The 49,078-nt window shown below is 59.9% G+C and carries 35 protein-coding genes; 14 read left to right on the top strand and 21 right to left on the bottom strand.

The features are described from left to right. The 6 genes from BI292_RS16570 to mtnA form a co-directional block, all read right to left on the bottom strand. Window positions 1–527 (bottom strand): prephenate dehydrogenase/arogenate dehydrogenase family protein (locus BI292_RS16570; protein ID WP_157831270.1); only part of this gene is annotated, 527 nt, incomplete at its 3' end. 28 nt (window positions 528–555) lie between these two features. After that, window positions 556–1,668: a histidinol-phosphate transaminase gene (gene hisC, locus BI292_RS16565; RefSeq protein WP_101208494.1), complete on the bottom strand. Its 1,113-nt coding sequence runs from the start codon at window positions 1,666–1,668 to the stop codon at window positions 556–558. A gap of 11 nt (window positions 1,669–1,679) precedes the next feature. Beyond that, complete coding sequence (gene pheA, locus BI292_RS16560) at window positions 1,680–2,774, bottom strand: prephenate dehydratase (RefSeq protein ID WP_028620536.1); 1,095 nt, start codon at window positions 2,772–2,774, stop codon at window positions 1,680–1,682. Beyond that, window positions 2,774–3,859 carry a 3-phosphoserine/phosphohydroxythreonine transaminase gene (gene serC, locus BI292_RS16555; protein WP_101208493.1) on the bottom strand — a complete coding sequence of 362 codons (1,086 nt, stop codon included), beginning with the start codon at window positions 3,857–3,859 and terminating at the stop codon, window positions 2,774–2,776. The genes pheA and serC overlap by 1 nt, the downstream gene beginning before the upstream one ends. A gap of 303 nt (window positions 3,860–4,162) precedes the next feature. Then, window positions 4,163–6,841, bottom strand: a complete 2,679-nt coding sequence (gyrA, locus tag BI292_RS16550; RefSeq protein WP_101208492.1) for a DNA gyrase subunit A — start codon at window positions 6,839–6,841, stop codon at window positions 4,163–4,165. 447 nt (window positions 6,842–7,288) lie between these two features. Continuing rightward, complete coding sequence (gene mtnA, locus BI292_RS16545; protein WP_101208491.1) at window positions 7,289–8,365, bottom strand: S-methyl-5-thioribose-1-phosphate isomerase; 1,077 nt, start codon at window positions 8,363–8,365, stop codon at window positions 7,289–7,291. 108 nt (window positions 8,366–8,473) lie between these two features. Between mtnA and BI292_RS16540 the strand changes: the two genes are divergently transcribed. From BI292_RS16540 to BI292_RS16520, 5 genes are all read left to right on the top strand, one after another. Continuing rightward, on the top strand, window positions 8,474–9,808 hold the full coding sequence (locus BI292_RS16540; RefSeq protein ID WP_101208490.1) for a TRZ/ATZ family hydrolase: 1,335 nt from the start codon (window positions 8,474–8,476) through the stop codon (window positions 9,806–9,808). A 59-nt stretch (window positions 9,809–9,867) separates the two neighbouring features. After that, complete coding sequence (gene ubiG / locus BI292_RS16535; protein WP_092279395.1) at window positions 9,868–10,566, top strand: bifunctional 2-polyprenyl-6-hydroxyphenol methylase/3-demethylubiquinol 3-O-methyltransferase UbiG; 699 nt, start codon at window positions 9,868–9,870, stop codon at window positions 10,564–10,566. Between the two features lie 4 nt (window positions 10,567–10,570). Further along, window positions 10,571–11,242, top strand: a complete 672-nt coding sequence (gene mupP / locus BI292_RS16530; protein WP_101208489.1) for an N-acetylmuramic acid 6-phosphate phosphatase MupP — start codon at window positions 10,571–10,573, stop codon at window positions 11,240–11,242. A 29-nt stretch (window positions 11,243–11,271) separates the two neighbouring features. Next, window positions 11,272–12,012, top strand: a complete 741-nt coding sequence (locus tag BI292_RS16525) for a YciK family oxidoreductase (protein ID WP_092279391.1) — start codon at window positions 11,272–11,274, stop codon at window positions 12,010–12,012. 403 nt (window positions 12,013–12,415) lie between these two features. After that, on the top strand, window positions 12,416–13,342 hold the full coding sequence (locus BI292_RS16520; protein WP_092279389.1) for a GGDEF domain-containing protein: 927 nt from the start codon (window positions 12,416–12,418) through the stop codon (window positions 13,340–13,342). Window positions 13,343–13,476: 134 nt separating this feature from the next. On the opposite strand, the gene BI292_RS16515 is transcribed toward BI292_RS16520, so the two are convergent. Together BI292_RS16515 and BI292_RS16510 are read right to left on the bottom strand one after the other, a co-directional pair. Beyond that, on the bottom strand, window positions 13,477–14,238 hold the full coding sequence (locus tag BI292_RS16515; RefSeq protein ID WP_371918735.1) for a TenA family transcriptional regulator: 762 nt from the start codon (window positions 14,236–14,238) through the stop codon (window positions 13,477–13,479). Between the two features lie 78 nt (window positions 14,239–14,316). After that, window positions 14,317–16,776: an EAL domain-containing protein gene (locus BI292_RS16510; RefSeq protein ID WP_101208487.1), complete on the bottom strand. Its 2,460-nt coding sequence runs from the start codon at window positions 16,774–16,776 to the stop codon at window positions 14,317–14,319. Between the two features lie 297 nt (window positions 16,777–17,073). Between BI292_RS16510 and BI292_RS16505 the strand changes: the two genes are divergently transcribed. Continuing rightward, a complete protein-coding gene (locus tag BI292_RS16505; protein ID WP_101208486.1) occupies window positions 17,074–21,714 on the top strand; it encodes a hypothetical protein in 4,641 nt (1,546 codons plus the stop codon). Window positions 21,715–21,743: 29 nt separating this feature from the next. On the opposite strand, the gene BI292_RS16500 is transcribed toward BI292_RS16505, so the two are convergent. The 5 genes from BI292_RS16500 to BI292_RS16475 form a co-directional block, all read right to left on the bottom strand. Next, window positions 21,744–23,537 (bottom strand): ABC transporter ATP-binding protein, encoded by a 1,794-nt coding sequence (locus BI292_RS16500; protein ID WP_178076590.1) that lies wholly within the window; start codon window positions 23,535–23,537, stop codon window positions 21,744–21,746. Window positions 23,538–23,565: 28 nt separating this feature from the next. Beyond that, window positions 23,566–24,168 (bottom strand): DsbA family protein, encoded by a 603-nt coding sequence (locus tag BI292_RS16495; RefSeq protein ID WP_178076591.1) that lies wholly within the window; start codon window positions 24,166–24,168, stop codon window positions 23,566–23,568. Window positions 24,169–24,208: 40 nt separating this feature from the next. Next, the gene (locus BI292_RS16490; protein WP_101208485.1) at window positions 24,209–25,150 is read right to left on the bottom strand and encodes a rhodanese-related sulfurtransferase; all 942 of its coding nucleotides are present in this window, start codon (window positions 25,148–25,150) and stop codon (window positions 24,209–24,211) included. A 282-nt stretch (window positions 25,151–25,432) separates the two neighbouring features. After that, complete coding sequence (locus BI292_RS16480) at window positions 25,433–25,732, bottom strand: BolA family transcriptional regulator (protein WP_101208484.1); 300 nt, start codon at window positions 25,730–25,732, stop codon at window positions 25,433–25,435. A gap of 12 nt (window positions 25,733–25,744) precedes the next feature. After that, complete coding sequence (locus BI292_RS16475; protein ID WP_092279375.1) at window positions 25,745–26,269, bottom strand: DUF2059 domain-containing protein; 525 nt, start codon at window positions 26,267–26,269, stop codon at window positions 25,745–25,747. 192 nt (window positions 26,270–26,461) lie between these two features. Between BI292_RS16475 and BI292_RS16470 the strand changes: the two genes are divergently transcribed. Then, a complete protein-coding gene (locus BI292_RS16470) occupies window positions 26,462–27,856 on the top strand; it encodes a class II fumarate hydratase (protein ID WP_101208483.1) in 1,395 nt (464 codons plus the stop codon). A gap of 122 nt (window positions 27,857–27,978) precedes the next feature. Here the strand turns inward: BI292_RS16470 and BI292_RS16465 are convergent, their stop codons facing one another. After that, a complete protein-coding gene (locus BI292_RS16465; RefSeq protein WP_101208495.1) occupies window positions 27,979–28,938 on the bottom strand; it encodes a DMT family transporter in 960 nt (319 codons plus the stop codon). A 200-nt stretch (window positions 28,939–29,138) separates the two neighbouring features. On the opposite strand from BI292_RS16465, the gene BI292_RS16460 reads away from it, so the two are divergent. After that, window positions 29,139–29,333: a DUF6316 family protein gene (locus BI292_RS16460; protein WP_101208482.1), complete on the top strand. Its 195-nt coding sequence runs from the start codon at window positions 29,139–29,141 to the stop codon at window positions 29,331–29,333. A 120-nt stretch (window positions 29,334–29,453) separates the two neighbouring features. On the opposite strand, the gene BI292_RS16455 is transcribed toward BI292_RS16460, so the two are convergent. Next, entirely contained in the window at window positions 29,454–30,638 is a 1,185-nt protein-coding gene (locus tag BI292_RS16455; protein WP_101208481.1) for a thiolase family protein, read from the bottom strand. A 112-nt stretch (window positions 30,639–30,750) separates the two neighbouring features. After that, window positions 30,751–32,265 (bottom strand): polyphosphate:AMP phosphotransferase, encoded by a 1,515-nt coding sequence (pap, locus tag BI292_RS16450; RefSeq protein WP_101208480.1) that lies wholly within the window; start codon window positions 32,263–32,265, stop codon window positions 30,751–30,753. A gap of 686 nt (window positions 32,266–32,951) precedes the next feature. Here pap and mnmC point away from each other — a divergent pair. Then, a complete protein-coding gene (gene mnmC / locus BI292_RS16440) occupies window positions 32,952–34,931 on the top strand; it encodes a bifunctional tRNA (5-methylaminomethyl-2-thiouridine)(34)-methyltransferase MnmD/FAD-dependent 5-carboxymethylaminomethyl-2-thiouridine(34) oxidoreductase MnmC (protein ID WP_101208478.1) in 1,980 nt (659 codons plus the stop codon). A gap of 29 nt (window positions 34,932–34,960) precedes the next feature. On the opposite strand, the gene BI292_RS16435 is transcribed toward mnmC, so the two are convergent. Beyond that, window positions 34,961–39,790, bottom strand: a complete 4,830-nt coding sequence (locus BI292_RS16435) for an NEL-type E3 ubiquitin ligase domain-containing protein (RefSeq protein ID WP_157831269.1) — start codon at window positions 39,788–39,790, stop codon at window positions 34,961–34,963. A gap of 296 nt (window positions 39,791–40,086) precedes the next feature. Here BI292_RS16435 and BI292_RS16430 point away from each other — a divergent pair, with 296 nt between their 5' ends. From BI292_RS16430 to BI292_RS16415, 4 genes are all read left to right on the top strand, one after another. Beyond that, the gene (locus BI292_RS16430) at window positions 40,087–41,859 is read left to right on the top strand and encodes an N-acetylglutaminylglutamine amidotransferase (protein ID WP_101208476.1); all 1,773 of its coding nucleotides are present in this window, start codon (window positions 40,087–40,089) and stop codon (window positions 41,857–41,859) included. A 3-nt stretch (window positions 41,860–41,862) separates the two neighbouring features. Further along, window positions 41,863–43,611, top strand: a complete 1,749-nt coding sequence (gene ngg, locus BI292_RS16425) for an N-acetylglutaminylglutamine synthetase (RefSeq protein ID WP_092279358.1) — start codon at window positions 41,863–41,865, stop codon at window positions 43,609–43,611. 160 nt (window positions 43,612–43,771) lie between these two features. Continuing rightward, window positions 43,772–44,962: an osmoprotectant NAGGN system M42 family peptidase gene (locus tag BI292_RS16420; protein WP_092279356.1), complete on the top strand. Its 1,191-nt coding sequence runs from the start codon at window positions 43,772–43,774 to the stop codon at window positions 44,960–44,962. Window positions 44,963–45,140: 178 nt separating this feature from the next. Continuing rightward, on the top strand, window positions 45,141–45,368 hold the full coding sequence (locus BI292_RS16415) for a YheU family protein (protein ID WP_010461751.1): 228 nt from the start codon (window positions 45,141–45,143) through the stop codon (window positions 45,366–45,368). A gap of 5 nt (window positions 45,369–45,373) precedes the next feature. Here BI292_RS16415 and csrA read toward each other — a convergent pair whose 3' ends face one another. The 3 genes from csrA to BI292_RS16400 all read right to left on the bottom strand — a co-directional run bounded on the left by csrA (window position 45,374) and on the right by BI292_RS16400 (window position 46,925). Next, on the bottom strand, window positions 45,374–45,559 hold the full coding sequence (csrA, locus tag BI292_RS16410; protein WP_101208475.1) for a carbon storage regulator CsrA: 186 nt from the start codon (window positions 45,557–45,559) through the stop codon (window positions 45,374–45,376). 153 nt (window positions 45,560–45,712) lie between these two features. Next, the gene (locus BI292_RS16405) at window positions 45,713–46,045 is read right to left on the bottom strand and encodes a YnfA family protein (protein WP_092279352.1); all 333 of its coding nucleotides are present in this window, start codon (window positions 46,043–46,045) and stop codon (window positions 45,713–45,715) included. A 64-nt stretch (window positions 46,046–46,109) separates the two neighbouring features. Continuing rightward, complete coding sequence (locus BI292_RS16400) at window positions 46,110–46,925, bottom strand: SDR family oxidoreductase (protein WP_092279350.1); 816 nt, start codon at window positions 46,923–46,925, stop codon at window positions 46,110–46,112. A gap of 324 nt (window positions 46,926–47,249) precedes the next feature. Between BI292_RS16400 and BI292_RS16395 the strand changes: the two genes are divergently transcribed. Continuing rightward, window positions 47,250–47,408, top strand: coding sequence for a DUF3309 family protein (locus tag BI292_RS16395; protein ID WP_178076589.1), 159 nt, complete (start codon window positions 47,250–47,252; stop codon window positions 47,406–47,408). A gap of 65 nt (window positions 47,409–47,473) precedes the next feature. On the opposite strand, the gene BI292_RS16390 is transcribed toward BI292_RS16395, so the two are convergent. Beyond that, the coding region (locus BI292_RS16390) for an LTA synthase family protein (RefSeq protein WP_101208474.1) at window positions 47,474–49,078 on the bottom strand (1,605 nt) is incomplete at its 5' end.

Below are 49,078 nucleotides of genomic sequence, written 5' to 3'. Positions count from 1 at the left end.
ACCTGCATGTGCTCGACATCGGCGCCCAAAACGCGCCACAAGCGGTCGACCACCGCCAGCGCTGCCGAATCGGTCTGATCCAGCGGCGTCAAAATCACTTTATGCCGACGGAACAGCTCGGCGTTGGAAGCTTCCACCCCGCTCTGCTCGGAGCCGGCAATCGGATGACCGGGCACGAAACGCGTCGGCATGCCGCCAAACGCTTCGGTCGCCGCGCGCACCACATTGCCTTTGGCGCTGCCGACATCGGTGAGGATCGCTTGCCCCAGGTCCATGCTGGCCAAACGCACCAGCATTTTCTCCATGGCAAGAATCGGCACGGCGAGCTGGATCACGTCAGCGCCCTGGCACGCGGTGGCCAGGTCTTCTTCGCAGCGATCCACCACACCCAATTCAACCGCAAGTTTGCGCGACTGCGGATCCAGATCGACCCCGACCACTTCGCGGCACACGCCACTTTCACGCAAGCCTTTGGCAAACGAACCGCCGATCAAACCCAGACCGACCACCACCAGGCGACCGATCACCGGTTCAGCGGATTGCTGTGCAACGAAATCAACCACGAGCCAGAACCTTGGTCAGCGCCTCAAGGAAGCGAGTGTTTTCGCTCGGCGTGCCGATGGTGATGCGCAAGTGGTTCGGCATGCCGTAATTGGCCACCGGACGCACGATTACGCCTTCGCGCAGCAAACCTTCGAATACCGGCATCGCAACACGACCGAGATCAACGCAGATAAAGTTGCCCTTCGACGGAATCCAGCCCAGATCCAGCTCACGGAAACCCGCTTGCAGTTGCTGCATGCCGGCCTCGTTCAAACGGCGGCTTTCGGCCAGATAGTCAGCGTCCTGCAACGCCGCACATGCAGCGGCCAAGGCCAGGCTGTTGACGTTGAACGGTTGGCGCACGCGGTTCAGCACGTCGGCAACCACTGGCGTCGACAGACCATAGCCGACCCGCAGCGCCGCCAGGCCATAGGCCTTGGAGAACGTGCGCGAAACCAGCAGATTCGGATATGCCGCGAGGAAATCGAGGCCATCAGGCAGGTCGCTGCCCTCGGCGTATTCGATGTAAGCCTCGTCCAGCACCACCAGCACGTGGGCCGGAACGTCCTGGAGAAATTCATCCAGCGCCTCGGCGCCGAACCAGGTGCCGGTCGGGTTGTTCGGGTTGGCAATGAACACCACGCGCGTGTCGGCGTCGATTGCGGCCAACATCGCCGGCAGATCGTGACCCCAATCCTTCGCCGGAATAACCCGCGCGTCTGCGCCAACCGCCTGAGTGACGATCGGGTAGACCGCGAACGCATGCTCGCTGAATACGGCGTTCAGGCCCGGCGCCAGGTAGGCGCGCGCGACCAGTTCCAGAATGTCGTTGGAGCCATTGCCCAGCGTCACTTGATCAAGCTCGACGCGGCACTGCTCGGCCAGCAAGGTTTTGAGGGCAAAACCGTTGCCGTCCGGGTAACGCGTCAGCTCGGCCAATTCGTCGCGAATCGCGGCGAGCGCTTTTGGACTGGCGCCCAACGGGTTTTCGTTGCTCGCCAGTTTGATGATGTTCGCCGGATCGATGTCCAGTTCGCGCGCCAGTTCGTCCACGGGTTTGCCCGGAACGTAAGGCGAAAGTTGTTGCACGCCCGGCTGTGCCAGAGCGAGGAAATCACCACTCATCTTGCTACCCCTTAGAGAACCGCTTTCGGGTAGGAACCCAGAACTTTGAGTGCCACTGCTTCCTGGCTGATCTTTTCCAGCACACCTTTGATCAACGGATCGCGGTGGTGGCCGACGAAGTCGATGAAGAACACGTAGGTCCATTTACCACTGCGCGACGGACGGGTCTCGATCCGTGTCAGGTCGATGCCGTTGTCGTGGAACGGCACCAGCAACTCGTGCAGTGCGCCGGGTTTGTTGCTCATCGAGACGATGATCGACGTTTTGTCGTCGCCGGTCGGCGGCACTTCCTGGCTGCCGATCATCAGGAATCGCGTGGAGTTGTCCGGGCGATCCTCGATTTTCTCGGCCAGACGGGTCAGCCCGTACAGGCCAGCGGCCATGTCGCCGGCAATCGCCGCCGAGTTCCACTCACCCTTGACCCGCTTGGCCGCTTCGGCGTTGCTGGAAACCGCGACGCGCTCGACATTCGGGTAATGCGCGTCCAGCCACTTGCGGCACTGGGCCAGCGACTGCGCGTGGGAATAGATGCGGCTGATGCTGTCAGTCTTGGTGTTTTCACCGACCAACAGGTGATGGTGAATCCGCAACTCGACTTCGCCACAGATGACCATGTCGTGTTCGAGGAAGCTGTCGAGGGTGTGGTTGACCGCGCCTTCGGTGGAGTTTTCCACCGGGACCACGCCAAAATTCACTGCACCGGCCGCCACTTCACGGAACACTTCGTCGATCGCCGCCATTGGCTTGCTGATCACCGCGTGGCCGAAATGCTTCATGGCCGCCGCTTGGGTAAACGTGCCTTCCGGGCCGAGGTAAGCCACTTTCAGCGGCTGTTCGAGCGCCAAGCACGAAGACATGATTTCGCGGAACAGCCGCGCCATCTCTTCGTTGCCCAGCGGCCCCTGGTTACGCTCCATTACGCGCTTGAGCACCTGAGCTTCACGCTCGGGACGATAGAACACCGGCACTTCGCCTTCGGCCAGCGAGGCCATCTTTACTCGCGCAACTTCCTGGGCGCAGCGTGCACGTTCGCTGATCAGCTCGAGGACTTTGGTGTCCAGGGCGTCAATGCGCACGCGCAGTGCCTTGAGTTCTTGCTCAGACATTAACCATGTTCCTTCTCGAACTCTGCCATGTACGAAATCAGCGCGTTGACCGCAACGATATCGACGGCGTTATAGATGGAGGCGCGCATGCCGCCCACGGAGCGGTGACCCTTGAGGTTCAGCAGCCCGCGTTCGTCGGCACCGGCAAGGAATGGCTTGTCCAGACGGTCGTCGGCCAGACGGAACGGCACGTTCATCCACGAGCGGTCCGACTTGTTGATCGGGTTGCTGTACAAGCCGCTGGCGTCGATGAAATCGTACAAAGTGCGCTGTTTGACTTCGTTGAGCTTGCCGATGGCTTCAACGCCACCCTGCTCTTTCAGCCATTCGAACACCAGACCGGACAAGTACCACGCCAGCGTTGGCGGGGTGTTGTACATCGAGCCGTTATCGGCCGCGACTTTGTAGTTGAGCATGGTCGGGCACAGCGAGCGCGCGCGACCCAGCAGGTCTTCGCGAACGATGTTGACGACGATGCCGCTCGGGCCGATGTTTTTCTGCGCGCCGGCGTAGATCATGCCGAAGCGCGAGATGTCCACCGGACGCGAAAGAATGTCAGAAGACATGTCGGCGACCAGCGGAACATCGCCGGTTTCCGGAATCCACTGGAACTCCAGGCCACCGATGGTTTCGTTCGGCGCGTAATGAACGTAAGCCGCGTCTTTCGACAGGTTCCACTCGTTCTGGCCGGGAATCGCGAAATAGTCGTAAGGCTTGGCAGTCGCGGCGACATTGACGTGGCCGTAACGGGAGGCTTCTTCGATGGCTTTCTGCGACCAGATACCGGTATCGATATAGTCGGCGGTGCCGCTTTCCGGGAGCAGGTTCAGCGGAATCTGGGCAAATTGCTGACTGGCGCCGCCCTGCAGGAACAGCACTTTGTAGTTCGAAGGGATATTCAGCAGATCACGCAGATTCTGCTCGGCTTTGGTGGCAATGGACACGAACTCATCGCTGCGATGGCTCATTTCCATGACCGACAGGCCTTTGCCGTGCCAATCGAGGAGTTCGCCCTGAGCGCGTTTCAGGACAGCTTCAGGCAGCGCCGCAGGACCGGCACAGAAGTTATAGGCTCTCTTGCTCACATCCAATCTCGCTCTGATTTGGTGGGTCATGCAAACTTGTCAGTCGACACATTCAATGCGGGAGCGGGCTCGACTGTGGCGAGGGGGATTGCCCCCCGTTCGATTGCGAAGCAATCGCCAACCGGTCACCACGTTCTTATACAAGATAACGGCGACTGGTTTCAGGGGCGCTTCGCACCTCAACGGGGGCAAGCCCCCTCGCCACAAAAGCCCGGCACCCACACGGATCTCCATGGGTGTCGATATTTTCATACGGGACAAACAACAAGGGGGCGAATTCTCATCCGCCCCCTGTTTGTCCGCTTATTCCTGCGGTTCTTCGTCGGCAGCGGCGTCGAGCTGCTGGTCCTCGGCAGCGTCGTCGTTCACGACCTCGCCGTCGAACACTGCACCTGCTTCGCCGTCTTCACCGTCGAGGCCTTCACCTTCAAGCTCTTCGCCCTCGACTTCCGATGGCTCCTGAACCCGCTCAAGACCGACCAGCTTTTCGTCGCTGGCAAGTTTGATCAGGGTCACGCCTTGGGTGTTTCGACCCAGGCTGGAGACTTCGTCGACGCGAGTACGAACCAGTGTGCCCTGGTCGGAAATCAGCATGATTTCCTCGCCATCAAGCACCTGGACCGCACCGACCAGACGGCCGTTACGGTCGTTGCTGACCATGGCGATAACGCCCTGACCGCCACGTTTGTACTCAGGGAATTCGGTGATCGCCGTGCGCTTGCCGTAACCACGCGCCGAAGCGGTGAGGATCTGGCTGCCTTCTTCCGGGATCAGCATCGAAATCAGCTTCTGCCCTTCCGGCAGACGCATGCCGCGCACACCGCGAGCGGTACGGCCCATGGCACGAACGTCGGTTTCCTTGAAGCGCGTAACCTTGCCGCCGTCGGAGAACAGCATGACTTCGCGAGCACCATCGGTGATGGAAGCGGAAATCAGCACGTCGCCTTCATCCAGCTCCAGCGCGATCAAGCCAACGCTGCGCTGACGGCTGAAGGATTCCAGCGGGGTCTTCTTCACGGTGCCGTTGGCGGTAGCCATGAAGATGAAGTGACCTTCGGTGTATTCGTCGACCGGCAGCATGGTGGTGATGTATTCACCATCGCCCAGCGGCAACAGGTTAACCAACGGACGACCACGGGCAGCGCGGGACGCTTCCGGGATTTCGTAGGTTTTCAGCCAGTACACTTTGCCTTTGCTGGAGAACAGCAGCAGCGTGGTGTGGCTGTTCGCAACCAGCAGGTGAGCAATGTAGTCCTCATCCTTGACGCCGGTCGCCGATTTGCCTTTACCGCCACGACGCTGAGCCTGGTACGCAGCCAATGGCTGGGTCTTGGCGTAGCCACCGTGGGAGATGGTCACGACGCGCTCTTCTTCCGGGATCATGTCACCCAGGGTCAGGTCGAGACGGGCATCGAGAATTTCGGTGCGGCGCACGTCGCCGTATTCGGCGCGGATCACTTCCAGCTCTTCGCGGATCACTTCCATCAGGCGCACGGCGCTGCTGAGGATGCGGATCAGTTCGCCGATCTGGTTGAGGATCTCTTGATACTCGGCCAGCAGCTTTTCATGTTCCAGACCGGTCAAGCGGTGCAGACGCAGTTCGAGAATGGCTTGAGCCTGTTCCGGCGACAGGAAGTACTTGCCTTCGCGCAGACCGTATTGCGGGTCCAGGGTCTCCGGACGGCAGGAATCGGCACCGGCGCGCTCAACCATTGCGACTACAGCGGACGATTCCCACGCAGTCTTGATCAGCGCTTCCTTGGCTTCCGACGGCGTCGGCGATGCTTTGATCAGGGCGATAACCGGGTCGATGTTCGACAGGGCAACCGCTTGACCTTCAAGGATGTGCCCACGTTCGCGGGCTTTGCGCAGTTCGAACACGGTACGGCGGGTAACGACTTCGCGACGGTGGCGAACGAACGCTTCCAGCAGATCCTTGAGGTTGAGGATCCGCGGACGGCCGTCGATCAGCGCAACGATGTTGATACCGAACACCGCTTGCAGCTGGGTCTGGGCGTAGAGGTTGTTGAGGATCACCTCAGGCACTTCGCCACGACGCAGCTCGATCACAACGCGCATACCGTCCTTGTCGGACTCGTCGCGCAGTTCGGTGATGCCTTCAAGCTTCTTCTCTTTAACCAGCTCGGCGATCTTCTCGATCAGACGCGCCTTGTTGAGCTGGTAAGGGAGTTCGGTGATGACGATCTGCTGGCGACCACCGACTTTGTCGATGTCTTCGATCATCGAGCGGGCGCGCATGTAAATGCGCCCGCGACCGGTGCGGTAGGCTTCGATGATGCCGGCGCGACCGTTGATGATCGCGGCGGTCGGGAAGTCCGGACCAGGGATGTATTGCATCAGCTCATCGATGGTCAACTCAGGGTTGTCGATGAGCGCCAGGCAACCATCGATGACTTCACCGAGGTTGTGCGGCGGGATGTTGGTCGCCATGCCCACGGCGATACCGCTGGAGCCGTTGACCAACAGGTTGGGAATACGCGTCGGCATGACCGCGGGGATCATTTCGGTGCCGTCGTAGTTCGGCACCCAGTCCACGGTTTCTTTATGCAGGTCAGCCAGCAGCTCGTGCGCCAGCTTGGTCATGCGCACTTCGGTGTATCGCATGGCAGCGGCGTTGTCGCCGTCCACCGAACCGAAGTTGCCCTGACCGTCTACCAGCAGGTAGCGCAGCGAGAATGGCTGCGCCATCCGAACGATGGTGTCGTACACCGCGGTATCACCGTGCGGGTGATACTTACCGATCACGTCACCGACAACACGGGCAGATTTCTTGTACGGCTTGTTGAAGTCGTTGCCCAGCTCGCTCATCGCGAACAGCACACGCCGGTGCACGGGCTTCAAGCCATCGCGCGCATCCGGCAGTGCCCGCCCGACAATTACGCTCATCGCGTAGTCGAGGTAGGACTGCTTCAGCTCGTCTTCGATATTGACCGGGAGGATTTCTTTGGCCAGTTCGCCCATGAGAAGCCTGATTCCTTTTTCTGGTGAAACTTCGTCACATCCATATGGGACGAACGAAGCTCGCCGACGCAGGCTGAGTGCCCGGCGCCGACTTACGACAAATCAACGAGTTATGCCATGGATCTGCGCAGTAAAGACAACCCCGTGGGACTGCCTCGGAAAACGCCGGATGTTATCACAAAGGCCGCCACGCACCTATCCCCCTGATGCGCATGGAGCATAGTAAGTTGACCGGTGACAGGCTCAACGGGGACGAGAGAAGCTTAGAGCCGCGGTGAATGCAGATTCGGGGATAAGATCCAACGTGTTTACTGGCCACAGGACCCCTTCGCGAGCAAGCTCGCTCCCACATTTAATCCCGGTTGAGCCGAACATTGCGGCCACACCTCGATCAACTGTGGGAGCGAGCTTGCTCGCGAAGGCGGTTTTAGCTGACAACAAATACCGTCAATGCAGACGCTTGCGGCACATCAATTGGGCCATTTTCGCGGTATCCGGGCGCTCGACGATGCCCTTCTCGGTGACGATTGCATCGATCAGGTCCGCCGGCGTCACATCGAACACCGGGTTGAACGCCTCGACTTCCGCGCCGACCCGCTGGCCGCCAACGCTGAGCAATTCGCTGCCATCGCGCTCTTCAATCGGGATGTCGTCGCCACTGGCGAGGTTCATGTCGATGGTCGAACTCGGCGCCACCACCATGAAGCGCACGCCGTGGTGCATGGCGCTGACCGCCAGTTGGTAGGTGCCGATCTTGTTCGCCACATCGCCATTCGCGGTAATGCGGTCGGCGCCGACGATCACCCAAGTGATGCCTTTGGTCTTCATGATATGCGCGGCGGCGGAGTCGGCATTCAGCGTCACCGGGATGCCTTCGTTGGCCAATTCCCACGCAGTCAGCCGCGAACCTTGCAGCCATGGACGGGTTTCATCGGCGTAGACGCGCTCGACCATGCCTTCGATGAACGCCCCGCGAATCACCCCCAGCGCTGTGCCGAAGCCGCCAGTAGCAAGGGCGCCGGTATTGCAGTGGGTGAGGATGGCCTGGGCGTTGCCCTGATGTTTGCGGATCAAATCGACGCCGAGTTGCGCCATGGTCAGGTTGGCTTCGCGATCACTTTCATGAATCGCGATGGCTTCCGCTTCCAGCGCGGCCAGTGGATCGGCATCTTCCTTCAAGCGATCCAGGCGATCACGCATGCGACCGAGCGCCCAGAACAGATTGACCGCGGTCGGACGCGAATCGGCGAGCAACGCGTAATCCTCTTCCCACTCGGCCTGCCAGTCGCCGCCCTCGGCAATCCGCGCGCGCGCCGACAGCACCATGGCGTACGCGGCACTGATGCCGATCGCCGGGGCGCCGCGCACCACCATCGAGCGGATAGCCTCGGCCACGCCGGCGGCGCTGGTGTAAGCAATCCAGGTTTCCTCGAACGGCAGAATCCGCTGATCCAGCAAGTACAGGGCGCCATCACGCCAATCGATGGCCTTCACCTTCTCCGCAGCCAACAGTCGATCGCGCATCCCACACCCCGCACTCATGAACAAAAGCCGCCGATTATAGCGATCCCCCGGCGAAGACGCTCGGGTATACTTCGCCATCCTTTACAAAAGCACTGGAACCGACCCTCGATGCCGAAACCTGCCGTTGCGCTCGACTTATTATTGCTGCCGACCTGGCTGGTACCCGTCGAACCCGCTGGCGTGGTCCTCAAAGAACATGGCTTGGGCATCCGCGACGGTCGCATCGTGTTTATCGGCCCGCGTGCCGAAGCGCTGAAGTGTAACGCCACGCAAGTGCGCGAGTTGCCGGACGTGCTGCTCGCCCCGGGCCTGATCAACGCTCACGGCCACGCCGCGATGACGCTGTTCCGTGGCCTGGCCGACGATCTGCCGTTGATGACCTGGCTGGAAAACCACATCTGGCCAGCGGAAGCCAAGTGGGTCGATGAAGCGTTCGTCCGCGATGGCACCGACCTGGCAATCGCCGAGCAGATCAAGGGCGGCATCACCTGCTTCTCAGACATGTATTTCTTCCCGAAGGTTGCCAGCGAGCGCGTGCACAACAGCGGCATTCGCGCGCAAATCGCCATTCCGATCCTCGATTTTCCGATCCCCGGCGCGGCTTCGGCGGATGAAGCCATTCGTCAGGGCGTCGAGTTGTTCGGCGACCTCAAGCACCACGAGCGCATCAAAATCACTTTCGGCCCTCACGCGCCGTACACCGTGGGCGATGAAAACCTCGAGAAAATCCGTGTGATCGCCGAAGAGCTGGACGCGGCGATTCACATGCACGTCCACGAAACCGCTTTCGAAGTGCAGCAAGCGGTGGAACAGCGCGGTGAGCGTCCGCTGGCCCGGCTGGGTCGCCTGGGCCTGCTCGGGCCGCGCTTTCAGGCGGTTCACATGACCCAGATCAGCGATGAAGACCTGGCCCTGCTGGTAGAAAGCAACACCAATGTGATTCATTGCCCGGAGTCGAACCTGAAACTCGCCAGCGGCTTCTGCCCGGTTGAGCGTCTGTGGCAGGCCGGCGTCAACGTTGCCATCGGCACCGACGGCGCGGCCAGCAACAATGACCTCGACCTGCTGGGCGAAACCCGCACCGCCGCGTTGCTGGCCAAAGCGGTCGCCGGTTCAGCCACCGCGCTCGACGCCCATCGCGCGTTGCGCATGGCGACGCTCAACGGCGCCCGCGCCCTCGGGATCGAGGCTGACGTTGGTTCGCTGGAAATCGGCAAGGCTGCGGACATTGTTGCGTTCGACCTGTCGGGCCTGGCGCAGCAACCGATCTACGACCCGGTTTCGCAGCTTATATACGCCACCGGCCGCGACTGCGTGAAACACCTGTGGGTTGCCGGCAAGCAATTGCTCGACGACAAACGCCTGACGCGCCTGGATGAAGCACAACTCTGCGCCACGGCCAAGGCCTGGGGCCAACGCATCAGCGGCCACACCGAATCGTAAGCACCTCGGTCAAACACCGGGGGCAAACAGGATTTTTCAAGTTTTAGAGGATTTAAACCATGAGCAACGTCGACCACGCCGAAATCGCCAAATTCGAAGCCCTGGCCCATCGCTGGTGGGACCGCGAAAGCGAGTTCAAACCGCTGCACGACATCAACCCGCTGCGGGTCAACTGGATTGACGAACGGGTCAATCTGGCCGGCAAGAAAGTCCTCGACGTCGGTTGCGGCGGCGGCATCCTCAGCGAAGCCATGGCTCAGCGCGGCGCCACGGTCATGGGCATCGACATGGGCGAAGCGCCGCTGGCCGTTGCGCAATTGCATCAACTGGAATCCGGCGTGACCGTCGAATACCGCCAGATCACCGCCGAAGCACTGGCCGAAGAAATGCCCGAGCAGTTCGACGTGGTCACTTGTCTGGAAATGCTCGAGCACGTGCCGGACCCGTCCTCGGTAATCCGCGCCTGCTTCAAGATGGTCAAACCGGGCGGCCAGGTGTTCTTCTCCACGATCAACCGCAACCCGAAGGCCTACCTGTTCGCGATTATCGGCGCCGAATACATCATGAAGTTGTTGCCGCGCGGCACCCACGACTTCAAGAAATTCATCCGCCCTTCCGAGCTTGGTGCCTGGAGCCGCATGGCCGGCCTGACCGTCAAGGACATCATCGGCCTGACGTACAACCCGCTGACCAAACACTACAAACTGGCGCCGGACGTCGACGTCAATTACATGATCCAGACCCTGCGCGAGGAGTAAGCCGATGCGAATCAGAGCAGTCCTTTTCGACATGGACGGCACCCTGCTCGACACCGCGCCGGACTTCATTGCCATCTGCCAGGCAATGCGCGCTGATCGTGGTTTGCCGCCGATGAACGACAAACACATTCGCGACGAGATCTCCGGCGGCGCGAAAGCCATGGTCGCGGTGACGTTTTCGATGGACCCGGAATCGCCGGGTTTCGAGGAATTGCGCCTGGAGTTCCTCGAGCGCTACCTCGTCGGTTGCGCGGTGCATAGCAAGCTGTTCGATGGCATGGGCGAATTGTTGGCCGACATCGAGAAAGCCAATCTGATCTGGGGCGTAGTCACCAACAAGCCGTTGCGTTTTGCCGAACCGATCATGCAGCAACTGGGCTTGGCCGAGCGCTCGGCAGTGCTGATCTGCCCGGACCATGTGAAGAACAGCAAGCCGGATCCGGAGCCGTTGATTCTCGCGTGCAAGATGCTCGACCTCGATCCGGCGAGTGTGTTGTTTGTCGGCGATGACTTGCGTGATATCGAGTCGGGCCGCGATGCCGGGACCAAGACCGCGGCGGTGACATTTGGCTACATCCACCCGGACGATAACCCGCGGCACTGGGGCGCGGACGTGGTGGTCGATCATCCGCTGGAGCTGCGCAAGGTGTTGGACAGCGCGTTGTGCAGCTGTTAAGTCGCTTTCTGATTTGTTGAGGTTTTTTCATGTTTGATTATTCCGCTCGCCCCGAATTGCTCAAGGGCCGGGTCATTCTGGTGACTGGCGCTGGCCGTGGCATCGGCGCCGCTGCGGCGAAGGCCTATGCCGCCCACGGCGCGACCGTGTTGTTGCTGGGCAAGACCGAAGCCAACCTGACTCAGGTCTACGACGAAATCGAAGCGGCTGGCCATGCGCAACCGGCGGTTATCCCGTTCAACCTCGAAACTGCCCTGCCGCATCAATACGATGAGCTGGCAGCGATGATCGAAACCGAGTTCGGCCACCTCGATGGCCTGCTGCACAACGCGTCGATCATTGGTCCGCGCACGCCGATCGAGCAGTTGTCCGGCGAAAACTTCATGCGCGTGATGCACGTCAACGTCAACGCGATGTTCATGCTCACCAGCACTCTGCTGCCGTTGCTCAAATTGTCCCAGGACGCTTCGGTGGTGTTCACCTCCAGCAGCGTCGGGCGCAAGGGCCGCGCGTATTGGGGCGCTTACGGCGTGTCGAAATTCGCCACCGAAGGGCTGATGCAAACGCTCGCCGATGAAGTCGATACCGTCGCCCCCGTGCGCTCCAACAGCATCAACCCCGGTGCCACCCGCACCAGCATGCGCGCCCAGGCTTATCCGGGGGAAAATCCGCTGAACAACCCGACGCCCGAGGAGATCATGCCGGTCTACCTGTACCTGATGGGTCCGGACAGCACGGGCATCAATGGCCAGGCGTTCAACGCGCAATAACCCTCGATTGCCCCCGATATACCGTCAGTAACTCCCGCACGTCGCTTTGTGCCGCGGCATTTATCCGTCGCGGCACACGACAATCGTCGTAACTTTCGCATTTCCAAGTCAAACAACTGCCGCAATTTCTCCCGCCCATTTTAGCTAGACGCCGTAATTCCATGATTTTTAACGGCTTTTATTCGAGTGAACTGAATGGCACGACTTTCGCTCTAATTTGTTCAGACAGACGTGTGAAAGCAGTTGGAATTGGCGCAGAAATCGATAGGTTCCTTATCGTCGATAAAGCGGACTAGACTCGTACCAAATGTCCTACGGGACTGACGGACCAGTATGACGCGCAGCCCAAAGCCGCTCTCACCCAGCCTGTAAGACAGCCTTACTGCTTAGGGGCTCACGCCATATGAAATCTCCATCCCAGACCAACGCAATTGACTTCGATCGTGCGAAATTGCAACGCCTGGGCTTCGGTCAACAGCCTGCGCTTCTGGAACGGCCGGTCAGCCTTGCGCAATTGCGCCAGCAACTGGGTTTGCAATTGCAGACCAGCCTTGAGCCACAACGCATTCTGGGCCTGTTCTTTCGCGAAATTCAGCGCCTCGTGCCGCTGGATGCTTTGAGTTACCGCCACCAGACCAGCGATTTGCGCCTGGAATTCGGTCAGCGCGGTCACCATACCGTCAGCTATAACCTCAGCCACGAAGGCGAGCATTTGGGTGAACTGGTGTTCCGCCGCAATCAGCGTTTCAGCGAGCAGGAACAAGGTCATCTGGAATCGTTGCTGTCGGCGCTGCTGTTCCCGATGCGCAACGCCCTGCTCTACCGCGCGGCGACCCAGAGCGCTCTGCGCGATCCGCTGACCGGCACCGGCAACCGCGTCGCCATGGACCAGACGCTGCAACGCGAAATTGAAATGGCCCGCCGGCATATGCAGCCGTTGTCGTTGCTGATGCTCGATATCGACCACTTCAAACGCGTCAACGACAGCCACGGCCACAGCGCTGGTGATGAAGTGCTCAAAGCCGTCGCAGCCTCGATCAAAAGCCAGTTGCGCAATGTCGACATGGTGTTCCGTTTTGGCGGTGAGGAGTTTTTGATACTGCTGTCCAACACGCCCCGTGAGGCAGCAGCGATGGTCGGCGAGCGCTTGCGCTTTGCCGCGCAGGCTCAGGAATATCTCGCCGATGGGCAGATGATCGACCTGACCGTCAGCCTCGGTTGCTCGACGTTGCTGCCCGGCGAATCCGCCGAAAGCTTGCTGCGTCGCGCAGACAGCGCGCTGTACGTGGCCAAGCGCGAGGGGCGTAATCGCCTGGCGATGGCGGGCTGAGTCTTCGGCAGCCGCACACATCAATGTGGGAGCGAGCCTGCTCGCGATGAACGATAACTCGGTATGCCGCTTACACCGAGTTGTCTGCATCGCGAGCAAGCTCGCTCCCACAGTTGCTTGCGGTGACGCTAAGCTCAGCCTTCGACCAGCGCCATTCGCTCACGGCTTACCGACGAACGTTCGGCATGTTCCAGCTGCATGCAGCGTTCAAGGAACAGGAACATGTAGTCGTAGCTCTTGCACACCGCTTGGCGCAATTCCACTTGCAGTGACTTGCTCGGGTTCATCCCGGCCAGGGTGCAGATGATTTCCAGCGCTTCCCACGGGTGGGCATCGTCGTACTGAGCGTGCATCTTCAGCCATTTCATCGCGCGCTTGCGATCCTCTTCCGGGAACGCCGCTGCATAGACGCCACTGGAACAAACCACTGCCGACCACTCGCCGGTCGCGCCTTCAATCGCGTAGTTGGTCGCGGCAATCGCCACGATCAGCGAATCCGACGAACTGGTGTGCCAACACCAATGGCTCAACGCGTGCAGTTCCGGGGCAACTTGCTGTGCCTGCAAATCTTCCAGGCTGATCCCGTGAGCACGGCTCCAGTGCACCCAGTAATCGGCGTGGTTGAGTTCGACGCGAATGTTGCGCATCAGCCAGCGCCGCGCCATGTCTTCGCCGGGATGGCGGGCAAAGCGGGTCTTGGTGAGGTTTTGTGCCATATACAACGCGAACTGCTCGACAACTGGCCAGCCACCGATGAGGTACTGACGCATGGTCCTGGCGCTGAGTTTGTTGTCTCGCATGCGCTGATACAGTTCGTGTTCGACTACCCGGCGCTTGCTCTCGCTGCAATCCTCGATGAGTTGCTGTGCCCAGGCTGGGTAACTCGCAGCTTCCATGAGTGGTCCGGTTCGGTTGAATGTATCGATCACTGTTCGGCTCCTTTTGATTGTGATTGTCAGATCAACGAGAGATGTTCAACGGAACGTGCCAGGCGCCTTGAACAACAGCGGTTGCGGTCTGGCCGGACGACTTAGCAAACTGTCGCAGGTAAACAATTGCGGGCGTTCGATTACATACCCTTGAGCGTAATCAACACCAATCTCGAGCAGTGCCTGCTCGATCTGCGGTGTCTCGACAAACTCGGCGATAGTGCGCTTACCCATGACATGGCCGATATGGTTAATCACTTCGACCATTGCCCGGTTAATCGGGTCGTCCAACATGTCCTTAACGAAACTCCCGTCGATCTTCAGGAAGTCTACAGGTAAATGTTTCAAGTAAGCGAATGAAGACACTCCGGCGCAAAAGTCATCCAGTGAAAAGTGGCAGCCTAAACCTTTGAGTTCATTAATAAATCTGATCGCACTCGCCAAATTCGCAATAGCGCTGGTTTCGGTAATTTCAAAACAAATCATTTCAGGAGGAATAGCGTAAGTAACAAACTGTTCACGCAGGAAGTGCAAAAACGCCTCATCTCCGATAGTAATGCCTGACAGATTAATCGCACACATGGCTAACGGCGCCTTATGTTGTTGCGCTATACATTGCGCGATGATCTTGAATACATTCTCGACAACCCAACGATCCAGCGATGTCATCAAACCATAACGTTCAGCGGCCGGAATGAAACTGTCGGGAAGTATCATGCGCCCGGCTTCGTCATGCAGGCGCAAGAGTATTTCTATATGTCCGCCAGCCTTCTCGGTATGCCCCAACGGGGCAATTTCCTGGGCGTATAAACAGAAGCGGTTCTCTTCCAGCGCCATGTGCAAGCGCTGCACCCAAGCCATTTCGCCGAAGCGCATCGACAGTTCCGAATCATCGGCATGGTAGACCTGAACCCGGTTGCGGCCCTTTTCCTTGGCCATGTAACAGGCCATATCGGCGGCGCGCAGCGAGGCTTCGAGGGTGGTCGGGGTTTGCGCCACATGCACCAGGCCGATGCTTACTGTGGTCAGGAATGGCCGGCCCTTCCACACAAAATGCAGGTTTTGCACGGTCTGGCGCAGCACTTCGGCGATTTTCTCCGCGGCTTCCGGCGCGCAGTTTTCCAGCAAAATGCCGAACTCGTCGCCGCCCAGCCGCGCCAGGGTGTCACCTTCGCGCAGATCCGATTGCAACAATACGCAGATATGCCGCAGCAGCTCGTCTCCCGCCGCATGGCCGCTGGTGTCGTTGACCAGCTTGAACTGATCGAGGTCGAGGAACATCAGCGAATGGCGCCCGGTCTGGCGCGTCAGATTGTGCAGCGCCTGCTCCAGGCGATACTCGAACTCGCGACGATTGGCCAGCCCGGTCAAAGCGTCGTGGGTCGCTTGCCACGACAGATTGGCGATGTATTGCCGCTCCTGCGTCATGTCGTGCAGCACCAGGACCGTGCCGCTGACCTTGCCGGCGTTGCTGATCGGCGCGCCCACCAAGGTCACCGAAACGGTGCTGCCGTCGAGGCGCTGGAGCAGTTTCGAGTGCTCGCTGCCGCCGCTGAGCTGGCCGCTCAAAATTCTTTCGATCAACGTGAAGCCGTCAGTCTGCGCATTCTCGTCGAGCAGATTGAACAGCGCCGCCAATGGCAGACCGGTCGCTTGTTCGGCTTTCCAGTGCGTCAGCGCCTCGGCGGCCGGGTTCATGTAGGCAATCGCGCCGTCGACGTCGGTGGTAATCACGCCGTCGCCGATGGACTGCAGGGTGATTTGCGCGCGTTCTTTTTCCAGTTGCAGCGCGTCGGCGAAAGCGTGGCGCTGCTTGAGCAACTTGTGGGTGCGCAGCAACGCCAGCACGATCAGCCCCAGCGCTGTGGCCAGGTTGGTCACCAGCAGCAAGCGCAGAATCAACCGCGACCCTTCGCCCAGCGCATCGCTGAAAGCCCGGGCGGCCGGGGTGACGGCGTCATTGATGGCGAAAATCTGCGCTTTCCAGCGCTGGATATCGGCGGCGCTGGCCTGGTCATTCAGTACGCGTTGGTGCATTTGCTGCGCGACGTTGTCCAGCTGCACCAGATAGGCATCGCCGACCTTCCAGCGGTCGATGGCTTTTTCCAGGTAACTGAAATGCCGAAAGTTGAGGTACAGCCAGATCACGCTGGCGACGTCGTCAGGATGATTGCCGCCCTTGAGAATGCCGACCCGCGCGGCGTCGAGGTCCGGCGGTTGTTTATCGAGCGCCAGGCGCAGCTCATGCCCACCTTGAGGCACGGTCAGCGCATTCTGGTATTTGAGGTAGATCGCCTCGTCGCGGCTGTCGGCGTAGAGGTTGAGGTAATAGATCGCGTCTTTCTGGCCCTTGGACCACAGGCTTTCACCGGCGACATAGCCGCGAACGGCCGACAGCACATAAAGGCTGACGCCACCCAGCAACGCCTGAAACAGCACAACGGCAATAAACGGCCAGACGATGCCCAACAATCGCGGCGTTCCGAGAGTCCGGTTTGGCTTCATGAGGTCCCTTGCATAGGTACTGCCTGATCATCATCCAGATCCGACCACTGTCGCAAGACTAGGAGGCGTTCGCACTCCTCGCAAGGAAGCCGCTGCTCACGATGTGGTCAGTTCCCCATAAATGACGTTTGTTGAGCGTAGATGGGGCAAAACTTGGTCAACAGCGCTGCGCAGAAATTCCAACTCGATAACGTCTGCCGCGATAACTATGTACCGCCAGCGCCGTCCTCCGATCGTTTGTAATTGCACCTAATCCCGCCGCCGCCCCTCTGACCAACGATCAAGACAAGGACGCTCATGCAAACCATCACTCCCAGTGGCCTGTTCCCGCCCACTTTTCCCACCGAGGCGCAACTGCATACCGGCCAGCTGCACGACTACCAACTGATACTGTCCGCGATGAACGAGCCGCCCAGCGTTGTGCACCTCGCCAATCCGCTGATGATCGGGGCCTTTTCACCGCTGCGCCGGGTCAGCGAGGACGGGCTTAATGCGCTGTGGAACCTGCTGCGCGACAGACCCTACATCGACATGTGCAGCCGACGGCAGATCAAACAGGGTGACCTGAGCGTTACGCTGGAGAACGGCAAATACGTGTACCGAGGCTGGATGGAGGATGGCAGCAAAGTCACTTTGCCATTGACCGAGCAAGCCAGTTGGCAAGTGCTGAAACCTCGAATCGAACGCGCGGCTTCTTTATTGGGCGGGCAGATCAATTCCAATCAAATGGTCAGCCTGGAAAGGATGTGCAGGTTTTACGGCCTGGCACCTTGGACGCCCAGACACCCGCAACAGCACCCCGCCGCGATCCAGCATGTGCAGGAAAAAATCGCCAGCCATCATCTGCGACTCGAAGACGACTTCAATATCCTCGCGCTCAGACGCCGGCCCACTGATAAGGATCGCAGCGCATTTCGCGCGAGCCGGCGAGAATCTGCCGAGCCGACCAAAGTCGATATACAACAGGTGCACACCGAGATTGTCCGCAAGGAAATAATCGAAACCGTGACAGCGTTTATCCCGCCAAGCCATACCTCGCCCCTGACCTGGCTGGCCAATGAAGTACTTGGTGACGCAACGTTGGAGCAAGTTCGGGCCACGCCTACTGTTTACTTGCAAAAGATTTTGCACAACGCCGAAGCGCAACGATTGAGCACACTGCTGTTACTAACCATGGGATGGTACGGGGCCGCTCCCGGTGAAGAGACTTCGCCAATGGTTCGCACACAACTGGTCGCCCAGGCCTTGCAACTATGGCTCAGTGAACCGAGTGATGAAAACTCCTCGGCGATTGCCGGTTATGCCTGGCAGGCGCAGACAAACTGGGGGAAAAGTTATCAGACTATTCGTCACGAATTTGAACAACACCTTATAACCACGCACCGTGCAGCCTGCGAGAAAGAGGCTGTTGTGATTGCGCGATTATTCCTGCGGCAATGGCCTGCCGAGTTTCGTGTGCGGGATATTCCCGATGATATTTCCTACAGAAGTTCGATCGTCTGGGTCAACTTTGTGACGGGGGTGAACTTGATCAAGTTCATTGATCACCGATTGCTCGAGAGTCTGACGTTCCAGCAACTGGTCAACCTGCCGATTGCGCTGGCAGAAAGTACCACCGAAGACCGAACGGCTGACATTGCCCTGGCCAAACTTCAACCAACACTGGACTGGGCAGAAACCTATGCGGTGATTGCCGCCAAACCTCGCGAACAATACACACATAACGATGTTGAAACAGCGCTGGCCCAGTTAGACAAATACACGGATGAAATCGACAAAGCCGTCAAGCAGTTGAACGAAGCACCCGTGCAGCGTCTGAACATTGCACAAAGAGAAATGGAAAAGATCTTCGGCAAAGTGGCGTTCCTCGCGGACGGTCGAAAGCTCGCGAGGAGGATCGGCCGTCACCTTCCTCGTGTGCTGGATGCGCCTTATCTCGAAGGCAAGGATTACGACGTGTATTCCTTCCTCGATGTGTTGGCGTCCGGTTTGTTTGATCGCCACGACACCTGGTTCGTCACCGAGGGCGATGGCGTGACCGTGGGCAAGCAATGGATTCGGATTGACGAACAACGCACGATCAAAACCGAAGCCGCTTGGCCGGCGCCCGGAAAATCCTTCGCAGGCCGTCCACTGGTCATCTCGCCCCGGGCCAGAATGCCGGATGTGAAGGCGCTGTTCGAGACCGAGTTCGCCGATTATTTGCAGCGCACCACTGGCGCCTACCAAACCCTTATCACCAGCCTGATTGCATCCTTGCCCAATGCGGATCGCCTGGCGCTGCAACTGGGCGAAGTCCGGATCTACAGCCTCAGAAAGCAAACCAGCGGGGTCGAGGTCCAGCATGAAACGGCGGAAAAGATTTTGCCGCTGCGGGCTCGCTACGGGCTGATCCTCGAGGCTGACTACGCGAGCCGGATCACTCACTACGAATTGTTGCCCAAGGCTGGCGTGATTCGGTGCCTCGGCCAATTGACACCTGAATGGTTGACTGACGGATTGACAACCGAGCGTTGGTCGCTGAGAAAGTCGCTGAATGTTTCCGTTGAAGTTCGCCGTCACACCGACCTGCCTTTCGACTGGCAGGCGCATGCCACCGGAACTGTTCCCACGCCCAACGCGCGTTGCCAGGCAATCATTGAACCGTTAGGCGAAACGCTCGCCGCCGCCACGGCCACCGAAATAAACCCGCTGCGCGTCGCACAGACACTGACCTCGCCGCGCATCGTCGATATCAGTCATGCCATCGCCTCCCAACTGTTATTCATCGACCCGAAAACCCTGCGCGACGCCGCTTACGGACAGACCGAGCCCGAACGCAAGGCCGACTGGTACAAAAAAGCAATCGAACTGGCGAAATCCCTGGTGCCTTTCTGGGGCAGCCTCGACGACCTGGCCTCAAACGACAAGACGCGCTGGATCCAGGGCGCTTTCGGCCTGTTCGCCGACACACTCTCGTTCGTATTGCCGGTCGGCAAATACGCATCCGGTTCGGTGCGCCTGATTACCCGCACCGGCCAGCAGGCACTCCGGGCGCCATTGCCCTCGTTCAAGTTGCTGACGATGGAACTGATGATTTCGCTGGCGGACAATTTCAATCCGCTGGACGGCCCGGTTTCATTGCTGGCCGGTCTGGGCCATGTCTTGAACAAAGCCAGCCGGGCCGGGCGACGCACATTCTTGCAGTTGCTGGGGCGCGCAGGTCGCTACGACCTGGTCCGCAGCCATCCGCAAATTACCGACGTTGGCCATTGGAAACCGCGGGCCGAAGGCGATCAACTGGTGCGCGTGAAAGGCATCGACGACGTGCCTGCGCGCAATCTGGCGGTTTCTGGCAAATCCGACTACCGACTGGTCGATCCGCTGTCGTCAAAACCCTACGGGCCGACGTTAGCCACCAAATCCGGCGAGCTGTCGCCGGGGCGCTCGTATTACCGTGCGCTGCACATGACCGACAGCCACGCCGTGGTCGATGTACCGAGCAGCGTCCGTGTGCGCGAACTGCTTGAGGTCGATGGCAGGACCACGCTGCTGATCGACGAAGCGCCCTACCGTCTCGACGACGATAAGCTACATCGCGCCGACCTGATCGACGATCAAGGGCTAAAAAGACACCCCTGCCAGTTGCGTCGAGCCCCGGATTCAGGCGTCTGCGAGACCCGCTACGTCACGCGTGACCCGGCACCGACGCTGGCGGTTGGCGACTACGACGAAAGCAGAGCTTGGGCACTGTGGTTTGGCGACGTCATCTATACCCCGGCGACTGATCGCCCACCGATGCTGGCCTCGACTATCGCCCGGCACGCCACGCTCCAGGCCACGCTGGAGTTTCAGCAAGCGATGTTTGGCCGGGTGATGGTCAGTTTGCCGGTGCCGGGTCAGCCGCTGGTGGATAACCTGCGGGTCGGGGCGATTGTGGTCGAGGCCAGCGACGGCTCCAGGCACTACATTTTCACTCGCCTGAACGCTGGCGACTTTTATGTCGCCGAGCGCATCAAGGGGCAAATGCCCCATGAACTGTTGACGCTGAAGAAAGCCGAAACACTGTCCGCCGAGCTCCGCGATGAGCTGAAACAGGTCTACACCGGTTCGCTGAACGCCAACAACGTCGCGCGTATCCACGGCGTTGACGCGGTAGACCGGGCGCTGAAAACCATGGACGAGATTGCGATTCCCATCGGCGGGCATGCCAATCCACCCGACACCCTCAAATGGCTCTCGGTGCAGACCAGCCCGGGCGAAGCGGTGTTTTTCGACCATTCCACGCGCATGATCGTCAGCACCCTGCCGGAAGGCGCGACGTCGTGGTCACGCAGCAGAGAGGCGCCGGAGGTTTTCCGCCAGCGCACCGCCGAGATTTTCGACACGTTGTTTGTCAGGGAAACCATTCAGGTGAGGGCCAACAGCGACTTGAAAATCAACGCGGTCATGCAGGAGTTTCAGAAAACCCTTCCTTACAGACTACGTAGCGTGCGCGCCAGAAACATTGCTTATGCCGAAGTGGTAACGGCATCCGGCGCCCGCGAGGTGTACGTCAGCGTGTCCGGTGCGCAAGGGTTGACCGGTTATCTGCCGCTGTTCCGGCCGCCCTTTCATTCAGACCAGATGACCATTAACGGCACCACTTATTTCAACATTGATGCCGGCCAGACGTTGGTTCGCACCGCGTTGGATCTGACACCCGAAGGCAAGCTGCTGGCGGTGCCGCTGACAATCAAGAACATCGAGACGTATTACCCGCAGATGACCGCGCGCCCGACCTCGCTGGACAGCGAAGCCAAGTTGATCAGCGCGATTCGCGAAAAATACCCCGAGCGCGCCATGATCAAATCCGTGAGCATCGCCACCACCATGCCGCCGTGTGGCAGTTGTTCGGTGGTGATCAAGGAGTTTGGCTACGACGGCGGGCAGAATGCGTTGGAGGTGCTGTGGAAGTGATGCCGCGCAAGTGACGCCGTGGCATCGACCTACAGGCGCTGCAAATGCTCGTAAAGCTTGGCGTACAAACCACCGTCGGCGATCAATTGCTGGTGATCGCCGTCCTCGGCCACGCGCCCGCCGTCGAACACCAGCACCCGGTCCGCCTGCTTAACCGCTGACAAGCGATGGGCAATGATCAACGTGGTGCGGCCATGGAGAAAACGCGCCAACGCTTCATGCAGGTTGTACTCGGTGGCGGCGTCCAGCGCGGACGTGGCTTCGTCGAGAATCACCACTTTCGGCTGGGCCAACACCATCCGCGCAATCGCCAGCCGTTGGCGCTGACCACCGGACAGGCGCACCCCGGAACGGCCGACGACACTGTCCAGCCCATTTGGCAAGGCGCGCACGGTGGCGTCCAACTGGGCGATTTCCAGCGCTTGCCAGCAGGCTTCGTCGCTGCGTTCGCGGCCCATGGTCAGGTTGGCGCGCACGGTGTCGTTGAACAGCGCCGGATGCTGCAACACCACGGCGACGTTCTCGCGCACCGTGGCCAAACCGATTTCTTCCTGGGTCGAACCGCCGAAACGAATGCTCCCGGCCAGCGGCGTGTACAAGCCCAGGAGCAATTGCACCAAGGTACTTTTGCCGCCGCCACTGGCGCCGACAATTGCGACTTTTTCACCGGGCGCAATGCTCAGGTGCATCTGGTCCAGAACCAAATCGTCGCCATAGCTGAAACTCAAACCCTGAATGTCGATGCCGACGGTTTCGCGCCCCTGAAACGGGTCAATGCCGCCGGGGTATTGCGGCTCATCGGCACGCGCGAGCAGTTCGTTGATCCGCGACAGCGCGCCGCCAGCGGCATAAAAGGCGTATTGCAGATTCAGCAACTGCTCGACCGGGCCGATCATGAACCACAGATAGCTGAACACCGCGAGCATCTGGCCGATCGACAGGTCGGAAAACAGCACGGTGAGCATCGCTGCCGCGCGAAAGATATCGATGCCGAACTGGAACAGCAGGCCACTGGCGCGGTTCGACGCGTCGGTTTTCCACTGCGAAGTCACCGCGTAATCGCGCACTTCGCGGGCACGCTGGCCGAGGCGCCCGAGGAAAAACCCCTGACGGTTGCCGGCGCGCACTTCCTGAATCGAATCGAGGGTTTCGGTGAGTGCCTGGGTGAACCTTGATGTGCTGTCGTTCTCGAGTTTCTTCAGGTGTTTGACGCGTTTGCCCAACTGCACCGTGGCGTAGATCACCAACGGGTTGAACAGCATGATCAGCAGCGCCAGTTTCCAGTGCATCCACACCAGAATGCTCGCGGTGCCGACCAGCGTCAGCATCGCCACGAGGAAACGACTGAGGGTTTCGCCGACAAATTTGTCCAGCGTGTCGAGGTCGGTAACCAAGTGCGTAGTCACCGTGCCGCTGCCGAGGCTTTCGTATTCGCCGAGGGAAATTCGCTTGAGCCGCTCGATCAGGCGCACGCGGATGCGGTAGACGATGTCCTTGGCCAGCCCGGCAAACAGTTTTGCCTGCACCACGTTGAACAGCAACGCGCCGCAGCGCAGGACGAAGGTCACCAGCAACATCAAACCGATGTAACCGGCAGCCTTCTGCCAAGCGTCGGGCAAGGCGTGGTTCATGACTTTCAGCGCCGAATCACCGTGACCGAGCAGCACCTCGTCTACCAGCAACGGCAGTAGCAGCGGGATCGGCACGCTGCACAAAGTCGCCAGTACGGCGACACCGTTGGCGATCCACAAGGCTTTTTTGTGCTGCAAGGCCAGTCGGCGGATTTCCGCCCAGCTCAGTCGATCGACATGCTTGGGCGCCAGCGCATCATCGGGCAAGCCATTAGGCACATCAGGCACAGGCAGCGCGCTCCAGCCAGCGGCCGAGCAGCGGCGACAGTTCGCTCAAGGGTTGATAGCCGTTGGTCAGCAACGCCAGTTGGCCATCGCGCTCGGCGAGCAAGGTCGGGAAACCGGCGATGCCCAAGTCCTGCACCCAGGTGAAATCGGCGGCGGTGGCGGCGTGTTGGTCGGCGCGGTCGAACGCGGCGGCGAATTCGATGCGCGGTACGCCAGCCTGTTCGGCCAATTCCACCAGCACACTGGCGTGGGTGACGTCGCGACCTTCGGCATAAAAAGCGTGCTGGATCAGCCCCAGCAGTTTCCACGCGCAATCGGGCGCCAGACTGCGCGCAGTTACCACGGCGCGGCACGCCGGTTCGGTGTCGTAGACAAAACCGTCGGGCAATGCGCCCTCGCGTTTGAACGGCTGGCCTGTGGCCTCGGTGACCGCTTGCCAGTGCTCAAGAATGTAGCGCCGAGTGGTCGGCTCAAGCGCCGAGCCGCTGCCGGTGCGCAAACCGCCGACCACCAAGTGCAATTCCACCCCCGCTGCCTGCGCCTGTTCGACCAGCGCTTCGGCCACTGGCGCGAAGCCCCAGCACCATGAACACATCGGGTCCATCACGTAGAGCAGGCGGCGGGCAGACATGGATTCAAGCCTCGGAAGGGGTTTGCTTGTAGTTGTAACCGATCGGGTGCGGCAGGTTGCGTGCCTTGGCCAGCTCGATCTGCTTCTGCCGGTCGATGGCACTGCGACGGGTTTTCTCGCTCAGCTTATCCCAGCAATGCGGGCAACTGATGCCAGCCACGTAGTGCTCGGATGCGCGGTCTTCGGCGCTGATCGGCGTACGACAGGCATGACATTGATCGTAGTCGCCTTCGCTCAGGTCATGGCGCACGGTCACGCGGTTGTCGAACACAAAGCAGTCGCCCTGCCATTTGGTTTCTTCCTGCGGCACTTCTTCGAGGTACTTGAGGATGCCGCCCTTGAGGTGATAAACCTCGTCGAAACCCTGGCTGAGCATGTAGCTCGAAGCCTTTTCGCAACGAATGCCGCCGGTGCAGAACATCGCGACTTTCTTGTGCACGGCCGGGTCGAAGTGTTCTTTGATGTAGTCGGGGAATTCGCGAAAACTGGTGGTTTTCGGATCGATGGCGCCTTCGAAGGTGCCGATCGCCACTTCGTAGTCGTTGCGGGTGTCGATCAACAGGACTTCCGGATCGCTGATCAAGGCGTTCCAGTTTTCTGGATCGACATAGGTGCCAACGGTTTTGTTCGGGTCCACGCCATCGACGCCGAGGGTGACGATTTCTTTCTTCAGTTTGACTTTGGTGCGGTAGAACGGCTGGTCTTCGCAGTACGACTCTTTGTGGTCGATGTCGTCCATGCGTGGGTCGTTCTTGAGCCAGGCCATCAGCCCGTCAATGCCTTCGCGGCTGCCGGAAACGGTGCCGTTGATGCCTTCTTCGGCGATCAGCAAGGTGCCTTTGATGCCGTTGTCGACCATCGCTTGCAGCAATGGCTCGCGCATCTCGACGTAGTTTTCCAAAGTGACGAACTTATACAGTGCCGCCACGACAATCTGTTGTGTCATGGGTGATTCTCCAGGTGGCTACCCTCGTAAGGGGTGAACCGGATGCGAAAAAAAACGCGCCGGGTAAGCGGCGCGTTGCGGATTCTAGCAAAAATACTGTGGTTTCAGGACTGTGAATCGCTTTTTGTGGCGAGGGGGCTTGCCCCCGTCGGGTCGCGCAGCGGCCCTGAAAATACAGGATCACTGCGGTGTATCAGCCCAATCGCATGTGCCGGTTCGACGACTGCTTCGCAGCCGAACGGGGGCAAGCCCCCTCGCCACAGCAAGCCTCAGCCCATCACATCAGTATTTGCTGCCGCCGGCACAGGTCGGTGAGGCCGGGGCCGTTTCGATCTGTGCCCATTCTTCCGGCGTGTAGGTATGCAGCGCCAACGCATGAAATTCGCCCATCAGTTCGCCCAGCGTTCCATAGACTTTCTGGTGCCGCTTGACGCGATTGAGGCCTTCGAACTGCTGGCTGACGACCACCGCTTTGAAGTGCGTCTGCAACCCGCGACTGTGCATGTGGCTTTCATCGAGCACTTGCAGGTGCTCGGGCTGCAGCAGCCCGAGCGTCGATTCGATGCGTTGTTGCATGGTCATACCGAACTCCGCTTAAGGCTTTTTCTTGGCTGGAGCGGCGGCGCCTTTAGGCTCCAGCTCGGCAGTCATGTCGGCCAGCAGTTTGTTGACCACAGGGACCGCGCTTTCAAGCTTGGCCTGGGTCATCTGCGCCGATTGCTGAGTCAGCTGCGGCATTTTTTCGAGGACTTTCTTGCCCAGTGGCGACTGGTAGAAAGCAACCAGGTCCTTGAGCTCGGACTCGCTGAAGTTGGTGGTGTACAGCTTGACCATGTCCGGCTTCAGCTTGTTCCAGCCAATGGCTTGGTCCAGCGCGGCGTTGGCCTTGGCCTGATAGGTTTCCAGCAGGGCTTTTTTCGACGCCGGGGCTTTGGTCTGCTCAAAGCGCTGAGCGAACATTTGCTGCACTTGCATGTACACCGGAGTGCCCAATTTGTCAGCGTGCGCCAGGGTCAGGAAAGCTTCGGCACTGGCGTTGTGGCTGGCGGTATCGGCAAAAACCTGGCCGCTGGCGCAAACCAGTGCAACCGCGGTACAGATGGCACGAAGACGAGTCATCGAGTTTCCTTTTCTAGCAGGCGAGGTAAAACCCCAAGGGCGACCATTCTGCGCCTAAAAAACGCCATGGCTCAACCCCCAAGCCTTACAGGGCTTGATTTGTAAGGCCCAGCGGTCAGAAAACAGACTGATGGAACCACAAGCGCCGAACACGGCCTAAACTGCGCAATCAGACCTACAGGAGTGTGACCGATGAGCCGTATCGAAACCGACAGCCTTGGTGAAGTTGACGTCCCCGAGGAGGCCTACTGGGGCGCACAGACTCAACGTTCGCTGGTCAACTTCGCCATCGGTGAGGAACGCATGCCCCTGCCGGTGCTGCACGCTCTGGCCCTGATCAAGAAAGCCGCCGCGCGCGTCAACGATCGCAATGGCGACCTGCCCGCCGACATTGCCCGGCTGATCGAACAAGCCGCCGACGAAGTGCTCGACGGCAGCCACGACGACCAATTCCCGCTCGTGGTCTGGCAGACCGGCAGCGGCACGCAAAGCAACATGAACGTCAACGAAGTGATCGCCGGTCGTGCCAACGAACTGGCCGGCAACCCGCGTGGCGGCAAGTCGCCGGTGCACCCGAACGACCACGTCAACCGTTCGCAAAGCTCCAACGACTGTTTCCCGACCGCAATGCACATCGCCACCGTGCAAGCGGTGCAGCACAGCTTGCTGCCGGCGATCAGCGAGTTGTCCGGTGGCCTCGCCGAGCTGTCGGCGCGCCACATGAAACTGGTGAAGACCGGGCGCACGCACATGATGGACGCGACGCCGATCACCTTCGGCCAAGAGATCTCGGCATTTATTGCGCAACTGGATTACGCCGAACGGGCGATCCGCAGCGCGTTGCCGCAAGTCTGTGAATTGGCTCAGGGTGGCACCGCAGTCGGCACCGGGCTGAATTCGCCGCACGGTTTTGGCGAGGCTATTGCTGCCGAACTGGCCGCGTTGTCGGGCCTGCCATTCGTGACCGCGCCGAACAAGTTCGCCGCCCTCGCCGGCCACGAGCCGCTGACGACGTTGTCCGGCGCGCTGAAGACCCTCGCCGTGGCCCTGATGAAAATCGCCAACGACTTGCGTCTGCTCGGTTCCGGGCCGCGCGCCGGTTTTGCCGAGGTGAAACTGCCGGCGAATGAGCCGGGCAGTTCGATCATGCCCGGCAAGGTCAACCCGACGCAGTGCGAAGCGCTGTCGATGCTGGCGTGTCAGGTGCTGGGCAATGACGTGACAATCGGTTTTGCCGCGAGTCAGGGTCATCTGCAATTGAACGTGTTCAAACCGGTGATCATCCACAACCTGCTGCAGTCGATTCGGCTGCTGGCCGATGGTTGCAGCAACTTCCAGCAACATTGCATCGCCGGGCTGGAACCGGATGCCGGGAAAATGGCTGAGCACCTGGAGCAGGGTTTGATGCTGGTGACGGCGCTGAATCCGCACATTGGCTATGACAAGTCGGCGGAAATCGCCAAGAAGGCTTACAGCGAAGGTCTGACCTTGCGTGAAGCGGCGTTGCAGTTGGGTTATCTGACTGACGAGCAGTTTGATGCGTGGGTGCGGCCGGAGAATATGCTCGAAGCGGGCGCCAAGGGCTGAGATTTGCGGTGACTGTCACGCCATCGCGAGCAAGCTCGCTCCCACAGGTGACCGCGAACTCTCAGGAGAATGCGTCCAGATGTGGGAGCGAGCTTGCTCGCGATTGGCGACACTGAAAATCTTCAGCCGACCACAACTCGGGCTTTCCGAGCCTTGAGCCCCGCAATCAATGAAGGCCCCAGCGCGACCAGCGCCGAACCGAGTACCACCAACACTGCCCCGCCATATCCCAGGCCATTGATGGTCTCGGCATGCACGTATTCCGGCCAGGCCCACGCCGCGATGGCCACCGCGACAAACGTCACCAACGGCGTAATCGCCAACGTCGCACTGACCCGCGACGCCTCCCAATGCGCCAGCGCTTCGGCGAATGCGCCATAGGCGATCAAGGTGTTCATGCAGCACGCCAGCAGCAACCAACCCTGCAAAGGGCTCAGGCTCAGTGCTTCGAGCGGGTGCACCCACGGCGTCAGCAGCAGTGCGCAGAACAGGTAAATCACCATCATGACCTGTAACGAATTCCACACCGTCAGCAATTGTTTCTGCCCCAACGCGTAGAAGGTCCAAACCGTGGACGCGAGCAAAACCAGCAACACGCCAGCGGTGTAATCGGTCAGGGAGGTGAGCAATTCCGCGAGACGCTGATTGAAGAACAACCCGAAACCGATCAGCAGCACCAGCAGGCCGATCCCCTGCCCTACGCTGAAACGCTCCTTGAACACGAACAGGCTGGCGATCAGCAACATGATCGGGCCCATTTGCACCACCAGTTGCGCGGTGCCAGGGCTCAGCAGGTTGAGGCCCATCAGGTACAACACGTAATTGCCGACCAGCCCGAGCACCGCCATCAGCACCAGCCAGCCGCCCTTGGGGCCGAGCACTTTGCGGCTCGGCAAACGCCTGGTGGCGGCGAGGTACAGGAACAGGCAACCGCCAGAAACAGTTAAACGAAACCAGGTCACCGTCACCGGGTCCATCACTTGCAGCACTTGTTTGAGCTTGATCGGCAAAATGCCCCACAGCAGCGCTGTCAGTAACGCGAGGAACAATCCATAAACCCAGCGACCCGATGAAATGTGCATGCTGCCCCCGACGCCCATTGGCAAGAGTCGCCATTCTAGGCGCAGCCTCGGGCGCAACACAGGGACAGTTACGCGCTGACGCAAATGAAACTGTGCAGGTCGCAAGGTCAGATGCCGTCGATCAGGTCGGCGGGCGGCACAAAGCCTTCAGACCTAAGCTGATTGGATCCGCCCACAACACAAGCCCACAGGAGATGGCCATGTACGGCATGCGCGCCCAGGACAACGCCCCCGCCACGCACTTTCGCAGCGACCGTTTGTGTCGGGTGAACGGGGAGTTGTATTTCAGTACTCGGGAAAACACCCTTGAAGGGCCGTTCGAGAATGCTGAAGTGGCGGCGAAAGGGATTCAGGCTTATATCGAGCGGATGCAGCATCAGAGTCAAAACAGATAAACCTGTGGCGAGGGGGCTTGCCCCCGTTGGGGCGCGAAGCTCCCCCAAAAAAGAGAGACTGCTGCGCAGTCCAATGGGGGCAAGCCCCCTCGCCACAACGCGCAGTGCAAAACTCGCGGTTTAGCGCACCACCTCAAACAACCCCGTAGCTCCCATCCCGCCGCCCACGCACATGGTCACCACGCCATAACGCAGATTGCGCCGTTGCAGTTCACGCACCAAGTGCCCGACTTGCCGCGATCCGGTCATGCCGAACGGGTGCCCGATGGAAATCGAGCCACCGTTGACGTTGTATTTGGCGTTGTCGATTTCCAGGCGATTGCGGCTGTACAGGCACTGCGACGCAAACGCTTCGTTGAGTTCCCACAAGTCGATATCAGCCACCTGCAAGCCTTTGGCCTTCAGCAGTTTTGGCACTGAGAACACCGGGCCGATGCCCATCTCGTCCGGCGCGCAACCGGCGACGGTGAAACCGCGGAAGAACGCTTTCGGTTTCAAGCCCAATTCCAGGGCTTTCTCCAGGCTCATCACCAGCGTCATCGAGGCGCCGTCGGACAATTGCGACGAGTTGCCGGCCGTCACCGAACCGTCTTCGGCGAACACCGGTTTCAGGCCGGCGAGGCTTTGCAGCGTGGTGTCCGGACGGTTGCAATCGTCGCGATCAACGATGCCGTCGAGGATCTGCACCTGACCAGTCGCCTTGTCTTCGACCCGATACTTGACCGCCATCGGGGCGATTTCATCGTCAAACAAGCCGTCGGCCTGCGCCTGCGCGGTGCGTTGCTGGCTCTGCAGCGCATAAAGGTCTTGCTCTTCGCGGCTGACGTTGTAACGCCGGGCGACGATTTCGGCGGTCTGGCCCATCGGGAAATAAATGCCCGGCACCTGCTCTTTGAGCAACGGGTTGATCAGGTTGTCGGTGTTGACGCTTTTCATCGTCAGGCTGATCGACTCGACGCCGCCGGCAACGATGATGTCGCTGCAACCGGAGGCAATCTGGTTCGCGGCAATCGCGATGGCTTGCAGGCCCGAGGAGCAGAAACGGTTGAGGGTCATGCCGGCGGTGCCGATGCCCAGACGCGACAGCACCGCGACGTTACGGCCAATGTTGTAGCCCTGCGCGCCTTCGTTGGAGCCGGCGCCGACGATGCAATCCTCGACGCTCGCCGGGTCGATGTCGTTGCGCGTCAGCAGCGCATTGACGCAATGGGCCGCCATGTCGTCCGGACGGGTCTGGTTGAACTTGCCGCGAAAGGATTTGGCCAGGCCGGTCCGCACGCTGTCGACGATCACCACTTCACGCATGGCATACCTCATTGTGTTGAATTGTTGTTGTCGGTTGAAAGTGGACCGAGCATAAGTCCACCGCATGACCCACCGCGACAATCATTCACCCCGCGTATGCGCAACCATCGACCTACTTCTTGTGCTTCTTGCGCTTTTTATCAGCCTTGTCGAACGCGCCTTCCAGCGCCTGGTTGATCGTGCGCAACACTTTGACCCGCGCCCAGCGTTTGTCATTGGCTTCGATCAGGGTCCATGGCGAGACTTCGGTGCTGGTGCGATCGACCATGTCGCCGACAGCCGCGCGATAGGCGTCCCACTTGTCGCGGTTGCGCCAGTCGTCTTCGGTGATCTTGAAGCGCTTGAAGGGGATTTCTTCGCGAGCCTGGAAACGCTCAAGCTGGGTTTGCTTGTCGATGGCCAGCCAGAACTTGACCACGATCACGTTGGAATCGCCGATCTGCTCTTCAAAATCGTTGATTTCGCTGTAGGCGCGCAGCCAGTCCGCCGGCGGGCAGAAGCCTTCGACGCGCTCGACCAGCACCCGGCCGTACCAGGAACGGTCGAACACGGTGAATTTGCCCTTGGCCGGAATGTGTCGCCAGAAACGCCACAGATACGGTTGCGCGCGTTCTTCTTCAGTGGGCGCGGCAATCGGCACGATGCTGTATTGGCGCGGATCGAGCGCCGCCGCGACTCGCCGAATCGCCCCGCCCTTGCCCGCCGCGTCATTGCCTTCAAACACCGCGATCAGCGCGTGCTGGCGCATGCGCTTGTCGCGCATCAGCCCGGAGAAGCGCGCCTGTTCGGTAATCAGCTGTTCTTCGTAATCGTCCTTGTCCAGACGCAGGGTCATGTCGAGGCTGTCGAGCAGATTCAGTTGATCGACATGAATTGGCAACGGCGCCGCGTTGACCTTTTCCGGGTGAATCTTGGCCCGTTTGAGCGCGTTTTGCAGGCCTTCGAGCAGAATCTGCCCGACCACCAGGCTGCGGTAATTGGCATCAACCCCTTCGATCACATGCCACGGCGCATAGTCGCGACTGGTGCGGCGCAATACGCGCTCGCCATACTTGACGAATTTGTCGTACGTCTGCGACTGCTGCCAGTCCAGCGGGCTGATGCGCCAACTGTGCAGCGGGTCGTCGGCGAGGGCTTTGAGCCGCGCCTTCATTTGTTTTTTCGAGAGGTGGAACCAGAACTTGAAGATCAACGCGCCTTCGTCGCAGAGCATTTTCTCGAAACGCTCGGACTGGTTGATCGCCTGGTCGAGCACCGCGTTCTTGAACAAACCATGGACCCGGCCCTGAAGCATCTGGCTGTACCAGTTGCCGAAGAAAACCCCCATGCGGCCCTTGGCCGGCAGCATGCGCCAGTAACGCCAGGCCGGTGGCCGCGCCAGTTCTTCGTCGGTTTGCTGGTCGAATGTGCGGACCTCGATCAGGCGCGGGTCCATCCATTCGTTGAGTAATTTGACCGTTTCGCCCTTGCCTGCGCCCTCGATGCCATTGATCAGGATGATCACCGGGAAGCGTTGCTGCTGCAGCAGTTCGAACTGCGCCTCAAGCAAGGCTTCGCGCAGGGCCGGCAATTCGGCTTCGTAGGTTTCTTTGTCGATGGCGTGACCGATTTCGGCAGATTCGAACATGAGCGGCTCCGTTCCGGGAATGAGCAAGACTAGCGGATTGGGCTGATGATCAGCGGAGAAATTCCATGTGGTGTGCGCATTACTGCTGTGGTTTTGCCGGGATTGCAGGTTTGATCTTGTGGCTGCCGGGCTGCCGGGCTGTTGTTGTTGCCAGGTAGTTGTGGCTAACGGGCTGTTGTGGCGAGGGGGCTTGCCCCCGTTCGGCTGCGCAGCAGTCGTAAAAACGACGCACGCGGTTTATCTGGGAAAACAGGTTGTCTGGATTGGGGCCGCTGCGCGACCCAACGGGGGCAAGCCCCCTCGCCACAAAAGCTCGATTGCTACAAAAGCACCCTTGCCAGAGGAAGCTCCATTGCTACAAAAGCTCCATTGCCATAAAAGCTCCATTGCTACAAAAGCTCCATTGCCACAAAAGCTCCATTGCTACAAAAGCTCCATTGCTACAAAAGCACCTTGCCAGAGGAAGCTCCATTGCTACAAAAGCTCCACTGCCACAAAGCCACTGCCACAAAAGCTCCATTGCCACAAAAGCACCTTTGCCAGAGGAAGCTCTTTTGCCACAGCTCCCTTGCCGCAATGGTCTGGCGGCAGATTTTCCCTGAAGCAGTGTCTCCGGCACTTGCCATGGATCAAGCACAGCCGCGCTGATCGGCTAGAATGCCGGCCTTGTCGTTGCCGAGCCTGTCATGAATCCTCAATTGCCCAACGCCCAGCTCGACTGGGACGACCAGGGACGCCCGTATTCGCGGGTGTTCGATGATGTGTATTTTTCCGACCTGTCAGGTCTGGAAGAAACCCGCTATGTGTTCATCGAACAGAACCGTTTGCAGGAACGTTTCGCCGCGTTGCCCGCCGACGGGCGTCTGGTGATTGGCGAGACCGGCTTCGGCACCGGGCTGAATTTCCTGTGTGCCTGGCAGTTGTTTGACCAGCACGCGGTGGCTGGCGCACGGTTGCATTTTGTCAGCGTGGAAAAGTACCCGCTGACCGCTGCGGACCTGCAACGGGCACTGGCGTTATGGCCGCAACTGAAGCCGTTCGCCGATCAATTGTTGGCGCAATACGTGGCGATCCATCAAGGTTTTCAACGGCTGGTGCTGGACAACGGCCGCGTGACCCTGACGCTGTTGATCGGCGATGCGCTGGAGATGTTGCCGCAACTCGATGGGCAAGTTGACGCGTGGTTTCTCGACGGTTTTGCCCCGGCGAAAAATCCCGACATGTGGACCGCCGAGCTGTTTGCCGAACTGGCGCGCCTGGCCGCGCCCGATTCGACCATCAGTACCTTCACCAGCACCGGTTGGGTCCGACGCTTGCTCAACGCGGCCGGGTTCAAGATGAAGCGCACGCCGGGCATCGGCCATAAATGGGAAATCCTGCGTGGGGTGTTTCTCGGTTGGCCAGCCGAAGTCGCCTTACCGCTCGCGGCGAAACCGTGGTTCGCCCGCCCTCCTCTTCGCAACAGCGAGCGTCGCGCATTGGTGATCGGCGCCGGCCTGGCAGGTTGCGCGACGGCGGCCAGCCTTGCGGCACGGGGTTGGCAGGTAAGTTTGCTGGAGCGCCATGCTGCAATTGCGCAAGAAGCTTCAGGCAATCCGCAAGGCGTGCTGTACCTGAAACTGTCGGCGCACGGCACCGCATTATCGCAACTGATCGTCAGCGGTTTCGGCCATACCCGTCGGGTGCTTGAGCATTTGCATCGCGGTATCGATTGGGACGGTTGCGGGGTGTTGCAACTGGCGTTCAATGCCAAGGAAGCCGAGCGTCAGGCGCAACTGGCGGCGGCGTTTCCTGCCGATTTGCTGCACCTGCTCGATCAGCCGCAAGCCGCGGCACGGGCCGGAATTGCATTGGCCCACGGTGGCTTGTTCTATCCCGAAGGTGGCTGGGTGCATCCGCCGGCGCTGTGCCAGTGGCAAGCGGCGCAACCGAATGTCCACGTGCTGCCCCATAACGATGTGCTGGCCTTACGCAAAGTCGATGACCAGTGGCAGGCGTGGGACGGCGACACCTTGCTCGCCAGCGCACCGACCGTGGTGTTGGCCGGTGCCGCCGAAATCAAGCGATTCGAGCAAAGCGCCGACCTGCCGCTCAAACGCATTCGCGGGCAGATCACCCGGCTGGCCCAAACCGCCGAGAGCCAGAGCCTGGCCACGGTGGTCTGCGCCGAAGGTTACGTAGCGCCGGCGCGTCTTGGCGAACATACCCTCGGCGCCAGTTTCGATTTCACCAGCGATGATCTGACCCCGACCACCGCCGAACACCTCGGCAATCTGCAATTGCTCGAAGAAATCTCCAGCGATCTGGTCAGCCGACTGCACGCAGGCGAACTCAACGCCGAGCAACTGCAAGGTCGCGCGGCGTTTCGTTGCACCAGTCCCGACTACCTGCCGATTGTCGGACCATTGGCGGACGGTCAAGCGTTCAACCAGGCTTACGCCGCCTTGAGCAAAGACGCCCGGCAAGTGCCCGACGTCCCGTGCCCATGGCTCGACGGTTTGTACGTCAACAGCGGTCATGGCTCACGCGGTCTGATCACCGCGCCGCTGTCCGGCGAATTGCTCGCGGCGTGGCTGGACAACGAACCGTTGCCGCTGCCGCGCGCCGTCGCCGAAGCCTGTCACCCGAATCGTTTTGCCCTGCGCCGGTTGATTCGCGGGAGCTGATTGGCGGCAGTTGATTGGCGACATTTGATTTACGGCTCGGCGATGGCGCACAGACCCAGTTCGACGCGTTTTATCGCTTCGTCGGTCAAGCGGTGCATGAGCGTCGTCTCCGCGAATGCGCGCTCCTGATTGATCGTCTCGGTCTGGCTGAGATAGTCAGCACCCTTCAGACTCGAGGCTTTCTCGAAAACCGCACTCAAGCGCGTCTGGAACGGTGCATTGAGCGCCGAGAAATCTTTGGGGGAATGCGCCTTCAAGTAGTCCGCCCAAAAATATTGCCTGGCCAGAGAGGTGCGCAACGCGGGCGAAAGCTCAGCGGCGATGATCCGGGTTTTCGCCGCCGCAAGATCCGCAGACTTGACGTTGCCCAGCGCGGCATAACGCATGTATCGGGGCTGACCCGGCAACTGCAGCGCGTCCGCCAGCCCGGTCCGGTAAGCGAGGTTGATCTCCAGCGGGTCCATGGTTGGATGGCTGACCTTATGTTCCTGGGCAATCGCGTCCAACTGCTCCATTCGAAACAATATGCGCCCCAGCTTCAACAAGGGTTCAGCCGATGTAGCGGCGTTGGCGGACTGGCGCACGACTTTGTCCACCTCAACTGCCACCTCCAGATTGCTGAAGTTGATGGCCGCCGTGTCCGTGCAATTGATCGGGTTGGCCGCCTGATTGAGCACTTGATCGCGCAGCACCGCGTCGCCGTATGCCGCCTCCAGCACTGACCAGACCCGGCGATTCATGTCCTCTCGAACATGTTCACTGTCGGCGGTATTGCCCAGTTCGGCGAGCAACTGGAACAGCCCTTCGGACTGCGGATCATCCCTGAATGCATTCCAGATCTCGCCGCGCCGGGTGTAAGTGACGACGGTTTCATCGGGCAGCCACAGAGCCTTGGCGCCGCGCTCGGTCATGCGCCCGATATCATCATCGAAGTAACCCATGCCGACCCCGGTGTTATCGCAATAGGTCCGCAGCTTGAGGCGGCTGGCGTCGTCCAGCGTGTTGGTTCTCAGGTTGATGGTTTTGCTGAAACGCGTGGGGACCTCGAACAGCCAGTCGGGCAGCGTTTTGATGTTGTTCTCGCGCAAGTCGACAAAGCTTAGATTGGGCAATCGGATCAGGCCTTTGGGCAGTTCTGTCGCGCCGGTTTCGCGCAACCCCAGCACGCGCAAATCGAACATGTTGCTGACATCGGGTGTAGCGCCGAGGCGGTTCTTGCTCAAATTCAGCGCTTCGAGCGAGCGCATTGCTGCCAGTTTGGCCAATGACGCTTCGGACAAACTCAAGCGGTTGTTGGCCAGGCTCACGCGTACCAGTTTCGGCATCAGCGCCAACTCGTCAGGCAGCCTGGTTATCTTGTTGGCGTCCAGCTCCAATGATTCAAGCGATTTGAACGACTTGAGGAATTGGCCGATCTCGTCGCCCTGCTCCATGGCTCTGAGTGACAGACGTTGCACATGCCCGAAATCAATCTCCGTCGGCAACGTCGGCAATTGGCCGACGCGCATACCGTCCAGACTCAGCCCGGGAACGCCACGGCCACGCTCGTCGCGCAGCAGCGACAACTGGCGCCAACTGTTCTCGATCGCATCGGCCACTTGTCGACGGCTTTGCCGGTACTCATTGAGGGCGCCGGGCAACTTGCGCATCTCGGCGTCATCGTTGCGCCAGGTCTTGAGTAACCCGCGCAGCGTCTCCAGTTGGCCCTGGCGCTGCTTGATCGCAATGGACCGCGTCAGGTGATCGGTGCCCAGGCTGTCGAGCAGCGTTTTGACCTGGGCGTCGGTCATCAGCGGATAAAGCTTTTTGACTTTACGCATCAACGCCCGCGGATAGCTCGATGCCAGTGCCGACGGATGCGCTTGAACACACGACAGCGGCGCCGCAGCCTCCGCCAGTGGTTCTCCCGCCAACAGACGCGAAGCTGTTGGGCGGTCGTTCAACGCCTGGGACAGCAACTTGCCGCGCAACACCTTGGCTTGTTCCGCCAATGGAATGCCCAACCCGATTGCCTCACGTTGCGCAGGATCGAGGGCTTCGACGATGGTTTGATACAAAGCATCCGGGCCTTTGTTGGCGGCCGCCAGTGGCTTCGCATCGCTGCCAAAAGCCTGATAGCCGGACGCCGATTTGACCAGAGTGACTTTCGCAGCGCTGTTGGGATGACCCACACCTTGCACGAATTCGCCGGTAAGCGTGCCTTCGCGTATTTCCAGTAACAGTTCGCGGTCCCAGCCGCTCAAGCGCCCTAGTAACGCAAGCGCCAGTCTGGCCGAATCATTACTGGCGATTTGCGGCAGATAAACACCGCTGATGGCCCTGTCCAATCGCACATCTGCCAGCGCATTGCGGGCGTTTTCGGCGATGCCCATGGGCACCCGCCGGGTGGCGCGAAGACGCAGACGCTCGACGCTGCTTGCCTGATCAAGCACTTCCTGCGTTATCTCGACCGGGAGTTGGGCGAACGATTTCCGGACCAGTTCCACGTCACTTCCAGCGCTGACGTTCTGCAGCTCATACAGGCGATTGAACAGCGGCAAGCGATCCTGCTTCAACGCGCTGGCGAGTTGTTTCGCCAATGCATCCGTTTGCTTCTCGGCGCTGGCGTTGGCGCCGATCAAGCCGTCAACCTCGCGCTGAGGCAAGCTGGCCACGACCGTCTCGAACAAGTGCCCTTGCGCCAGATCCAGTTCGGTGACTTCAATGGCCAATTCTTCATCCGTGCCAAGCGAGCCCTTTGGGTAAACCGCGGTGACTTCCTGCTCGCTCCCCAGCACTTTTATATAGCGGCCGCTCGGCCAGCCGGGCATCGATGGCAAAGCATTCAGATGTTCCGGCACATGGATCGCAGTGTGCGGATCACCGTTCTCCAGCGCCGCAATACAGCTACTTATGCGCTGGTCCAGATGAAAACGTTCAATGGTGTCTTTCAACCGGGCATTCAATACCAGGCCTTCGTCGTTGAGGTAGTGCAGGTCGGAAATGGAAGTCCCGGTGACGTTGCGAATTTCTTCCACCCGCGAGTTTTGCAACGCCGCCAGACGCGAATCCAGACGTTTGAGCGCATAACTGCCTTCTCGCCATTGATCCGGCTGTTCGAAGGACAACCGCCAGCCGCGCTCGCCGTTGTATTGCAGGGTCGGCGAAAACGCGTTGGCACGCAGCGGGTGGCGCACTCGCCATTGTTTGATAGCGGCGTCGTACCGAATCCGATAGGCGCTGTTATCGATGCGAATGTAAGGTTCGCCCGCGACCTGATAAACCCCCTGCACATCGGCGGTTGCCCCTCGCAGCAGGCTCAACGGGCGCTTGTAGGGGCGCAGGTCGGACTTCCACAGACGCGGTTGTTGCGCGCTGTTGGTCATCGATTCGAACTGGCTGAAAAACTCCGGGTGCTCACGCACGGTTTTCTTGATAAGTGCGCCAGCGACTTTACCGCCAGCGGCAAGAGCGCCCATCAGCGCAATGTTTTCGGTGATGCTCAGCAGGTGCGACAGCGCTTGCTGTTTGTCGCCATTCTCCCAATCCTCAACGCCGTCATACACTTCGCCGAGCAATTGGCCGACGGTTACGCCGATCATCAACTGGCCCAGCACCGGGACAAAAAACGCTGCGATATTGAGCACCGTCAAGCCCATCTCAAGGAAGTTCTGCAGGCGTTTCTCGCGCACTTCCTGATCGACATCCGCCGTTGGCACGGCCAATTCCCGCGCATCGATCTGCATCTTGCCCAACGTGCTCTGAATCAAGAACTGCGATAACGGCACATGAATGGGCAACGCCTTGAACGTCGCCAGATCGCTCGACTGTGCTGCCGCTTTGAAAAACTCGAGTTTGCTGTCTTCCTGGATGCCCTGGGCGAAGTAGGTCTTGTAGCCTCGCACCTTCAGCTTGAGGCCCAGATAGACCTTGAATTCGGCAAAGGTGTTGTATTCATAGAACGGCCGGCCGGGTTCATTGGGCATGTAAACGATGCACCACTCGTCCGGGTAGGTCTCCACCGACCGTTTGGAAAACACCACGACGCCCCATACGCACTCGGCGAACAGCTCCATGCCCTGAATGATCAGCGGCTCGTCGCCATGGGTGATTATCTGGATGCCCTCCTCCGCACTGGTGCCGCTGTTGGTGCCGAGTGCCAGCAGGGTTTTACAGGCGGCCTCGGTAATGTGCTGCTTCATCAACGCCAGGTAGGCATCGACCCTGAGTTTGGTGATCTTCAGCCATTTGAGGTCGTTGACTATCCCGACCGGGGTCGTCGACAGATTGAACACCTCGCTGATGTGTTCCTGATAGCGCTTGCCCAGATCGAGTTCTCGGCACAGCGTGGCAAAAGTCTGCGGGGTGAAATTCGGCAAGCCCTGCGGCGACGAAGCGACATCCAGGGTGCTGCCGACCGGGAAGCCATCCGTGACCGTTTCATCAGCGGTGAAATTCTGCATCGCCGCTTGCAGCAAGCTGTGCCGGACCGAAGGGATCAGCACCTCGCCGTCCACTCCGGTGGGCGTGCCTTCACAGCCACAGTCAAATCCCGGAAGCACCAAGGCATCACTGCGAACGTCGAATATCACCGGCCACCTTTTGTTCAGTGCCGCCGCCAAATGCGTCGCGCAAAAGCTGTCCAGCGGTTGCAGCTTGAGCATCAGCGCTTCGAATTTTTGCTGATACGCCAGCAACTCGCGGGCTTGTGCCTCCAATCCAGCGAGCACTGGCGACGACGCCGTAAGCAGCCAGGTGGGGATGCCTTTGGTCAGGGTCTCGGCAATGTCCAGATCACCGGTGTCATCGAGTAAAACGGTGAGCGTGGCAAGTTGATTGGGCGCTTGGTGCACCGGCGGCGGGGTGTCTGAGGTCAGCATCGGCAATATCCTAATTGCGAGTCGTGAACCCATAACCTAGCGGCTCTGCGCCAGGAACAAAAACGCAAATACAGGACAGGTTCGGTACTGCTTCGAGCAGTTATTCCCATGCGTTCTATATCTATGTACCGCACCTTGCCTGCGCCGTTATGCATGCCGCGCGCAACACCCCAGCCCCGTTACTTATAACCGATCGATCTAAAACTCCCGCGAATCCGCCGGGTCAGTTTCTGAGTACCCGCTGTTTTGACGCGGAATTGACGACCCTCCCCAACGGAAAAACCGGTAAGGACTTTATGTGTGGATTAGCTGGCGAGTTACGCTTTGATCATCAACCTGCGGACCTTGCAGCCGTTGAACGCATCACCCATCACCTGGCCCCGCGCGGCCCTGACGCATGGGGCTTTCACAGCCAAGGGCCGATTGCCCTGGGCCATCGTCGCCTGAAAATCATGGACCTGTCTGACGGCTCGGCGCAGCCGATGATCGACAGCCAACTGGGCTTGTCCCTGGCGTTTAACGGCGCGATTTATAACTTCCCGGAACTGCGCGCCGAACTTGAAGCGCTTGGTTATGCCTTCTATTCCGGCGGCGACACCGAAGTGCTGCTCAAGGGCTACCACGCCTGGGGCGAGGCGATGCTGCCCAAGCTCAACGGCATGTTTGCGTTCGCCATCTGGGAACGCGACGCCAAGCGCCTGTTCATTGCCCGCGACCGTCTCGGCGTGAAGCCGCTGTACCTGTCGCGCACCGGCCAGCGCCTGCGTTTCGCCTCAACACTGCCAGCGTTGCTGAAGGGTGGCGATATCAGCCCGATGCTCGACCCGGTGGCCCTCAACCATTACCTGAATTTTCACGCGGTGGTCCCGGCGCCGCGCACCTTGATCGCCGGCATCGAAAAACTGCCGCCAGCGACCTGGATGCGTATTGAAGCTGATGGCACTACCGAACAGAAAACCTGGTGGACCCTGCCCTACGGCCCTCACGCCGACGAGATGAACCTGACGCTCGAAGACTGGCGTGACCGTGTTCTCGACAGCACCCGCGACGCGGTGGCGATTCGTCAACGTGCGGCCGTCGATGTCGGCGTGTTGCTCTCCGGCGGCGTCGATTCGAGCATGTTGGTCGGTCTGTTGCGTGAAGTCGGCGTGGAAAACCTCTCGACGTTTTCCATCGGTTTCCAGGATGCCGGCGGCGAGCGCGGCGACGAATTCCAGTATTCGGACCTGATCGCCAAGCATTACGGCACCCAGCATCACCAGTTGCGCATCGACGAAAAAGAAATCATCGAACAACTTCCAGCAGCGTTCCGGGCGATGAGCGAGCCGATGGTCAGCCACGACTGCATCGCCTTCTATCTGCTGTCCCGCGAAGTCGCCAAACATTGCAAAGTGGTGCAGAGCGGCCAGGGCGCCGACGAACTGTTCGCCGGTTATCACTGGTACCCGCAAGTCGATGGCGCGGCCGACCCATACGCCGCGTACCGCGATGCATTTTTCGACCGCAGCTACGAAGACTACGCCGCCACCGTGCAGCCGAAATGGCTGACCGCGAATGACGCTGCAGGCGACTTCGTCAAGGAACACTTCGCCCAACCCGGCGCCGATGCGGCGGTGGACAAAGCGTTGCGTCTGGACAGCACGATCATGCTGGTCGACGACCCGGTCAAACGTGTCGACAACATGACCATGGCTTGGGGCCTGGAAGCACGCACGCCGTTTCTCGACTATCGACTGGTGGAATTGTCGGCGCGTGTGCCGGGCAAATTCAAACTGCCGGACGGCGGCAAACAAGTGCTGAAGGAAGCCGCGCGACTGGTCATCCCGAGCGAAGTGATCGACCGTAAAAAAGGTTACTTCCCGGTGCCCGGCCTCAAGCATTTGCAGGGCGACACGCTGAATTGGGTACGCGAACTGCTGCTCGATCCAAGTCAGGATCGCGGCTTGTTCAACCCGGCCATGCTCGATCGCTTGCTGACCGATCCGCAAGGGCAGTTGACCCCGTTGCGCGGCTCCAAGCTGTGGCAATTGGCGGCGCTGAACCTGTGGCTCAGCGAACAAGGAATCTGATCGATGAAACCCCACGCCACGGCTTATAGCCAACGCTTGTTGCGCGGTCAGACACCTTCTTACGAACGATTGCAGGCACGCCTGGCCGAGGATGGCAGCGAGCTCAACGCGGCGCCGATTGCGGTGCATTGCGGTTGGGGCCGATTGCTGATCGGGCACACGTTTCCCGACCCGGCGAGCATCGCCCGTGAGTTGCTCAACGAGCAGCCCGGCGAGCGCGACATTGCTTTGTATGTGGCGGCGCCCCAGCAAGTGTTGGGGCTGGAACCGGCGCAGTTGTTTCTTGATCCTTCGGACACCTTGCGTCTGTGGTTCAGCGACTATCGCCAGTCGACTCGAGTGTTTCGCGGTTTTCGCATTCGCCGCGCTCAAAGCGAGGCGGATTGGCAGGCGATCAACCTGCTGTATCAGGCGCGCGGCATGTTGCCGATCGACCCGACATTACTCACCCCGCGTCATCAGGGCGGCCCGGTGTATTGGCTGGCCGAGGACGAGGACAGCGGCGCGATTATCGGCAGCGTCATGGGCCTCAACCATCACAAGGCCTATAACGATCCGGAAAACGGCAGCAGCCTTTGGTGCCTGGCGGTGGACCCGCATTGCTCGCGCCCTGGCGTCGGCGAAGTGCTGGTGCGGCACTTGGTCGAGCACTTCATGAGCCGCGGATTGAGTTACCTCGACCTGTCGGTGTTGCACGATAACCGTCAGGCAAAAAGCCTGTACGCCAAGCTCGGTTTTCGCAACCTCTCGACCTTCGCGATCAAGCGCAAGAACGGCATTAATCAGCCGTTGTTCCTTGGCCCGGGGCCGGAGGCGGAATTCAATCCTTACGCGCGGATCATCGTCGAGGAAGCGCATCGGCGCGGTATCGACGTGCAGGTCGATGACGCCGACGCCGGGATGTTCACCCTCAGCCACGGTGGCCGCCGAGTGCGTTGCCGCGAATCGTTGAGCGATCTGACCAGCGCCATCAGCATGAGCCTGTGTCAGGACAAAAGCCTGACGCACAAAGTGCTGAAAGCTGCCGGACTGAATCTGCCGTCGCAGCAATTGGCCGGCAATGGCGATGACAATCTGGCGTTTCTCGATGAACACGAACGTGTTGTGGTGAAACCGCTGGATGGCGAGCAGGGCCACGGCGTAGCGGTGGATTTGCGGACTATCGATGACGTGCAGCAAGCCATCGAAACGGCGCGCCAGTTCGATTCGCGGGTGTTGCTCGAAAGCTTCCACGAAGGCCTCGATCTGCGCATCGTGGTGATTGGTTTTGAAGTGGTTGCGGCGGCGATTCGGCGTCCGGCCGAGGTGGTCGGCGACGGCCAGCATTCGGTCCGCGCGTTGATTGAAGCGCAGAGCCGCCGACGTCAGGCTGCCACCAGCGGTGAAAGCAAGATTCCGCTGGACCACGAAACCGAGCGCACCTTGCAGGCTGCCGGGTACGACTACGACAGTATTCTGCCGGCCGGTGAGCACCTTTTCGTACGGCGCACGGCGAATCTTCATACCGGCGGCGTGCTGGAGGATGTCACGGCGATTCTGCACCCGACGTTGGTGGATGCTGCCGTGCGCGCGGCGCGAGCGCTGGATATCCCGATGGTCGGGCTCGACTTGATGGTGCCCGCGGCGGACCAGCCGGAGTACGTGTTTATTGAAGCCAATGAGCGCGCCGGCCTGGCCAACCATGAACCGCAACCGACGGCGGAGAAGTTTGTCGATTTGTTGTTTCCGCACAGTCAGCCGGCTGTTTCCTAGTTCTCTGGCGTTTGGGCGGGCCTCTTCGCGGGCAAGCCTCGCTCCCACATTGGAACGCGTACAACCTGTGGGAGCGAGCTTGCTCGCGATGGTGGCCTGACTGGCGCTACACATTCCCTTCATCGAAACCATCGATGTACGTAACTCATCAGGAGTTTCCATGACCAGCAAAATTCCCGAACCGGATCTCAACTACCTGCAAAAAGTCCTGCTGGAGATGCTCGCTATCCCCAGCCCGACCGGGTTTACCGACACCATCGTGCGCTACGTCGCCGAGCGGCTTGAAGAGCTGGGTGTGCCGTTCGAAATGACTCGGCGCGGGACGATCCGCGCCACCCTCAAAGGTAAGAAAAGCAGCCCCGACCGCGCAGTTTCCGCGCACTTGGACACCATCGGTGCCGCCGTGCGCGCAGTCAAAGACAACGGGCGCCTGACCCTGGCGCCGGTCGGTTGCTGGTCCAGCCGTTTTGCCGAGGGCAGCCGCGTCAGCCTGTTCACCGATAACGGCGTGATTCGTGGCAGCGTGTTGCCGCTGATGGCCTCCGGGCACGCGTTCAATACTGCCGTGGATGAAATGCCGATCAGTTGGGACCACGTCGAGTTGCGCCTCGACGCCTACTGCGCGACCCGCGCCGATTGCGATTCGCTGGGGATCAGCGTCGGCGATTTTGTCGCGTTCGATCCGCTGCCGGAGTTCACCGAAAGCGGCCACATCAGCGCCCGTCACCTCGACGACAAGGCCGGTGTCGCGGCGCTGCTGGCGGCGATGAAAGCGATCATCGACAGCGGCGAAGAGCTGATGATCGACTGCCATCCGTTGTTCACCATCACCGAGGAAACCGGCAGCGGCGCGGCGGCGGCGTTGCCGTGGGACGTCAGCGAATTTGTCGGCATCGACATCGCGCCCGTGGCGCCGGGGCAGCATTCCAGCGAACACGCGGTGAGCGTGGCGATGCAGGATTCCGGCGGGCCGTATGACTATCACCTGTCGCGGCATCTGCTGCGCCTGGCCAGTGAAAACGAACTGCCGGTGCGCCGCGACCTGTTCCGTTATTACTTCAGCGATGCGCATTCGGCAGTGACTGCCGGGCATGACATCCGCACCGCGCTGCTGGCGTTTGGCTGCGACGCCACTCACGGATATGAGCGCACGCACATCGACAGTTTGGCGGCGCTCAGTCGTTTGCTCGGCGCGTACATTTTGAGCCCGCCGGTATTTGCCAGCGATGCGCAACCGGCCAAGGGTTCGCTGGACCGCTTCAGTCACCAGATCGAACACGACACGCAGATGGAAAGCGATACGCGCGTGCCGTCGGTGGACAGTCTGGTGGGGCAGCGCAACGATAGTTGAGTGATGTGTTGTCAGTGAGATTGCCTTCGCGGGCAAGCCTCGCTCCTACAAGGAACGCAAAACCTGTAGGAGCGAGGCTTGCTCGCGAAGGCGTCAAACCAGACAACACAGCATCCACTGACTAGCCGCAAATCCGCATTCGCCGTAGCATCGCGACATTGTTTTTACCGAGGTGCCTATGCTGATCCCCTACGACCAACTTGAAGTCGACACCCTCACCCGCCTGATCGAAGACTTCGTCACCCGCGACGGCACCGACAATGGCGATGACACGCCGCTGGAAACCCGCGTGTTACGTGTGCGCCAGGCGTTGACCAAAGGTCAGGCGCTGATCGTTTTCGACCCCGACAGCGAGCAATGCCAATTGATGCTCAAGCACGACGTGCCCAAGCACCTGTTCGACTGAAGCACTCAACGCGCCTTGTTTTTCGCCGCTTTGGCCTGAATACGTTCGTACACTTCCGCGCGATGCACATTGACGTTCTGCGGCGCTTCGATACCGAAGCGCACATGGCCGCCATTGACCGCGAGAATGCGCACGGAAATATCGTCACCGATGGAAATCAACTCACCTACAACACGACTGAGAACAAGCATGGCCTTCGTCCTTTAAGGGTTACTGGACTTTGAAGATGCCCGCCGCGTGCTCGCGGTTCAATGCGCCGCCAGATAATCAGTCATGCCCTACAGCGCGCAATGAACGCGCCTACAGACTTCTCTTACAAAATGCTGGATTGCCGCGCTAATCCCTCAGGACGCCGAGAATTTCGGGCCAAACAGAATGATGCTCGCGCCGATCACGCACAGCGCCACGCCGAGCCAGTCCGAGCCGAGCGGCCGCACGCGCTCGACCACCGCCAGCCAGCCAATCGAAGCAATGATGTAAATGCCGCCGTAAGCGGCATAAGCGCGGCCGGCGTAAGTGGATTCGATGCGCGTCAGCAGCAGCGCGAACAGGGTCAGGCTGAGCAGCGCCGGGATCACCCACCAGGCACTTTTGCCTTGGCGCAGCCACATCCAGAATGCAAAGCAACCGGCGATTTCGAACAGCGCGGCGAGGAAAAACCACAGGTAATTGAGCATGCAGGCGTCTCGTGAGGATGACCGTTGGCGGCCACCCTAACGAGGCTGTTGCCGACGGGCAAGGTCAGCCTGCGGTTTGCCGGGCCTTGGCGCGCATTTTATCGGCCATGACGGTCATTTCGTTGTAGAGCAATTGCGGGTTCTTCTGCTTGATTGCCCACGCCATGCGCCCTTGTTCGTGGGGCAGGATCATGAATTCGCCGGCAGCGACCTGGGTGTAGATGTAGTCGGCAATGTCAGTGGCGGTGATCGGCGAACTTTCCAGCAACTTGCCAACCTGGGCTTTCATCGCCGGGGTCGGGCCACGGAAAGAATCCAGCAAGTTGGTCTGGAAGAACGACGGACACACTACGTGCACCCCGACTTCCTGTTGCGCCAGTTCGATCAGCAGGCTTTCGGACAATGCCACGACCCCCGCCTTGGCGACGTTGTAGTTGCTCATCGCCGGACCTTGCATCAGCGCCGCCATCGAGGCGATGTTGATGATCTTGCCTTTGCTTTTTTCCAGCAGCGGCAGGAACGCTTTGCAACCCTTGACCACGCCCATCAGGTTGATTGCGATCTGCCAGTCCCAGTCTTCCAGCGACAGTTCGCTGAAGAACCCGCCCGACGCCACGCCGGCATTGTTGACGATGATGTCGATGCCGCCGAGTTTCTCTTCGCAGGCCTGGGCGAACGCGGTCAGTTGGCTGTAATCGCGCACGTCGCAACGTTGCACGAAGCCGTCACCACCGGCCTCGCGCACCAGCTTCAGGGTTTCCTGAAGCCCCGGTTCGCTGACATCCGACAAGGCCAGTTGCCAGCCTTCGCGGGCCCAGCGCAGCGCGATTTCGCGACCCAGGCCCGAGCCTGCGCCAGTGATCATCATGCGATTTTGCATAGCAAACAGCCTTGTTGTTCTGGGGAAGATGCGCCGAGTGTAGCGAAGGACCGTGGCCGACCCACGCTCCATCAGATTGCTGAATGGTCCGCGCAAACCGTGGCGCGGATCGCGATTGCGTAACGGCCTTCGCGGGCAAGCCTTGCTCCCACTAAATCAACTAGCGCGCTGCATAAACGAAATAACCCATGAATCTAAAAAAGATTAAAAAACATGGAATTTTCTTTCAGGCGCATGAGTCGGAGTTTGTAAGCAGTTCGGATTAATTGCATTCCGGCTGACCGTTACAACGTTAGGTCAATCCAGAACACTTCGAACAAGGAAATAGACATGGGCACAATTCTTATCGTAATCCTGATCCTGTTGCTGATCGGTGGTTTGCCAGTGTTCCCGCACTCAAGAAGTTGGGGTTACGGTCCATCGGGTATCCTCGGCGTAGTGTTGGTGGTGCTGTTGATCCTGCTCTTGCTCGGCAAGATATAAAGCGTCAACCCCGACCCAAAAAAAGAGGCCCTTGAAAAAGGGCCTCTTTTTTATTGCGTCACCGTTTAGTCCGGTTTGCCGTTAACCACACCAGCGGTGTTGTCGATCAGGCTCTTGGTCGCGGTTTGCAGGAACGACTCGAGTTTCTGCTTGAGTGCCGCTTCGTCCGGCGCATCGGGAATCACCGCGCCTTTCGGATTGGCGCCCAACTCGTAGCTGTACAACTTCGGCGGCATTTCCTTGGGCAATACCAGCACCCGATCGGCCGTCAGCAACGCCACGGTCTGATCACTGCCCGAAGGCTTGATCACGCCGAAACCCTTGTCGCCTTCCGGCAGGTTCAGCAGGTCACGGCCCCAGCATTGATGAATCACGTCGCCGCCGATGCGACCCATGATGGTCGGCACCACGTCGATCTGCGTGCCCACCGTGTGGTCACGCTCACCGAACTTCTGCTGCACGCCCGGCCCGATCAACAGCATCGGAACGTTGAAGCGGCCGAGGTCCATTTCAGTGATTTGCTCTTCGTTGCCGAAGCCATGGTCGCCCACTACGACGAACAGGGTTTCGTTGAAGTAAGGCTCTTTACGCGCCTTCTCGAAGAACTGACCCAGCGCCCAGTCGGAGTAACGCATAGCGGTCAAGTGTTCGTTCATGCTGCCACGGTCGGTCACACGCTCGACCGGCAACGGCGTCGGCAAGGCGTATGGCGTGTGGTTGGACAGGGTTTGCAGCAAGGCATAAAACGGTTTTTTGTCCTTGCCATCGCGCGCTTTCAATTCTTCGAGGCCACGGTTGAACATGTCCTGGTCGGACACGCCCCACGTCGGATCGGAGAACACCGGATCCACAAAGTCGTTGCGGCCGATGAAGTTGGTCATGCCCTGGTTGCTGAAGAAGCCCGACTGGTTGTCCCAGGCGAAGTCGCCGTTATAGACATACACGTCGTCATAATCACGCGCGCTGAGCAGTTGCGGCAGGCCGGACAACTTGTGGCTGCCTTCCGGGGTTTGCATCAGGTATTCGAAACCCGGCAAGTTGGGGAAACAGGCCATCGTCGCAAACATGCCCTGGTGGGTGTGCGTGCCGTTGGAGAAGAAGCGGTCGAACAACAAGCCTTCCTTGCTCAACTTGTCGAATGCCGGAGTGATGTTGCCCGGACGCCCCAAAGCGCCCACCGAGTGACCGGCGAAGCTTTCCATCAGGATCACTACGACGTTCTTGATCGGCAACGTCTTGTCGGCGTTCGGCGTGAAGTTGCGGCGCACGGCGGCGATGTCTTCATCGACCAGTTTGTCGCTCGGGGTCAGCAACATGTCACGCACGGTCTGTTGGGCCAGCGGTTGTGGCAGCGTGGCTTTCCAGATGTTGTCGCGATCTTCGGACATCCGCGACTTCGCCGCAGCGATCAGCGACAGCGTGCCGTTGAGGCCCAGTTGGTTGGCGAAGTTGGAATCGGTGGTGTAAACGTCACCCCAACGCATTGGCGGGCCCTGACGCAGCGTGCCGCGCGCGGCGACCACGCAGATCAGCAGGCAAACCACGAAGACCCCGACGCGCGCGTACAACGGCGCAATCTGCCGCGTGCCGACGCTGCCACCGCTGAACGGACCGCGCGGCCGAGTGGCGCGGTCGGCGCCCTTGAACGCGAGGGTCAGCAGCAACGTGCC

The sequence above is a fragment of the Pseudomonas sp. 43NM1 genome (assembly GCF_002836905.1).
Classification (GTDB): Bacteria; Pseudomonadota; Gammaproteobacteria; order Pseudomonadales; family Pseudomonadaceae; genus Aquipseudomonas; species Aquipseudomonas prosekii.
This window is presented reverse-complemented; position numbering and strand designations above follow the sequence as displayed.

Bases quoted from the DNA above. Each gene is read 5' to 3' on its own strand.
- hisC (WP_101208494.1), bottom strand. From the start codon at position 1,668: ATGAGTGGTGATTTCCTCGCTCTGGCACAGCCGGGCGTGCAACAACTT.
- pheA (WP_028620536.1), bottom strand. From the start codon at position 2,774: ATGTCTGAGCAAGAACTCAAGGCACTGCGCGTGCGCATTGACGCCCTG.
- gyrA (WP_101208492.1), bottom strand. From the start codon at position 6,841: ATGGGCGAACTGGCCAAAGAAATCCTCCCGGTCAATATCGAAGACGAG.
- mtnA (WP_101208491.1), bottom strand. From the start codon at position 8,365: ATGCGCGATCGACTGTTGGCTGCGGAGAAGGTGAAGGCCATCGATTGG.
- BI292_RS16540 (WP_101208490.1), top strand. From the start codon at position 8,474: ATGCCGAAACCTGCCGTTGCGCTCGACTTATTATTGCTGCCGACCTGG.
- ubiG (WP_092279395.1), top strand. From the start codon at position 9,868: ATGAGCAACGTCGACCACGCCGAAATCGCCAAATTCGAAGCCCTGGCC.
- mupP (WP_101208489.1), top strand. From the start codon at position 10,571: ATGCGAATCAGAGCAGTCCTTTTCGACATGGACGGCACCCTGCTCGAC.
- BI292_RS16525 (WP_092279391.1), top strand. From the start codon at position 11,272: ATGTTTGATTATTCCGCTCGCCCCGAATTGCTCAAGGGCCGGGTCATT.
- BI292_RS16520 (WP_092279389.1), top strand. From the start codon at position 12,416: ATGAAATCTCCATCCCAGACCAACGCAATTGACTTCGATCGTGCGAAA.
- BI292_RS16515 (WP_371918735.1), bottom strand. From the start codon at position 14,238: ATGGAAGCTGCGAGTTACCCAGCCTGGGCACAGCAACTCATCGAGGAT.
- BI292_RS16510 (WP_101208487.1), bottom strand. From the start codon at position 16,776: ATGAAGCCAAACCGGACTCTCGGAACGCCGCGATTGTTGGGCATCGTC.
- BI292_RS16505 (WP_101208486.1), top strand. From the start codon at position 17,074: ATGCAAACCATCACTCCCAGTGGCCTGTTCCCGCCCACTTTTCCCACC.
- BI292_RS16495 (WP_178076591.1), bottom strand. From the start codon at position 24,168: ATGTGTTCATGGTGCTGGGGCTTCGCGCCAGTGGCCGAAGCGCTGGTC.
- BI292_RS16490 (WP_101208485.1), bottom strand. From the start codon at position 25,150: ATGACACAACAGATTGTCGTGGCGGCACTGTATAAGTTCGTCACTTTG.
- BI292_RS16480 (WP_101208484.1), bottom strand. From the start codon at position 25,732: ATGACCATGCAACAACGCATCGAATCGACGCTCGGGCTGCTGCAGCCC.
- BI292_RS16475 (WP_092279375.1), bottom strand. From the start codon at position 26,269: ATGACTCGTCTTCGTGCCATCTGTACCGCGGTTGCACTGGTTTGCGCC.
- BI292_RS16470 (WP_101208483.1), top strand. From the start codon at position 26,462: ATGAGCCGTATCGAAACCGACAGCCTTGGTGAAGTTGACGTCCCCGAG.
- BI292_RS16465 (WP_101208495.1), bottom strand. From the start codon at position 28,938: ATGCACATTTCATCGGGTCGCTGGGTTTATGGATTGTTCCTCGCGTTA.
- BI292_RS16460 (WP_101208482.1), top strand. From the start codon at position 29,139: ATGTACGGCATGCGCGCCCAGGACAACGCCCCCGCCACGCACTTTCGC.
- BI292_RS16455 (WP_101208481.1), bottom strand. From the start codon at position 30,638: ATGCGTGAAGTGGTGATCGTCGACAGCGTGCGGACCGGCCTGGCCAAA.
- pap (WP_101208480.1), bottom strand. From the start codon at position 32,265: ATGTTCGAATCTGCCGAAATCGGTCACGCCATCGACAAAGAAACCTAC.
- mnmC (WP_101208478.1), top strand. From the start codon at position 32,952: ATGAATCCTCAATTGCCCAACGCCCAGCTCGACTGGGACGACCAGGGA.
- BI292_RS16435 (WP_157831269.1), bottom strand. From the start codon at position 39,790: ATGCTGACCTCAGACACCCCGCCGCCGGTGCACCAAGCGCCCAATCAA.
- BI292_RS16430 (WP_101208476.1), top strand. From the start codon at position 40,087: ATGTGTGGATTAGCTGGCGAGTTACGCTTTGATCATCAACCTGCGGAC.
- ngg (WP_092279358.1), top strand. From the start codon at position 41,863: ATGAAACCCCACGCCACGGCTTATAGCCAACGCTTGTTGCGCGGTCAG.
- BI292_RS16420 (WP_092279356.1), top strand. From the start codon at position 43,772: ATGACCAGCAAAATTCCCGAACCGGATCTCAACTACCTGCAAAAAGTC.
- BI292_RS16415 (WP_010461751.1), top strand. From the start codon at position 45,141: ATGCTGATCCCCTACGACCAACTTGAAGTCGACACCCTCACCCGCCTG.
- csrA (WP_101208475.1), bottom strand. From the start codon at position 45,559: ATGCTTGTTCTCAGTCGTGTTGTAGGTGAGTTGATTTCCATCGGTGAC.
- BI292_RS16405 (WP_092279352.1), bottom strand. From the start codon at position 46,045: ATGCTCAATTACCTGTGGTTTTTCCTCGCCGCGCTGTTCGAAATCGCC.
- BI292_RS16400 (WP_092279350.1), bottom strand. From the start codon at position 46,925: ATGCAAAATCGCATGATGATCACTGGCGCAGGCTCGGGCCTGGGTCGC.